The organism is Kitasatospora sp. NPDC041988 (genome assembly GCF_055588525.1).
Map to the genome: position 1 here is coordinate 1 of NZ_JBVJCO010000034.1, position 56,023 is coordinate 56,023.

Annotated in this window: 52 protein-coding genes and 1 pseudogene (1 of these 53 cut by a window edge); 27 read left to right on the forward strand and 26 right to left on the reverse strand. The window is 74.7% G+C overall.

Annotation, left to right across the window (positions count from 1 at the left end; all coding sequences use genetic code 11):
* The 3 genes from ACZ6NC_RS28855 to ACZ6NC_RS28865 all read left to right on the forward strand — a co-directional run.
* A partial coding sequence (locus ACZ6NC_RS28855; protein ID WP_465736691.1) for a C40 family peptidase occupies nt 1-714 on the forward strand: 714 nt, incomplete at its 5' end.
* Nucleotides 715-1,147: 433 nt separating this feature from the next.
* Entirely contained in the window at nt 1,148-2,215 is a 1,068-nt protein-coding gene (locus tag ACZ6NC_RS28860) for an NUDIX hydrolase (RefSeq protein ID WP_465736692.1), read from the forward strand.
* A 271-nt stretch (nt 2,216-2,486) separates the two neighbouring features.
* Entirely contained in the window at nt 2,487-3,305 is an 819-nt protein-coding gene (locus ACZ6NC_RS28865; RefSeq protein WP_465736693.1) for a DUF4184 family protein, read from the forward strand.
* Between the two features lie 13 nt (nt 3,306-3,318).
* Here the strand turns inward: ACZ6NC_RS28865 and ACZ6NC_RS28870 are convergent, their stop codons facing one another.
* Nucleotides 3,319-4,686: a M20/M25/M40 family metallo-hydrolase gene (locus ACZ6NC_RS28870; RefSeq protein ID WP_465736694.1), complete on the reverse strand. Its 1,368-nt coding sequence runs from the start codon at nt 4,684-4,686 to the stop codon at nt 3,319-3,321.
* 170 nt (nt 4,687-4,856) lie between these two features.
* Here ACZ6NC_RS28870 and ACZ6NC_RS28875 point away from each other — a divergent pair, with 170 nt between their 5' ends.
* Nucleotides 4,857-6,164 (forward strand): geranylgeranyl reductase family protein, encoded by a 1,308-nt coding sequence (locus ACZ6NC_RS28875; protein ID WP_465736695.1) that lies wholly within the window; start codon nt 4,857-4,859, stop codon nt 6,162-6,164.
* 144 nt (nt 6,165-6,308) lie between these two features.
* Here ACZ6NC_RS28875 and ACZ6NC_RS28880 read toward each other — a convergent pair.
* Nucleotides 6,309-6,461 (reverse strand): annotated as a pseudogene (locus ACZ6NC_RS28880) (glycosyl hydrolase family 18 protein); the annotation flags it as partial.
* Between the two features lie 6 nt (nt 6,462-6,467).
* Complete coding sequence (locus ACZ6NC_RS28885) at nt 6,468-7,460, reverse strand: ArsR/SmtB family transcription factor (protein ID WP_465736696.1); 993 nt, start codon at nt 7,458-7,460, stop codon at nt 6,468-6,470.
* A gap of 82 nt (nt 7,461-7,542) precedes the next feature.
* Between ACZ6NC_RS28885 and ACZ6NC_RS28890 the strand changes: the two genes are divergently transcribed.
* Nucleotides 7,543-8,943 carry an MFS transporter gene (locus ACZ6NC_RS28890; RefSeq protein ID WP_465736697.1) on the forward strand — a complete coding sequence of 467 codons (1,401 nt, stop codon included), beginning with the start codon at nt 7,543-7,545 and terminating at the stop codon, nt 8,941-8,943.
* Nucleotides 8,944-8,979: 36 nt separating this feature from the next.
* Here ACZ6NC_RS28890 and ACZ6NC_RS28895 read toward each other — a convergent pair whose 3' ends face one another.
* A complete protein-coding gene (locus ACZ6NC_RS28895) occupies nt 8,980-9,396 on the reverse strand; it encodes a RidA family protein (RefSeq protein WP_465736698.1) in 417 nt (138 codons plus the stop codon).
* Between the two features lie 59 nt (nt 9,397-9,455).
* Entirely contained in the window at nt 9,456-10,253 is a 798-nt protein-coding gene (locus ACZ6NC_RS28900) for an ATP-grasp domain-containing protein (RefSeq protein WP_465736699.1), read from the reverse strand.
* 190 nt (nt 10,254-10,443) lie between these two features.
* Here ACZ6NC_RS28900 and ACZ6NC_RS28905 point away from each other — a divergent pair, with 190 nt between their 5' ends.
* Nucleotides 10,444-11,217 carry an enoyl-CoA hydratase family protein gene (locus ACZ6NC_RS28905; RefSeq protein WP_465736700.1) on the forward strand — a complete coding sequence of 258 codons (774 nt, stop codon included), beginning with the start codon at nt 10,444-10,446 and terminating at the stop codon, nt 11,215-11,217.
* A 16-nt stretch (nt 11,218-11,233) separates the two neighbouring features.
* Here the strand turns inward: ACZ6NC_RS28905 and ACZ6NC_RS28910 are convergent, their stop codons facing one another.
* Nucleotides 11,234-12,019 (reverse strand): maleylpyruvate isomerase family mycothiol-dependent enzyme, encoded by a 786-nt coding sequence (locus ACZ6NC_RS28910; protein WP_465736701.1) that lies wholly within the window; start codon nt 12,017-12,019, stop codon nt 11,234-11,236.
* A 118-nt stretch (nt 12,020-12,137) separates the two neighbouring features.
* On the opposite strand from ACZ6NC_RS28910, the gene ACZ6NC_RS28915 reads away from it, so the two are divergent.
* Nucleotides 12,138-12,896 carry an acyltransferase gene (locus ACZ6NC_RS28915; RefSeq protein ID WP_465736702.1) on the forward strand — a complete coding sequence of 253 codons (759 nt, stop codon included), beginning with the start codon at nt 12,138-12,140 and terminating at the stop codon, nt 12,894-12,896.
* Between the two features lie 40 nt (nt 12,897-12,936).
* Here the strand turns inward: ACZ6NC_RS28915 and ACZ6NC_RS28920 are convergent, their stop codons facing one another.
* Together ACZ6NC_RS28920 and ACZ6NC_RS28925 are read right to left on the reverse strand one after the other, a co-directional pair.
* Complete coding sequence (locus ACZ6NC_RS28920; protein WP_465736703.1) at nt 12,937-13,392, reverse strand: hypothetical protein; 456 nt, start codon at nt 13,390-13,392, stop codon at nt 12,937-12,939.
* Nucleotides 13,393-13,427: 35 nt separating this feature from the next.
* Nucleotides 13,428-14,705: an RsbRD N-terminal domain-containing protein gene (locus ACZ6NC_RS28925; RefSeq protein ID WP_465736704.1), complete on the reverse strand. Its 1,278-nt coding sequence runs from the start codon at nt 14,703-14,705 to the stop codon at nt 13,428-13,430.
* A 201-nt stretch (nt 14,706-14,906) separates the two neighbouring features.
* Between ACZ6NC_RS28925 and ACZ6NC_RS28930 the strand changes: the two genes are divergently transcribed.
* Nucleotides 14,907-15,833 (forward strand): esterase/lipase family protein, encoded by a 927-nt coding sequence (locus ACZ6NC_RS28930; protein WP_465736774.1) that lies wholly within the window; start codon nt 14,907-14,909, stop codon nt 15,831-15,833.
* 131 nt (nt 15,834-15,964) lie between these two features.
* Here ACZ6NC_RS28930 and ACZ6NC_RS28935 read toward each other — a convergent pair whose 3' ends face one another.
* The gene (locus ACZ6NC_RS28935) at nt 15,965-16,543 is read right to left on the reverse strand and encodes a HutD/Ves family protein (RefSeq protein WP_465736705.1); all 579 of its coding nucleotides are present in this window, start codon (nt 16,541-16,543) and stop codon (nt 15,965-15,967) included.
* A gap of 139 nt (nt 16,544-16,682) precedes the next feature.
* The gene (locus ACZ6NC_RS28940; protein ID WP_465736706.1) at nt 16,683-17,972 is read right to left on the reverse strand and encodes an MFS transporter; all 1,290 of its coding nucleotides are present in this window, start codon (nt 17,970-17,972) and stop codon (nt 16,683-16,685) included.
* Nucleotides 17,973-17,989: 17 nt separating this feature from the next.
* Between ACZ6NC_RS28940 and ACZ6NC_RS28945 the strand changes: the two genes are divergently transcribed.
* From ACZ6NC_RS28945 to ACZ6NC_RS28955, 3 genes are all read left to right on the forward strand, one after another.
* The gene (locus ACZ6NC_RS28945; RefSeq protein ID WP_465736707.1) at nt 17,990-19,300 is read left to right on the forward strand and encodes an ROK family protein; all 1,311 of its coding nucleotides are present in this window, start codon (nt 17,990-17,992) and stop codon (nt 19,298-19,300) included.
* A 139-nt stretch (nt 19,301-19,439) separates the two neighbouring features.
* Nucleotides 19,440-20,573 (forward strand): PLP-dependent cysteine synthase family protein, encoded by a 1,134-nt coding sequence (locus ACZ6NC_RS28950; protein WP_465736708.1) that lies wholly within the window; start codon nt 19,440-19,442, stop codon nt 20,571-20,573.
* Entirely contained in the window at nt 20,455-20,931 is a 477-nt protein-coding gene (locus ACZ6NC_RS28955) for a TetR-like C-terminal domain-containing protein (protein ID WP_465736709.1), read from the forward strand. Before ACZ6NC_RS28950 ends, ACZ6NC_RS28955 begins: the two co-directional genes overlap by 119 nt.
* 158 nt (nt 20,932-21,089) lie before the next feature.
* Here the strand turns inward: ACZ6NC_RS28955 and ACZ6NC_RS28960 are convergent, their stop codons facing one another.
* The 11 genes from ACZ6NC_RS28960 to ACZ6NC_RS29010 form a co-directional block, all read right to left on the reverse strand.
* The gene (locus ACZ6NC_RS28960) at nt 21,090-21,428 is read right to left on the reverse strand and encodes a DUF6191 domain-containing protein (RefSeq protein WP_465736710.1); all 339 of its coding nucleotides are present in this window, start codon (nt 21,426-21,428) and stop codon (nt 21,090-21,092) included.
* Between the two features lie 62 nt (nt 21,429-21,490).
* Nucleotides 21,491-23,917 (reverse strand): right-handed parallel beta-helix repeat-containing protein, encoded by a 2,427-nt coding sequence (locus tag ACZ6NC_RS28965; RefSeq protein ID WP_465736711.1) that lies wholly within the window; start codon nt 23,915-23,917, stop codon nt 21,491-21,493.
* 218 nt (nt 23,918-24,135) lie between these two features.
* Nucleotides 24,136-25,014, reverse strand: a complete 879-nt coding sequence (locus ACZ6NC_RS28970; protein WP_465736712.1) for an MOSC domain-containing protein — start codon at nt 25,012-25,014, stop codon at nt 24,136-24,138.
* Between the two features lie 209 nt (nt 25,015-25,223).
* Nucleotides 25,224-26,030, reverse strand: coding sequence for a DUF6643 family protein (locus ACZ6NC_RS28975; RefSeq protein ID WP_465736713.1), 807 nt, complete (start codon nt 26,028-26,030; stop codon nt 25,224-25,226).
* Nucleotides 26,031-26,503: 473 nt separating this feature from the next.
* Nucleotides 26,504-26,962 carry a large conductance mechanosensitive channel protein MscL gene (mscL, locus tag ACZ6NC_RS28980; protein WP_465736714.1) on the reverse strand — a complete coding sequence of 153 codons (459 nt, stop codon included), beginning with the start codon at nt 26,960-26,962 and terminating at the stop codon, nt 26,504-26,506.
* Between the two features lie 128 nt (nt 26,963-27,090).
* On the reverse strand, nt 27,091-28,284 hold the full coding sequence (locus ACZ6NC_RS28985; protein WP_465736715.1) for a DegT/DnrJ/EryC1/StrS family aminotransferase: 1,194 nt from the start codon (nt 28,282-28,284) through the stop codon (nt 27,091-27,093).
* Nucleotides 28,281-29,951: a hypothetical protein gene (locus tag ACZ6NC_RS28990; RefSeq protein ID WP_465736716.1), complete on the reverse strand. Its 1,671-nt coding sequence runs from the start codon at nt 29,949-29,951 to the stop codon at nt 28,281-28,283. Before ACZ6NC_RS28990 ends, ACZ6NC_RS28985 begins: the two co-directional genes overlap by 4 nt.
* A complete protein-coding gene (locus tag ACZ6NC_RS28995; protein WP_465736717.1) occupies nt 29,951-31,009 on the reverse strand; it encodes a GNAT family N-acetyltransferase in 1,059 nt (352 codons plus the stop codon). Before ACZ6NC_RS28995 ends, ACZ6NC_RS28990 begins: the two co-directional genes overlap by 1 nt.
* Before the next feature lie 59 nt (nt 31,010-31,068).
* Nucleotides 31,069-32,214: a glycosyltransferase gene (locus tag ACZ6NC_RS29000; protein WP_465736718.1), complete on the reverse strand. Its 1,146-nt coding sequence runs from the start codon at nt 32,212-32,214 to the stop codon at nt 31,069-31,071.
* Nucleotides 32,211-34,088 (reverse strand): nucleotide-binding protein, encoded by a 1,878-nt coding sequence (locus ACZ6NC_RS29005; protein ID WP_465736719.1) that lies wholly within the window; start codon nt 34,086-34,088, stop codon nt 32,211-32,213. The genes ACZ6NC_RS29000 and ACZ6NC_RS29005 overlap by 4 nt, the downstream gene beginning before the upstream one ends.
* 522 nt (nt 34,089-34,610) lie before the next feature.
* The gene (locus ACZ6NC_RS29010; protein WP_465736720.1) at nt 34,611-35,750 is read right to left on the reverse strand and encodes a glycosyltransferase family 4 protein; all 1,140 of its coding nucleotides are present in this window, start codon (nt 35,748-35,750) and stop codon (nt 34,611-34,613) included.
* Nucleotides 35,751-36,064: 314 nt separating this feature from the next.
* Between ACZ6NC_RS29010 and ACZ6NC_RS29015 the strand changes: the two genes are divergently transcribed.
* The 7 genes from ACZ6NC_RS29015 (at nt 36,065) to ACZ6NC_RS29045 (ending at nt 43,503) form a co-directional block, all read left to right on the forward strand.
* Nucleotides 36,065-37,180 (forward strand): glycosyltransferase family 4 protein, encoded by a 1,116-nt coding sequence (locus tag ACZ6NC_RS29015; RefSeq protein ID WP_465736721.1) that lies wholly within the window; start codon nt 36,065-36,067, stop codon nt 37,178-37,180.
* 159 nt (nt 37,181-37,339) lie between these two features.
* On the forward strand, nt 37,340-38,266 hold the full coding sequence (locus ACZ6NC_RS29020) for a slipin family protein (protein WP_465736722.1): 927 nt from the start codon (nt 37,340-37,342) through the stop codon (nt 38,264-38,266).
* A gap of 182 nt (nt 38,267-38,448) precedes the next feature.
* On the forward strand, nt 38,449-39,132 hold the full coding sequence (locus ACZ6NC_RS29025; protein WP_465736723.1) for a thiol:disulfide interchange protein DsbA/DsbL: 684 nt from the start codon (nt 38,449-38,451) through the stop codon (nt 39,130-39,132).
* Nucleotides 39,133-39,279: 147 nt separating this feature from the next.
* Nucleotides 39,280-40,185, forward strand: a complete 906-nt coding sequence (locus tag ACZ6NC_RS29030; RefSeq protein ID WP_465736724.1) for an ABC transporter permease — start codon at nt 39,280-39,282, stop codon at nt 40,183-40,185.
* Nucleotides 40,175-41,374, forward strand: coding sequence for an ABC transporter ATP-binding protein (locus tag ACZ6NC_RS29035; protein WP_465736725.1), 1,200 nt, complete (start codon nt 40,175-40,177; stop codon nt 41,372-41,374). Before ACZ6NC_RS29030 ends, ACZ6NC_RS29035 begins: the two co-directional genes overlap by 11 nt.
* A 3-nt stretch (nt 41,375-41,377) precedes the next feature.
* Nucleotides 41,378-42,577, forward strand: coding sequence for a glycosyltransferase family 4 protein (locus ACZ6NC_RS29040; protein ID WP_465736726.1), 1,200 nt, complete (start codon nt 41,378-41,380; stop codon nt 42,575-42,577).
* Nucleotides 42,578-42,627: 50 nt separating this feature from the next.
* Nucleotides 42,628-43,503 carry an alpha/beta fold hydrolase gene (locus ACZ6NC_RS29045; RefSeq protein ID WP_465736727.1) on the forward strand — a complete coding sequence of 292 codons (876 nt, stop codon included), beginning with the start codon at nt 42,628-42,630 and terminating at the stop codon, nt 43,501-43,503.
* A 24-nt stretch (nt 43,504-43,527) separates the two neighbouring features.
* Here the strand turns inward: ACZ6NC_RS29045 and ACZ6NC_RS29050 are convergent, their stop codons facing one another.
* On the reverse strand, nt 43,528-44,274 hold the full coding sequence (locus ACZ6NC_RS29050; protein WP_465736728.1) for an SAM-dependent methyltransferase: 747 nt from the start codon (nt 44,272-44,274) through the stop codon (nt 43,528-43,530).
* 24 nt (nt 44,275-44,298) lie between these two features.
* On the reverse strand, nt 44,299-45,477 hold the full coding sequence (locus tag ACZ6NC_RS29055) for a glycosyltransferase (RefSeq protein WP_465736729.1): 1,179 nt from the start codon (nt 45,475-45,477) through the stop codon (nt 44,299-44,301).
* An 18-nt stretch (nt 45,478-45,495) separates the two neighbouring features.
* Between ACZ6NC_RS29055 and ACZ6NC_RS29060 the strand changes: the two genes are divergently transcribed.
* Nucleotides 45,496-46,272, forward strand: a complete 777-nt coding sequence (locus ACZ6NC_RS29060; RefSeq protein WP_465736730.1) for a glutamate racemase — start codon at nt 45,496-45,498, stop codon at nt 46,270-46,272.
* A gap of 247 nt (nt 46,273-46,519) precedes the next feature.
* Here the strand turns inward: ACZ6NC_RS29060 and ACZ6NC_RS29065 are convergent, their stop codons facing one another.
* On the reverse strand, nt 46,520-47,611 hold the full coding sequence (locus ACZ6NC_RS29065) for a polysaccharide deacetylase family protein (RefSeq protein ID WP_465736731.1): 1,092 nt from the start codon (nt 47,609-47,611) through the stop codon (nt 46,520-46,522).
* A gap of 357 nt (nt 47,612-47,968) precedes the next feature.
* Here ACZ6NC_RS29065 and ACZ6NC_RS29070 point away from each other — a divergent pair, with 357 nt between their 5' ends.
* The 7 genes from ACZ6NC_RS29070 (at nt 47,969) to ACZ6NC_RS29100 (ending at nt 53,825) form a co-directional block, all read left to right on the forward strand.
* A complete protein-coding gene (locus ACZ6NC_RS29070; protein ID WP_396324849.1) occupies nt 47,969-48,241 on the forward strand; it encodes a hypothetical protein in 273 nt (90 codons plus the stop codon).
* A 293-nt stretch (nt 48,242-48,534) separates the two neighbouring features.
* A complete protein-coding gene (locus tag ACZ6NC_RS29075; RefSeq protein WP_465736732.1) occupies nt 48,535-49,410 on the forward strand; it encodes a polysaccharide deacetylase family protein in 876 nt (291 codons plus the stop codon).
* A 73-nt stretch (nt 49,411-49,483) separates the two neighbouring features.
* Nucleotides 49,484-50,650 carry a glycosyltransferase gene (locus ACZ6NC_RS29080; RefSeq protein ID WP_465736775.1) on the forward strand — a complete coding sequence of 389 codons (1,167 nt, stop codon included), beginning with the start codon at nt 49,484-49,486 and terminating at the stop codon, nt 50,648-50,650.
* A 37-nt stretch (nt 50,651-50,687) separates the two neighbouring features.
* The gene (locus ACZ6NC_RS29085) at nt 50,688-51,437 is read left to right on the forward strand and encodes a sugar transferase (RefSeq protein ID WP_465736733.1); all 750 of its coding nucleotides are present in this window, start codon (nt 50,688-50,690) and stop codon (nt 51,435-51,437) included.
* 47 nt (nt 51,438-51,484) lie between these two features.
* Entirely contained in the window at nt 51,485-52,144 is a 660-nt protein-coding gene (locus tag ACZ6NC_RS29090; protein WP_465736734.1) for an acetyltransferase, read from the forward strand.
* Between the two features lie 71 nt (nt 52,145-52,215).
* Nucleotides 52,216-52,704, forward strand: coding sequence for an NUDIX hydrolase (locus ACZ6NC_RS29095; protein ID WP_465736735.1), 489 nt, complete (start codon nt 52,216-52,218; stop codon nt 52,702-52,704).
* On the forward strand, nt 52,701-53,825 hold the full coding sequence (locus ACZ6NC_RS29100) for an SGNH/GDSL hydrolase family protein (RefSeq protein ID WP_465736736.1): 1,125 nt from the start codon (nt 52,701-52,703) through the stop codon (nt 53,823-53,825). The genes ACZ6NC_RS29095 and ACZ6NC_RS29100 overlap by 4 nt, the downstream gene beginning before the upstream one ends.
* A gap of 49 nt (nt 53,826-53,874) precedes the next feature.
* Here the strand turns inward: ACZ6NC_RS29100 and ACZ6NC_RS29105 are convergent, their stop codons facing one another.
* Nucleotides 53,875-54,804: an NAD-dependent epimerase/dehydratase family protein gene (locus tag ACZ6NC_RS29105; protein ID WP_465736737.1), complete on the reverse strand. Its 930-nt coding sequence runs from the start codon at nt 54,802-54,804 to the stop codon at nt 53,875-53,877.
* Nucleotides 54,805-54,932: 128 nt separating this feature from the next.
* Entirely contained in the window at nt 54,933-55,472 is a 540-nt protein-coding gene (locus tag ACZ6NC_RS29110; RefSeq protein WP_465736738.1) for a PTS-dependent dihydroxyacetone kinase phosphotransferase subunit DhaM, read from the reverse strand.
* 409 nt (nt 55,473-55,881) lie between these two features.
* Here ACZ6NC_RS29110 and ACZ6NC_RS29115 point away from each other — a divergent pair, with 409 nt between their 5' ends.
* Nucleotides 55,882-56,023, forward strand: partial view of a DUF397 domain-containing protein gene (locus ACZ6NC_RS29115; RefSeq protein ID WP_465736776.1) — the 5' portion only. 80 nt of this gene lie beyond the right edge of the window; 142 of the gene's 222 nt are visible here — the first part of the coding sequence; it begins with the start codon at nt 55,882-55,884; its stop codon lies beyond the right edge, outside the window.

Below are 56,023 nucleotides of genomic sequence, written 5' to 3' on the forward strand. Positions count from 1 at the left end.
TCCTCGACCTCGTCCTCCGCGTCCGGTGGGATCAAGCAGGGGTGGGACGGCTCGCGGTACTGGTTCAAGAACAGCCAGGGTCAGTGGCGCTGGACGACGCACTACGACATCTACCAGGCTCGTACGGGGGGCGGGTCGTCCTCGGGCTCGGGCTCCTCGACCTCGTCCTCCGCGTCCGGTGGGATCAAGCAGGGGTGGGACGGCTCGCGGTACTGGTTCAAGAACAGCAAGGGCGAGTGGCGCTGGACCACGCACTACGACGTCTACCTCGACCGGACCGGCGGCGGGTCGTCCTCGGGCTCGGGCTCCTCGTCGGGGGCGTCCACGGACTCGGCGGCGCCGGCGGCGGACGGGGACGTCGAGACCGCCGTGCAGTTCGCGCTCGCCCAGCTCGGCAAGCCGTTCGTCACGGCCGGCAACGGGCCGGACGGCTACGACTGCTCGGGCCTGGTCCAGCAGGCCTTCCGGAGCGGCGGGATCGCCCTGCCTCGGGTGGCCAACGACCAGTACGCGGCGACCACGCCGGTCCGTGCCGGCGAGCTCCGGCGCGGCGACCTGCTCTTCTGGTCGACCGACGGTACCGCCCGGGGCATCCAGCACGTGGCGATCTACCTGGGCAACAACCAGTACGTGGAGGCCGCCCGGCCGGGTACCGACATCCGCATTTCCGGCATCAGCAGCGGCTACTACCCCACCCACATGGGCAGGCCCTGAGGTCTGCGCACGCCGGTGCCACCACGCCCGGGCCGACCGGGAGGCGCATCGTCTCCCAGCCGGTCCGGGCGTTCGGTGTGAGGGTTCGGAGTGGGCGGTGCGCAGGAAGTCGGACGGGCCGACTTCCTGCGCGGAGGGGTCGGGTACGGAGGGGGCGCCTGGGGCGCAGAGGGGGCGCGTACAGAGCGGGTGAACGCCGGTGATCGGGGGCGTGCGGACCGGCGGTCGCGCGGGTGCGCGGCGGGTAGGGTAAGCCGCCTGGCCTGGGCACATGCCCCTGTCACGGGGCAGGGCAGAGTTCGGCGGGAGGGCCCGGTTCCGAGGTATGGGGACCGGCGCGGCGGGGGTACCACCTCGGGTGGCGCTGGTTCGACTGACGGGGGCGCCGCCCGGTGCGAACGGTACCGGGGGAAGTCGAGGGGCAGGGGACGTTGTGATCGTCTGGGTCAATGGAACGTTCGGCGCGGGCAAGACGAGTGCCTGTCGTGAGTTGGTGGAACTGCTGCCCGGCAGCATGCTGTTCGACCCGGAACTGATCGGGTTCGGGCTGCGCGGGATGCTGCCGGCCGACCGGCTCGCGACGGTGTCGGACTTCCAGGACCTGCCGGCCTGGCGCCGGCTCGTCCCCGAGACGGCGGCCGCACTGCTCGGCGAGGTGCCGGGTCCGTTGGTCGTCCCGATGACGCTGCTGCGGGAGGAGTACCGGGACGAGATCTTCGGTGCGCTCGCCTCGAACGGCATCACGGTGCACCACCTCGTGCTGGATCCTGAAGAAACGATCCTGCGAGAGCGGATATCCCGGCGTGAGGAGGTCCCCGGCGATCCGGAGCACAGCGCGCGGATCCGGCAGTGGTGCCTGGAGCACGTGCCCCGCTACCTGGCCGCCCGCCGCTGGCTCGGCCGCGACGCACGGCTGGTCGACACCAGCACCCTGACCCCGCGCGAGACCGCCGCGCGGCTCGCCCAGCTCGTCCGGGACGGCTCCGCCCGCTGCCCGATCGTGCAGACCCCCGACCCGACCGGCGACACCGTGGCCTCCGCCGTCCTCTTCTTCGACGAACAGGACCGGGTGCTGCTGGTCGACCCGGTCTACAAGCCGGACTGGGAGTTCCCCGGCGGCGTGGTCGAGCGCGGCGAGGCGCCGACCGACGCCGCCCTGCGGGAGACCGCCGAGGAGCTGGGGCTGCGCCTCGACCCGGCCGCGCTGCGCCTGCTCGCGGTCGACTGGGAACCGCGCACCGGCCCGCGCCGCGGCGGCCTGCGGCTGGTCTACGACGGCGGGCTGCTGGACGCCGACGCCCGCCAGGGCCTGCTGCTCCCGCAGGAGGAGCTGCGCGGCTGGCGCTTCGTCAGCCTGGAGGAGGCCGCCGGCCTGCTGCCGCCGGGCCGCTACCGCCGCCTCGCCGCCGCGCTCGACGCCCGGCGCAGCGGCGAGCTGCGGTACCTGGAGGCCGGGCGGCGGGCCGCGCTGGGCCTGGCGAGAGCGGCCGACGCGGCGTAGCGGTGCGGCCGGGAGCCGGTGCGGCCAGGGGTTGGCGCGGCCAGGGGTCGGTGCGGTCGGTGCTCTGGCAGGCGCGGCCCACATCCGCGGTGTGGCAGGTGTGGCAGGTGCGGCAGGTGCGGCGGACGCGGTCGTGGTGCGGGCCCGGTGCGTCAGGGCCGGTCCGGCGCGGTGGCCTCGGGCTGGTGCGGCGCGGCAGCCGGGGGATGCAGTGGGCCGGGGGACGCAGGGGCATGCCGTACCGGTGGACCGGTGACGGCAGGATGGGGGCATGCCGTTCACCTTGAGCCATCCGGCCGCCGTCCTGCCCCTGCTGCGCGCGGCGGGGGCGCGCGGGCCGCTGGTCGCCTCGGCGCTGGTCGCCGGGTCGATGGCGCCCGATGTGCCGTTCTTCGCGGAGTCGCTGCTGCCCGGCGTCTACGGGCAGGGCGGGCTGACCCACCGTTGGTGGGCGGTGCCGACGGTGGACGTGGCGATCGCGGGCGTGCTGGTGGCCGGCTGGCACGGGCTGGTGCGCGGGCCGCTGGTGGGGTTGCTGCCCGACCGTTGGGCGGGCGCGGCCGAGGCACTGACGGTCCGGCGGGGCGGTGCCACGAGGGCGGGCGGCGTCGCGGACGCGGCGTGGTTCGCCGGTTCGGCGGCGCTGGGCGCGGCCACCCACGTCGGCTGGGACGCCTTCACCCACGAGGGCCGGCTGGGTGTCGCGCTGCTGCCCGTGCTGGACCGGACGGTCGCCGGGCTGCCGCTGTACACCGTGCTGCAGTACGGCAGTTCCGCGCTTGCGCTGGCCGCCCTGGCCGGGCACCTGGTGCGGGCGGCCCGGGCGGTGGAGCCGGTCCGGCCGGCGGTGGCGCTCCCCGCGGGGGTGCGGCGGGCCGCCGTCGCGGCGCTGGGCGCGGCGACGGCGGCCGGAGTGGTGCACCGGCTCACGCCGCTGCGACGGAACCTGATCCCGGAGTTCTGCTTCGGGGCCGGCGCGGGCCTCGCGGTCGGCGCCGTCGGCTACGCGCTGGTGCACGCCGCCGCACGGCTGGGGAGGCGGGGCGGCACCCGCCCGGGCGAGCGCGAGCGCGAGCGGGTGCCGGTGTGACCGCCGGGCGGCCTCAGGCCTTGCGCAGCTCCGCGTAGCGGCGCAGGAAGAGCGCCTCGGTCAGCGCCATCCGCTCCAGCTCCAGCGGGTCGACGCTCTCATTGACCGCGTGGATCTGCGTGGTCGGCTCCTCGACGCCGATCAGCACGATCTCGGCCTGCGGGTAGAGCGAACGCAGCGTGTTGCAGAGCGGGATCGACCCGCCCTCGCCGGAGGCGACCATCGCGGTGCCGAAGGCCTCGGCCATCGCTTCGCCCATCGCCTCGTACGCCGGGCCGGAGGTGTCCGCGCTGAACGGCGCGCCGTTGCCCTGCCGCTCGATCCGGAGCTGCGCGCCGAACGGCACCTGGGCCTCCAGGTGGGCGACCAGCGTGTCCTGCGCGGCGGCGGTGTCGGTGCCCGGCGGCACCCGCAGGCTGACCAGTGCCTTGGCGGTGGCCTGGACGGAGGAGGTCGCGCCGATCACCGGCGGGGCGTCGATGCCGAGGACGGTGACCGACGGACGGGCCCAGAGCCGGTCGGCGACGGTGCCGGTGCCGGTCAGCGCGACGCCGTCCAGCACCTTGGCGTCGGCCCGGAACTGCTCGTCCGCGTACTGCACGCCGGTCCAGGTCTGGTCGCTGACCAGCCCGGCCACCGCGACGTCGCCGTGCTCGTCGTGCAGCGAGGCCAGGACCTTCACCAGGGCCTGCAGGGCGTCCGGGGCGGCGCCGCCGAAGGCACCGGAGTGCAGGTTGCCGGCCAGGGTGGTGATCGCCACCTCGACCACCGTCATGCCGCGCAGCGAGGCGGTGACGGTGGGCAGGCCGGCCGCGAAGTTGCCGGTGTCGCCGATCACGATGGCGTCGGCGGCGAGCAGCTCGGGGTGCGCCTCGGCGTACCGCTCCAGGCCGCCGGTGCCCTGCTCCTCCGAGCCCTCGACGATGATCTTCAGCCCGACCGGGTAGGCGTCCCCGTACACCTCGCGCAGCGCCCGAAGGGCCGTCAGGTGCATCAGGATGTTGCCCTTGCAGTCGGCGGCGCCGCGCCCGTACCAGCGGCCGTCGCGCTCGGTCAGCTCGAAGGCGGGGCTCAGCCAGGCGGACTCGTCCAGCGGGGGCTGCACGTCGTAGTGGGAGTAGAGCAGCACGGTCGGTGCGCCGGCCGGGCCGGGCAGCTCGGCGTAGACCGACTGGGTGCCGTCGGGCGTGTCCAGCAGCTGCACGTTCGTCAGGCCCTCGGCGGCGAAGGCGTCGGCGACCCAGCGGGCGGCCTTCTCGCACTCCTCGACCGGGAACTGGCGCGGGTCGGCGACCGACGGGAAGGCGACCAGCTCGGCGAGGTCGGTGCGGGCACGGTCCATCAGGGACCGGACGGCGTCGGCCAGGGGCTGCTGCGGCATGCGGATGCTCCGGGAGGGGCGGGTCCGTCCGGGGGGATGGTCCGGACGGACGGTGCTGACGGGGTACCGCCGATCATAGGCCGAGTCGAACGGGTGGCCCCGGGCGTCGGGCGGACGTTCGGGGCGGCGCAGCGGACGCCGGCTCACCCGGCCGCATAGGATTGCTCGACGTGACTGACTCCGGAAGCTCCGATTCCCGTAGCCCGCTCGACGCCGCGGCGTCCGGACAGCCGTTCGAGCGGCAGTCCGACGAGCCGCAGCCCGGCGAGCCGCAGCCCGACCGGGCGGCGCCCGGGACCGACCGCCTCGACGGCGTCTGGGACGTCGTCGTGGTCGGCGCCGGACCGGCCGGGTCCTCGGCCGCGCACGCCGCCGCCTCGCAGGGCCGCCGGGTGCTGCTGCTCGACAAGGCCGAACACCCCCGCTACAAGACCTGCGGCGGCGGCATCATCGGCCCCTCCCGGGACAGCCTGCCGCCGGACTTCCGGCTGCCGCTGCAGGACCGGGTGCACGCCGTCACCTTCGCGTACGGCGGGCGGTTCACCCGGACGCGGCGCTCGAAGCTGATGCTGTTCGGGCTCGTCAACCGGGACGAGTTCGACCTGCGCCTGGTGCAGGCGGCCAAGCAGGCGGGCGCCGTGCTGGTCACCGGAGTGACCGTCACGGGCGTGGAGCAGCGCGGCGGCGAGCACCGGACGGCCGTCGTCACCGCCGCCGACGGCCGCACCTTCGAGGCACGTGCGGTGGTCGGCGCGGACGGCAGCGCCGGCCGGATCGGCCGGCACGTCGGAGTCTCCTTCGACCAGATCGACCTCGGGCTGGAGGCGGAGATCCCCGTCCCGGCCTCGGTCGCGGCCGACTGGGCCGGCCGGATCCACCTCGACTGGGGCCCGCTGCCCGGTAGTTACGGCTGGGTCTTCCCCAAGACCGAGGCCGGCAGCCTCACCGTCGGGGTGATCTCGGCCCGTGGCGACGGCGAGCGGACCAAGCAGTACCTGGCCGACTACATCCGCCGGCTCGGCCTGGCCGGCTTCCCGCCGAGCGTGGAGTCCGGGCACCTGACCCGCTGCCGGGCCGAGGACTCGCCGCTCTCCCGAGGCCGGGTGCTGGTCGCCGGCGACGCGGCCGGCCTGCTGGAGCCGTGGACCCGCGAGGGCATCTCGTACGCGCTGCGCTCGGGCCGGCTGGCCGGCGAGTGGGCGGTCAAGGTGGCCGAGGCGGGCAACGCGACGCAGGTGCGGCGCGAGGCGCTGAACTACGCGTTCGCGATCAAGGCCGGGCTGGGCGTGGAGATGCGGGCCGGCAAGCAGATGCTGGCCGCCTTCGAGCGCCGGCCGTACCTGTTCCACGCCGCGGTCTGCCTGGTCGCCCCGGCCTGGCGGGCGTTCGCCCGGACGACCCAGGGGCACACCACGTTCGCGCAGGTGCTGAGGCAGTACCGGGCGGCGCGGAAGCTGACGTCGCTGGCCTCGCGGTAGCGGTCTGTACGGGGGGCCGCCGGGGTGGTGGGTGCGGATCGCACCCACCCCGGCGGCGTTCATCCGGGCCAGGCGTTCATCCGGGCCAGGCGTTCACCCGGGCCCGGTGCTCACCCGGGCCCGGTGCTCACCCGGGCCCGGTGCTCACCCGGGCCCGGTATCCAGGGCGGTGATGAGGGCACCGCCCGGGGTGTCGCCGGTCATCTCCCAGATCATCGCGCCGAGCAGGTTCTTCGACTTCAGGTAGGCCGTCTTCTGGCCGATCGACCAGGCGTCGTCGAAGGTCCACCACTGCCCGACCGGTCAGGCCCGCCGCGGGTTGCCGGTGAGCTCGTCGCCGAGCGGGCTGCGGCTGTAGAGCACCGAGCGGCCGTGCCGGGCCCGGGTCACCAGGCCGGTGCGGTACAGCACCGCGAGGTGCTGGCTGACGGCACCGGGGGTGACACCCAGCCGGTAGGCCAGGTCGGTGGTCGAGGCCGGTTCGGCCAGTACCGCCAGCAGCCGGGCCTTCGGGGCGCCGAGCAGCTGCTCCAGCGCTTGCGAGGTGACCGGCGCCGGCGGTCCGGCCATACCGCCCTGGCCGCGCGCCGGGTAACTGATCTGCGGTGCGCGGTCGTTGCTGATCATCGTGATCGCGCCGCGGGCGAAGAAGGTCGGCACCAGCACCAGCCCGCGTCCGTCCACGGTGATGTCGCCGTCCTGCGCCATCCAGTGGTGGTTGATCGAGAGCACGCCGTCCTCCCAGTGCAGCCGGTGGTCCAGATCGGCGAAGAGCGCCGCCGCGCCGTGCTGGGAGAGCACCCGCGCCCGGTACACGAGGTCCGCCTCCAGCACCGCGCGGGCCTGCGGCCACCAGGTGGGGGAGAGGCAGACCTCCCAGTACTCCTCCAGCGCGTCGGCGATCCGGGCCAGCAGCCGGGCCGGATCGGCCAGTCCGGCCGCCAGTGGGGCGGGCAGTGGTGAGCCGTGCGGCAGGAAGGTCTGCTCCAGCTCGGGGCGCAGCTGCTCCGGCGGCAGGGCGCGGACCACGGCCAGCTCGGTGCGGAAGTCGGCGGAGGGGGTGGCCGGGCGGGGCGTGAGGAAGTCCGGGATCCAGCGGTTGCCGGCGACCAGCGAGCACAGCAGCGTGGAGTCCAGCCGTTCGAAGGCCGGGCGCAGCCGCTCGAAGGCGGGGGACTGCAGCACGTAGACGCCCGGGTGGGTCCACATCCGCAGGCTGAGTGCGGCCTCCTGGATCGGCGAGCACGCGAACCAGGTGGTGGCGAGGTCGGCGAGCCCGAGCCTGAACCTGTGCATGTCCCGCCCCCCGGTGGCTGCTGCTTTTAGCCAGAGCCTAAATCAGTACTGCGAGCTGGGGGAACAGGGTGTGATCATCGGCATGACCACCTCACAGGCGGAGACCTCCGCACCCGACTCCGGCCTGCCCGGCGCCGATTCGCCCGGCCCCGGAACGCCCCGCGCCTCGCGGATGCTGCACCCCGATCCGATGGTGCGCCGGCTCGCCGCACTCACCCTCGTCAACACCGTCGGCAGCGGGCTCTCGCTCGCCGTCGGCGTGCTCTTCTTCACCCGCGTCCTCGGGCTGAGCGCCACCCAGCTCGGGTTCGGCCTCACCGCCGCCGGCCTCTGCGGGGTCGTCGCCAGCGTGCCGGCCGGGCGGGCCGCCGACCGGTGGGGTGCGCGGCCGGTGCTGGTGGTGCTGGTCGCCGTGAACGCGGTGGGCACCGCCTGCTACTCGTTGGTGCACAGCTACCCGGCCTTTGTGGCGCTGGCCTGCGTGGTCACCGCCGTCGACCGGGGCTCGGCCGCCGTGCGCAACGCGCTCTACGCCGAGGTGCTGCCCGCCGACCGCCGGGTGGCCGGCCGGGCCTACCTGCGGGTGGTGACCAACGTCGGGATCTGTCTCGGTACGGGGATCGGCGCGATCGCGCTCCAGATCGACACCCGGCCGGCGTATCTGACGGCGATCCTGGCCGACGCCGTGTCGTACGCGGTGGTCGCCGTGCTGTTCCACCGGCTGCCGGTCTCGCGGGCGCAGCGGAAGGCCGCGTCGGCGGCTGCCGCGGTGTCCGGGTCGGCGGAAGGGACGGCGAACGGGTCGGCGAGCAGGGCATCGGAAGGGTCGGCGCCGGTCTCGTCGGAAGGCGAGGGCGTCGGGGGCGGGCGGCGGCGCAACCCCGCGCTGCGGGACGGGCCCTTCCTGGTGGTGACGGTGCTGAACGCGCTGCTCTGCCTGCAGTTCGCGATGCTGGAGGTCGGTGTGCCGCTCTGGATCGTCCACCACACCGACGCGCCCAGGATCACCGTGGCCGCCACCATGGTCGTCAACACCGTGCTGGTCATAGCCCTGCAGGTGCGGGCCACCCGCGGCACCGAGGACCCGGTTACCGCCGCCCGGGTCTGCGGCCGGGCCGGACTGATCCTGGCCGCCTCCTGCCTGGTGCTCGCGCTCGCCCACGGCCTGCCCGCGACCGTCGCGGCGGTGGTGGTGCTCGGTGGCGTCGGCTTGCAGGCGCTCGGCGAGGTCCTCAGCCAGGCCGGCGGCTGGGCGCTCAGCTACGACCTGGCCGGCGACCGCGACCACGGCGCCTACCAGGGCGTCTACAACGCCGGCACCTCCGGCGCGATGATGATCGGACCGGCCGTGGTCAGCACCGCCGTCATCGGGCACGGGCTGATCGGCTGGACCGTCCTCGGCGCGGTGCTCGCGGCGGCCGGGCTGGCGATGGGCCCCGCCGTCCGGTGGGCCCGGCGCCAGGGCCGGGCCACCGGCGGGTAGGCCGGGTACGTGAGGCGGGTTCGCCAGACGGGTCCGTCAGGACCGGTCGGGGACGAGCGCGAGTGCCTCGATCTCGATCAGCACCTCGGGCAGGAACAGCGCGGCCACCTGCATCGCCGAGCTGGCGGGGAGCGGCGTGGAGCCGAAGTACTCGTCTCGCGCCTCGCGTATGGCGGGCATGGACGCCATGTCGGTCACGAAGTAGGTGAGCTTGACGACGTCGGCGAAACCGGCCCCGGCGGCGGCCAGGCAGCGGCTCAGGTTCTCGAAGACCTGCCGCGCCTGCGCCTTCGGGTCGCCGGCCCCGACCAGCTGCCGCTGCTCGTCGAACGCGACCTGGCCGGAGACGGCCACCAGGCGGCCGGTGCCGGTGACGACCTGCGTGTAGCCGGTGCCCGGGGCGACCCCGGGCGGCTCGGCGATGTGGGTGAGGTGCGGGGCGTGGGAGCTCATGGCCCCCATCGTGGCCGACGGGTGATCACCGCACCAGCGCATTTTCGCCGCCCGGCCGGTCAGCGGACCACCTCCGGCAGCTCGCGGCAGTACCGGCGGTCGGCCGCGCGAAGGGCGGCGGCCGGGCCGCCGGCCCGCAGCACCACGTCCAGCACGGCGTCCGGAGCACATGCGTAACCACCACTGGCCCAGGCCGTGTTGGCCTCGACCACCGCCCAACGGCCGCCGTCCAGCGGGCCGACGTCGATCACGACGGCGCTCGGCAGAGTCCCGGCCGAGGCGGCCAGCACGTCCGCGGCGAAGGCGGTCACCTCGGCGCGGTACCGGTCCTCGTCGAGCGGTGCGACGTCCAGGTCACCGTCCACCGCGTAGCGCGAGGCGGTGCGTACCTCGCCGTCCAGGACGAACAGCCGGTACTCGCGGTGGAACCGGACCACCTCGCTGGCCAGCACCGGGGTGTCGTCGTCCAGCGCGTCCGGGCCGGGCAGCCCGGAGCCGTCCGGGTAGACCTTGGCCGGGAACAGCTTGTCGCCCGGCGGCTTGAGGAACATCGGGCGGCGCAGCTGCCGGGCCTCGGCCAGCGTGGTGAGGGAGAGCCGCCGGCCGGTCAGCTCCCGCGGCAGGCGGGCCGGCCAGTCGTCCGGCGGCTGCAGCAGGGCCAGGCCGAACGCGCCGCCGACCGCATCGCCGAACAGCGGGCCGCCGTAGACGTGCACGGGCGCGCCGAGCAGCTCCGCCGGGGCGCGCCAGGCCGTCGCGGTGTGCGCGCGCAGGCCGCGGCGGCCTGCGGCGGTACGGAGCTGCAGACCGGTGTCGTTGATCCGGGGCGCGAGCAGGAGGACGGCGTCGGTGGTCATGGGCACCGATGCTGCCCTGCCGGGAGGCGGGCCGACCACCGGTTTTCGGGGCGAAGGGGTGACGGGTCTCGCGGCGGGTGGCTCTGGCCGAGTGGCGGGTGGGCATGTCAGAGTCGTCCGGGCGCCGTCCGAGCAGGAGCGACGCCTCGGCAATCCGACCCACCCTCAGCCGGAAAGCAGGCCCGCACCGATGACCCGCGAAGTACCCTTCGTCCGCGTCACCACCGCCGACGCCGTCACCACCCTCACCCTCGACTCGCCGCACAACCGCAACGCGCTCTCCACCCGGCTGATGGCCGAGCTGACCGCGGGCCTGACCGCCGCCGCGGCCGACCCGGAGGTCCGCGCCGTGGTGCTCGGCCACACCGGCAAGGTGTTCTGCGCGGGCGCGGACCTCTCCGAGGCGACCGGCGCGGACCCGACGGTGGGCCCGCGTGGCCTGGTCGACCTCCAGCGGGCCATCGTCGACTGCGCGAAGCCGGTGATCGCCGTGATCGAGGGGCACGTCCGGGCCGGCGGCCTCGGGCTGGTCGGCGCCGCCGACCTCGCGCTGGCCGGACCGGCCGCCACCTTCGCGTTCACCGAAGTCCGGCTGGGCCTCGCGCCGGCCGTCATCTCGCTGCCGCTGCGCCCCAAGCTGGACCCGCGCGCCGCCTCCCGGTACTACCTGACCGGCGAGGTCTTCGACGCCGCGGAGGCCGCCCGGATCGGCCTGATCACTGAGGCGACGGACTCCGCGGAGTCCACCGGCACCGCGCTCAAGGGCCTGCTGGACGCGCTGCGGCTCGGCTCGCCGCAGGGCCTCGCGCAGTCCAAGCGGCTGGCCAACGCCGAGGTGGTGCGCTCCTTCGAGCGGGACGCCGACGAGCTGGTCGAGCTGTCGGCCAGGCTGTTCGGCTCGGACGAGGCGCAGCAGGGCATGCGGGCCTTCCTGGAGAAGCGGCCGGCGCCCTGGGCCCGCTGAGGGTGGTGCGCAGCGCTCAGCTCCAGCGGACGGCGGCCGTCTCGCGCCAGAGGTCCAGCAGCGACCGGTCACCGCTGAGCCGCACCCGCTCGGCCGGCAGCCGGTTCCAGAGCAGCAGGTAGAGCTCGCGGGCCGGGCCGGTGAGCGTCAGGTCCGCGCCGGCTCCGGTGTCGGGGACGGCGACGACGAGGGGTTCCTGGCTGATGGTCAGCAGCCAGGGCCCCGGTCCGCCGGCGAGCCCGCCGGCCGGCTCGTCGTCGGGGCGCACCAGGACGGTGCGCGGCCGCTCGGTGCGCACCCGGGCCCGGCTGCGGGCCATGAAGCCGCGCAGCAGCTCGTCGATCCCGTCCAACGCCAGGCCGGTGGCCATGGGTGGACCCTCGGCCCCGGCCGCCGCGTCGGCATCGAAGCGGTGCACGGCCGTCTCGTGCGCCTGGCGGCGGGCCCAGAACGCCAGCGGGCTCGGCGCGGGGAGGAAACTCCAGCAGTCCAGTCCGGCCGGTGCCCCGGTGAGCGCCTCGACCAGGGCGGCATGGCCCGCGCGGAACCAGTCCACCAGGCCGGCGTCCGACGGCTCCGCCCCCCAGGCCGCGCGCTCGCCGTCGGTGTCCAGCGGTGCCCGGTGGCCGTCCCGCACGTACGCGGCGGCCCACCGGTGGACCTGCCCGGTGTGCAGCACCAGGTCGCGCAGCCGCCAGTCCGGGCAGGTGGGGACGGGCGCGTCGAGGTCGGTACGGGCGGCGGCGTCGGCGAGCAGCGTGCCCTCGCGGCGCAGCGCGTCGATGTGCTCGGTGATCTCCATGGCGCTCGAGTGTGGCAGCCGTCGGCGGATTTCGGACGGGGTTTCGTGCGGGCCGAGTCGGATGTGATGTTGGCCGCCTGCCCGGTGGCGGCGCCCTACGGACCGGTAACGTGGCCGCATGTCGATCACCCGTTCCCTGTTCTCCGCCGTCCGGTCCGGCGGTCGCCGTGCCGCCGGCCGCCTCGTTCACCGGGGCTGGCAGTGGGTGCAGCGGGCCGGTGCGGTGTCCAGCGAGAGCCCCGGGCCGTACCGGTTCGGCGAACTGGGCGCAGGGACGAAGCTGAGCTTCCCGCTGGGCGCGGTCTTCAACGAGCAGTGGATCACCATCGGCCCGTTCTCGATCATCGGCGAGCGCGTCACCATCAGCGCCGGCTTCCTGCCCGGCCTCGACCTCGGGCCCGAGCCGATCGTCCGGATCGGCGGCGGCTGCGTGATCGGCCGCGACAGCCACATCGTCGGCCACCAGTCGATCGTCCTCGGCGACGACGTCTGGACCGGCCCGGGCGTGTACATATCCGACCAGGCGCACGAGTACCGCGCCACCGACCTGCCGATCGGCAAGCAGTGGCCGCGCAACGAGCCCGTCGAGATCGGCGCCGGCAGCTGGATCGGCACCGGCGCGGTGATCCTCCCCGGCGCCCGGCTGGGCCGCAACGTGGTGGTCGCGGCCGGATCGGTGGTCCGCGGCGAGGTGCCCGACCACAGCGTCGTCGCCGGCGCGCCCGCGAAGGTCGTCCGCAGCTGGACCGCCGAGGAGGGCTGGCAGCCGCCGTTCCGCCACGATCCGCCCAACCCGCTCGCCGACGACATCACCGCTGAGCAGCTGCGGGCCCTGGCGGGCTGGGACTTGAGGTTGCCGGGCGAATCGGGGGCGTGAGGTCGCGCCGGGGAGCCGGCGGCTGCGAGGCGGTGCCGGGTCAGAGCGCGATCGGCCGGTGGCTGAGGGCCTCGTCGACGAGCTGGTCCGCCGAGGCGCTCCGAAGCCGGGCCGGGGGGTGGAAGAGCAGGTCGCCGATCCGGGGATGCGCCACATTGGCTTCGAGGAGCCGCAGGTAGTAGTCGCTCTCCGGGGAAGCCGTCAGGATCCGGCGGACGATCTCGACCAGCTCGCCCCGGGTGACGTCCGGCACCCGGGGGCGTGCCGGCCGGGCGGCCTCCCGGGCGAACTCCTCCAGGCTTCGGCCGCCGTCGTACTCGGCGAAGTCGACGGCCCGGTAGTCGTGGCCGGTCATCGCGTTGAATGCCGTGATCGCCGTGTCCGCGCCCGCCGCGCCGGCGGTCACCAGGCCGGCGATCCGCCGGATCTCGCGGCACAGCCCGGCGAGCCGCGGCCGGCTCACGGGCGGGGGCGACAGTTCCGGTCTCAGGTCCACACCCCGGATTCTGCCCGCCGGTACCGACAACGGCCTCAGGCCGGCTCCTGGGCGCGCTCGGCGTCGTGGGCGGCGATGGCGGCGGCGATGCGCAGGAGGTCGGCGGGGTGGGTGGGGTCGAGGCCGGTGAGGACGGCGATGCGGCGCAGCCGGTAGTCGACGGTGTTCGGGTGCAGATGGAGGGCGCGGGCGGTGTGGCGGCGGTTGAGTCCGCCGGCCAGGTGGGTGCGGAGGGTGGCGAGCAGGTCGCCGGAGTCCGCCAACGGCTCGATCAGGGAGGCGAGTCGGGACCGGGCGTGGCTGGGCCGGCTGAGCTGGTACTCCAGCAGCACGTCGTCGAGCCGGTGCAGCCCGGGCGGGCGGCCGAAGGCCTGCGAGACCTCCAGCACCTCGTGGGCGAGCGCGGCCGCGCCCGGGACCCCGGCGGGGGTGGCCGCCGCCGCGCCGGCCTGGACGGCGGCGCCTGCCGCGCGGGCCGCCCGGTGGAGGGTGTCGGCGAGCAGCTGCCAGGTGGCGACGGGGACGGCGTCCGGCCGGTGGTCCAGCGGGACGAGTGCCACTCCGCCGGAGACGGTGAGCGAGGTGAGCGCGGACTGCCGGGTGCGGTGGTCGAGTTCGGCGCGGAGCCGGCGGAGTTTGCGGTGGCCGGCCACCGTCCGGTCGACGCCGGGCGCCCGTTCGTCGGGGTGGTCTGCGACGGCGACGCAGAGCACGGCGTACGCGGGCGGGAGCCGAAGGCCGGCGCGGGCGGCGGCCTCGTCGGCGGGGGCGCCGTCGAGCAGTGCGGCGAGCAGGGCGTGCCGGGTGGCGTGCCGTTCGTCGGCGAGGCCGCGGCGCTCCTCGACGTAGCCGGCGCCGGCGGCGGAGGTGGCCCGGCGGAGCTGGTCGAGCAGGAGCCGGTTGAGGACGAGCAGGTCGGCGGCGTCGCCGTCGCGGGCCTGCCGGGTGACCAGCTCCCAGCAGACCTCCATGCCGAGGTGGTGGGCGAGCAGGACGGCGTCGAGCGGCAGCCCCTCCTCCGCCCGGCGGGCGGCGGCCTCCCGGACGGCGGCGAACTCGGCCTCGGGGGCGGGCAGCCCGGTGCGGACGGCCTGGGCGAGGGCGCGGATCCGGCGCTCGGTGACCTGGGCGAGTTCGCCGGTGACCTGTTCGCGCGGCAGCCGGCGGTAGGTCGGTACGCGATCCAGCAGGGCGGCGATGACGGTCTCGATCAACTCCGGTACGGCGCCGAGCAGCCGTTGGTCGGCGGGCACTCCGCCGATCACCGGGATCCGCCAACCGGGGGCGCAAGCGGGTGAGTTGTGACCGGTCACAGAAAACACCGTCCAGGTCTGGGGGACACCCAAGGGCCGGGTCGGAGGGGCGACCGCATGATGGAGGCACTCGGGTTACCTGTTGGTAACAAACTTCCGCTGTGGAGGCAACAGTTGGGAACCCCACTTCTCCGCTTCTCCGCAAGACCGGTACGCCGCAGACTGCTCGGCACCCTCGGTTCGGCCCTGCTGGCCGGCGCGCTGCTCGCCGGCGGGCCGGCCGGTGCCGCGCACGCGGCCGACGGGGCGGACGCGACCCCCACCGCGTCCGCCCCGCCGGCTCAGCTCCCTGAGGCGCAACCCTCGGCGGCCCAGCTCGCGTCCGCCCAACTTCCGCCGGACGGTGACACGGTGGCCTCGCCGCCGGGTGCCAACGACTGGTCCTGCAAGCCGACGGCCGCGCACCCCGACCCGGTGGTCCTGGTGCACGGCACCTTCGCCAACCGGTACGAGAACTGGCTCGCCCTCTCACCACTGCTCAAGAGCAAGGGCTACTGCGTCTTCGCCCTGGACTACGGCATGGTGCCGGGCATCACCTCGTCCGGCAGCGGCCTGCTGCTGCCGATCGGCGGGCTCGGCCCGGCCGACCAGTCGGCGGCCCAACTCGGCCGCTTCGTCGACCTGGTGCGTACGGCGACGGGCGCGGCCAAGGTCGACCTCGTCGGCCACTCGCAGGGCGGGATGCTCCCCAACTACTACCTGAAGTTCCTCGGGGGAGAGGGGAAGGTCGGCAAGGTCGTCGGCCTGGCGCCGTCCAACCACGGGACGACGCTCGACGGCATCACCAAGCTGGCGCCGTACTTCCCCCGGGTCGCCGAACTCGTCTACACCGCCTGCAACGCCTGCCGGGACCAGGCGCTCGGCTCGGCGTTCAACCAGAGGATGGCCTCGGTGCCGGACACCGTGCCGGGCGTCCGGTACACGGTGATCTCGACGGTGTACGACGAGGTGGTCACGCCCTACCGCACCCAGTTCCTCAGCGGTCCGAACGTGGACAACGTCGTCCTCCAGGAGCACTGCCCGGTCTCGCTCGCCGAGCACGTGGCGATCGCCTTCGCGCCGACCGCGCTGCACCTGGTCACCAACGCGCTCGACCCGGCGCACGCGACGCCGGTGTTCTGCGGCTGAGCCCATCCACTGAGTCCACCCGCTGCGTCCACCCACTGAGCCCATCAACTGAGTCCACCCGCTGAGTCCACCCGCTGAACCCACTCGCTGCACAGGAAGTCGGCCGGTCCGACTTCCTGTGCAGCGGCGTGTCAGGGGGCGGTCGTGCGGAAGGTGACCACGGCGGTCACGCCGTCCGGCCGCAGCTCGTACGTGCCGGGCCCGTCCAGCAGGGCGGCGTCGAAGCGGTCGAGGGCGGTGCCGTCCGCGAGGGCGGCGGCGCCGGCGAGGCAGAGCACCAGAACGGTGGCGCCGGCCGCGACCTCCACCGGCCCGGGCGCGGTGAGCAGGGCGAGGCCGGCGGTGGTGCGGCCGCGGCGGGTCATCACATTGAAGTCGACCACCGGGCCGCCGAGCAGACGGCAGTCGGTGGCCGCGTCGCCGGAGAACGCGAACGGGCGGAACGGGGCGTCGACGCGGTGCTCGGCGCCGTCGACGGTCAGCGCCATCCCCGAGCCGTCGACCAGCGTGATCACCCGGTCGATCCCGGGGAACACCGAGAACGGCCCGGCAGAGGCCACGTCCGCGAGGCTGACCCGCCAGTCGAAGGCGTCCAGCCCGGCCCCGGCCGGGAAACCGGCGACCTCCCTGGTCACCCCGCCCCCGTTGAGCCACGCCGTCGCCGGACGCTCGCTCGCCCGCAGTACCTGGATCCGCCCGCTGCTCGTCATGGCGGCATCCTGCCACGCCTTCGTCGCCGGTCGGGCGGTACAGCGTTCCGTCCACCGCGCCGGCGTACGGGTGGGGGCGCGAGGGCCGGTGGTGAGGGGGGCGTCAGCGGCGGGGTCGGGAGCGGCGCCCCGCGCTGCGTCAGCGGCGGGCGCGGACGGTGAGGGGGAGGAAGGCCGCCAGTGAGGCGGTCAGGGCGACGGTGGTGAGGGCGAGTGGCAGGCCCACGGCGTCGGCGAGGAAGCCGATCACCGGCGGGCCGATCAGCATGCCGCCGTAGCCGAGGGTGGAGGCGAGGGCGACGCCCTGCGGGCCGCCGGTGGCGCCGGCCTGGGCGATGGCGAGCGGGAAGAGGTTGGCCAGACCGAGGCCGACCAGGACGAAGCCGGTGAGCGCGAGCGGCACCGAGGGGGCGAGCGCGGCGAGCAGCATGCCGGCCGCGGCGGTGAGGCCCCCGAGGAGCATCAGCCGGGTCTGGCCGAAGCGGATGGAGAGCCAGGTGCCGACGACCCGCCCGCTGGTCATCGCGAAGGCGTAGGCGGCGTACCCGGCGGCGGCCGTACCGGCACTGGCGTGGACGTCGTCGGTGAGGTGCAGGGTGGTCCAGTCGGCGATGGCGCCCTCGCCGTAGGCGGTGCAGAGGGCGGTGAGGCCGAGCAGCAGCACCAGCAGGCGGGCGTGCGGCAGGCGGCTGTCCGGAGTGTCGGAGGAGGCCGACGGGGCCGGGGTGCGGCTGGGGGCGATCACCGGCGCGGCCGGGCCGCGGAGCAGGACGACGCCCGCGGCCACGGTGACGGCGAGCCCGAGCAGGCCGCCCAGGGCGAGTGCCCAGGCGGTGGTGAGAGCGGTCGCGAGGAGTCCGCCGACGCCCGCGCCGAGCAGGCCGCCGAGGCTGTACCCGGCGTGGAAGCTGGGCATCACCGGGCGTCGCAGCTGCGCCACCAGGTCGACGGCGGCGCTGTTCATGGCGACGTTGGCCCCGCCGTACCCCGCGCCGAACAGCAGCAGGACGCCGCCGAGCGCCGCCACCGAGTGGGCGTGCGCGGGCAGCGGGACGGCCAGGCTGAGCAGGGCGAGCGAGCCGACGGTGACCGGCCGTGAGCCGTACCGGAGGCAGAGCCGGCCGACCAGCGGCATCGTGGCGACGGCGCCGGCCGAGACGCAGAGCAGGGCGAGCCCGAGCGCGCTGTGCGAGGCGCTGACCTGGCTGCGGATGTCCGGGATGCGGACCACCCAGGCGGCGAAGAGGAAGCCGTCGACGGCGAAGAAGGCGGTGAGTGCGAGGCGCGCGGCACTCCAGGAGGTGCCCGTGGCGTCCTGCGGGGCGCCGTCGGTGCCCCGGGGGGTGTCGGAGCGGGCGGGTGTGCTGCGAGACTGGGGGGACGGCCGGTCGGTGCGGGCATGGTCACGGATTTTGTTTCGGAGCGGCACAAAGTAACAATAGGGGCGTGCAGCTCACTCCTTCAAGTCCGAAGCCCTCAGGACCGAAGCCCTCGGGGTCCGGGCCCGGTGCCGAGGCCGACCACGACGCGCAGCGCGAAGCCCACCGTCGCGCGGCCCCCGACCGCGGCCGGACGCTGCTCGGCCCCGCGCTCTCGCTCATCCACACCGGCCAGACCCCGACCCGTTCGGCGCTCACCCGCGCGCTGGACGTCACCCGGGCCACCGCCGGCGCGGTCACCGCGGAGCTGGAGGCGCTCGGCCTGATCACCGTCGACTCCCGCCCGGCCGGCGGCGGCCGCGGCCGCCCCTCGCACCGGCTGGCCATCGACCCCGAGGGCCCGGTCGTCATCGCCGGGCAGATCCACGCCGACGGACTGAGCGTCACCCTCGCCGGGCTCGGCGGACTGCTGGAGCCGCCGGTCCACCGGCCGCTGCCCGCCGCCACCGACCCCGTCCGGATGCTGCGCGCCGTCGCCGAGGCCGGTGCCGAACTGGCCCGCAACAGCAGCCGCCGCTGCCTCGCCGCCGCACTCGCCCTGCCCAACCCGGTCACCGAACCGGACGGCACCGCGCTCGCCGCCCTGCACTTCGCCTGGCCCAGCGGCACGCCCGTCGCCGACCTGTACGACGTCGAGGTCGGCCGCGCCGACAACGGGCCGCGCGCGCTCGACCCGCTGCCCACCGCCATCGCCAACGACGCCAACCTGGGCGCGCTCGCCGAGTACCGGCACGGCGCCGGCCGCGGCGCCCGCCACCTGTTGCTGGTCACCTCCGGCCACCGCGGCGTCGGCGGCGCCCTGGTCATCGACGGCCGGCTGCACACCGGCAGCGCCGGGCTCGCGCTGGAGGTCGGCCACCTGACCGTCGACCCGCAGGGCCGCCCCTGCCAGTGCGGCAACCGGGGCTGCCTCAACTCCGAGACCGACCCGGACGCCCTGTTCGCCGCCGCCGGGCTCACCCCCGATCCGGACCGCCCGTTGCTCGACCAGGCCCGGGAACTCTGCCGAGCCGCCGCCACCGACGAGCACGCCCGGGCCGCCGTCGAGCACGTCGTCGACCGGCTCGGCCTCGGACTGGCCGGTGTCGCCAACATCCTCAACCCCGACCGGGTGGTGCTCAGCGGGCTCCACCTCGACCTGCTGGAGGCCGCGCCCGAGCGGCTGCGCGCGGTGGTCGCCGAGCGCTGCCTCTGGGGGCGCAGCGGCCGGGTGCCGATCGTCGGCGCGGAGCTGGCGCACGGCGCGCTGGCCGGTGCGGCGGAGCTGGCCTGGCGGCCGTACCTGGCGGATCCGCAGTCGGTGGCGGCGGGGGCGTAGGGCGCGGTTCTGCTGCAGGCGTGGCCCAGGTGGTGTGACAAGGCGATAAGCGGAAGCTGGGGCTACGGAAAAGGTCACTTATCGTGACTCTCGTACACTCGTAGTGAGCAATTCGGGGGTTCGAACGAGGAGAGTGACCATGGGCAGCCAGCTGAGCGCCGAGCGGACGAGTACCGGGCGGACCGACGACGTCGACCGCTCCGACGCGGCCTACCGCAGCTGGCTCAAGGAGGCGGTGCGCAAGGTCCACGCGGACGCCAACCGCTCCGCCGACACCCACCTGCTGCGCTTCCCGCTCCCCGCCGACTGGGGCATCGACCTCTACCTCAAGGACGAGTCCACCCACCCCACCGGCTCGCTCAAGCACCGGTTGGCCCGCTCGCTCTTCCTGTACGGGCTCTGCAACGGCTGGATCCGCCCCGGCAAGCCGGTGATCGAGGCGTCCAGCGGCTCCACCGCCGTCTCCGAGGCGTACTTCGCGCAGCTCGTCGGCGTGCCGTTCATCGCGGTGATGGCCAAGTCCACCAGCCAGGCCAAGATCGACCTGATCCAGTTCCACGGCGGCGAGTGCCACCTGGTGGAGCGCTCGGACGAGGTGTACGAGGCGTCCGCCCGGCTCGCCGAGGAGACCGGCGGCCACTACATGGACCAGTTCACCTATGCGGAGCGGGCCACCGACTGGCGCGGCAACAACAACATCGCCGAGTCGGTCTTCGCCCAGCTGCGCCTGGAGCCGCACCCCGAACCGGCCTGGATCGTCGCCACCGCCGGGACGGGCGGCACCTCGGCGACCATCGCCCGGTACGTCCACTACATGCAGTACGACACCCGGATCTGCGTCGCCGACCCGGAGAACTCCTGCTTCTTCGACGGCTGGGTCCAGCACGACCCGGAGGCGGTCTGCGACAGCGGCTCGCGGATCGAGGGGATCGGCCGGCCCCGGATGGAGCCGAGCTTCGTCCCGGGGGCGATCGACCGGATGATGAAGGTCCCGGACGCCGCCTCGATCGCCGCCGTGCGGGTGCTGGAGGACGTGCTCGGCAAGAAGGCCGGCGCCTCCACCGGAACGGGCCTGTGGAGCGCACTGAAGATCGTCGCGCAGATGCGGGCGGCGGGGGAGCACGGCAGCGTGGTCACCCTGATCTGCGACCCGGGTGACCGCTACCTCGACAAGTACTACTCGGACGACTGGCTGGCCGGCGAGCGGATCGACATCGCGCCGTACCGGGCCAGGCTGGAGTCCTTCCTGGCCGGAGGCGCCTGGTCGTGCTGACGCCGGCCGCTGTCCGGCCGGGTCAGCGCTGGCCGCAGACCTGCGGGCTGCCGTACGGAAGGCCGACGGGCCGGCCGAGGCCTTCGGCGCCGCGGCCGACACCTACCTCGCGTTCGCGGCCGCCAACCCGGCGCTCTACGACGCGATGTTCACCCTCGCGACGGACCTGCCGTTCGGGAAGCCGGACTCGCCCGCCCCGCTGAAGGAGGCCTTCGCCGCGCTCGTCGGACCGATCGCCGACGTGGCCGGCGCCGAGGATCCGGAGCCCTTCACCGAGATGGTCTGGGCGGCCCTCCACGGCCAGGTGACGCTCGCCCGGAGCGGTCGCTGCGCCCGGACTTCGCGGAGCAGCGGCTGACGCTGATGGTGGAGCGGATGCTGGGGGCGGCGGCCCGCCACGGGTGACGGGTCGCCGCCGACAGAAGCGCAGAGAACAGAGGGCAGCAGGCAGCGGGACAGACAGAACATTTGACCATCTGCCAGGTGTCGTCCGTTGCTCCGCAGGTCAAAGGTGTCCTACCCGCCCGTACGGCGGAGAACCGCCGTGCCGCCCGCGAGGTCGATGCCGGTCCGCTTCGGCGCGCCGTCGTGCTCGTCGTCCCGTAGCACCAGCTCGATCCGGCGCTGCTCCAGTTGCACACGCTTGCTTGGGTAGAGCAGTGCGTGCAGCTCCTCGGTGGCGGTCGCACCTGCGCCGCCCCCACCCGTGCGCGATTTCGCACGCGATCCCGGATGCGCGCCGTCCGCCTCCAGTCGGGCGAGCAGCCGGCGGGCGACCGCGCCGAGGAAGAACACCACGACCAGGGCGGCCGGCAGCAACAGCCCGCCCGCCGCGCCGGTGAGAAGTACGCTCATACTGCCTCAACGGCCGACCAGCGGAATGGAGTTCCTCGCCGCGCGGCGCCACGCCGCGCCGGTCAGGGCAGCCGGGCGCCCGGGAGGTCGGCGGGGACGAGCAGTTGGAGCTCCTCGGTGGACGGGTCCTCCAGGTGGGCGACCCGCATCGCGTGCCGCTCGACCATCGTCTCGAAGACCTGGCGGGCCGTGCGCCCGTTGCCGAAGTTGGGGCCGCGCTCCAGGGTGGCGAAGTGGTCGAGCAGCGCGCCCTCGGTGGCCTCGGCCAACGCGTACTCGTGCTCGGCGCACTGGGCGCGGGCGATCTCCAGCAGTTCGTCCGCGGTGTAGTCGGAAAATGTGATGGTCCGTGAGAACCGGGACGAGACACCGGGGTTGGCGGAGAGGAAGCGTTCCATCTCGGCGGTGTAGCCGGCCACGATGACGACCACCTCGTCCCGGTGGTCCTCCATCAGCTTGACCAGGGTGTCGATCGCCTCCCGGCCGAAGTCGCGGGCGCCGTCCTCGGGAGCCAGCGCGTACGCCTCGTCGATGAAGAGCACCCCGCCGCGGGCCCGGTCGAAGGCGGCGGCGGTGCGGATCGCGGTGGAGCCGATGTGCTCGCCGACCAGGTCGACCCGGGCCACCTCGACGAGGTGGCCGCGCTGCAACACCCCGAGCGAGGCCAGGATTTCGCCGTAGAGCCGGGCCACGGTGGTCTTGCCGGTGCCGGGGGCTCCGGTGAAGACCAGGTGGCGGCGGAGCGAGGGGGCCTTCAGCCCGGCCTGACGGCGGCGACGGCCGACCGAGATCAGGTCGATCAGCGTCCGCACCTCCTGCTTGACCGTGGCCAGGCCCACCAGCGCGTCGAGTTCGGCGAGCGCCTCGTCGGCGGGCCGGCAGTCGGGGATCGGCCCGATCGCCGCGGAGGCCGATGCCGGGGCCGGGGCCGAAGCCGCCAGTGCGGTCAACGGTGGTGTCGGCGCCGCGAGTTGGGCGGTCCGCGGGGCGGGCACCTCGGGCCCGGGCGCGGCCGGCGCGATGTCGTCCGAGGTGCAGGCCTCCACCACCGGCCCGGGCTCGGAGAACTCGAAGCCGGCCCGCTCGTTCTGCTCCGCCCGGCAGCGGGTCAGGACGGTGCGGCAGCCGTCGATGATGTGGAAGCCGAAGCCCTTGCCGTGCGAGACCCGGCAGTCCTCGAAGGTGCCGCGGCCCTGTGCCGAGACGTACACGCCGGCGTCCGAGCTGGCCCGGACGGTGCAGTCGCGCACCACCGGGTCGGCGCCCTTGGTGACGATGACGCCGGTGGACACGTCGGAGATCTCGCAGTCGGTGAGCAGCCCTCCGCTGCCGTGGTCGCGGAACCAGAGCCCGGTGCCGGCCTCCTGGACCCGGCAGCGGGTGAGCGTCACCCCGGCGCCGCCGCTGACCGACACGGCGGAGCTGCGGATCCGGCTGAACGAGCAGCCCTCGGCGGTGGCGGTGGAGTCGCGGTCCAGGACGAAGAGCGCGTCCGGCAGGTCGTGCAGCGAGCAGTCGGTGAGGGTGAGCCGGGCGCCGTCGCTGACCCAGAGCGCCGGATACTCGCCGGACGATCCGTGGATCTCGCTGGACTCGGCGATGGCCTCGGTACCCTGGTCCCAGACCGAGAGCGCGCCGCGCCCGAAGTCCCGCACGGTGCTGTTGACCAGGCTGAGCCGGGCCCGGCCGCGCAGGTCGGCGCCGTTCTCCGGCAGGTCGTGCACCCGGCAGCCGGTCAGCACCAACTCGGCCTCGCTGTCCAGGGTCAGGCCGTTGCCGGTGACCCGGTGGATCTCGCAGTCGATCAGCCGCCCGCCGGCCTGCGCCTCGGCCTGCACGCCGCTGCCGCGGATCTCGTAGATCTCGCAGCCGGTCAGCTCGGCGGCGCTGCCCGGGTCAGCGAGGAGCACGCCGGCGCCGCCCGCGTGGTGGATCCGGCAGCGTTCGAGCGCGGCGGTGGCGCCGGCGAGGACGGCCAGCCCCGCCTGCCCGGCGGCCGCGACCTCGCAGTCCTCGAAGGCGGCCGCCGTCGCCTCGCCGCGCAGCCGCAGGCCGAGGCCGGTCGGGTTGGTGACCACGCAGCCGCGCAGGGTGGGCCGGGCGCCGTCGGTGACCTCGACGCCGGCGGCCGAGCGGGTCTCCACCCGGCAGCCGCTCAGCGAGGGGGTCGCCTCCGGGCCGGTGACCAGCACGGCGGGGACGGAGCTGTCGCTGCCCTCGATCACCAGGTCACGGACGATGGCGGCGGCGGTGACGGTCAGTGGCACGCCGCCCGGAGGGTCGATCCGGACCGTACCGGGGCCCTGCGCCGGGACGACGGTGACCGCCTTGTCCAGCACCAGGTTCTCCCGGAAGGTGCCCGGCCGGACGGTCACCGTGTCGCCCGGCTCGGCGGCCGCGAGGGCCTCCGCGAGCGTGTCGTACTCGCCGGCGCGGCGCCGCCAGCGGGATGCGCTGTCCTGGGTGACCCGGACCCTGTGCTCAGCCATGACGGTCTGTCGTCCCCACCTTCGTCGAGCCGGCGATCAACGGACCGTACGCGCGTGGGTGCGCGGGCCGCCCGCCCACCGTAGCGCGCCCGCGCGGGTGGTCCGGCCGCCCGGCGCAGAGAGGTGCCGGGGGCCGTTTCGTCTTCACCACATGCTTCAACGAGCGCGCACAGTTCCGGTTCCGGACGGGACGGGGACGGCGGGGGCGGCCAGGGGGCTCAGACCAGCTCGTTCGCCGGCCAGTGCGCGCCGTCCTCCAGCACCTCGACCTCGTCGCCGACCCGGAGCGTGCCGAGCACGTCGCCGTCCGCGCCGGCCGGGCGCTCGGGGATCAGGTTCTGCCCGAACGCGGCCTTCTTCAGCAGCTTGTGGTGCCGGGCCAGGGTGCGCAGCGGCTCGGGGCCGCGCCGCTCGCCGCTCTCCTGGTCGGTGGTGGTGACCACGCACCGGCCGCAGGGCTTGACCACCTTGAAGGTCAGCTCGCCGATCCGGATCCGGCGCCAGCCGTCCTCGGCCCACGGCTCGGCGCCGCCGACCACCACGTTCGGGCGGAACCGCTCCATCGGCAGGGTCTCGTGGCCCTCCGGGTGCTCCTCGGCGATCAGCGCGTTGAGCTTCTCCAGCGAGGCGGTGGTGACGAGCAGCAGCGGGAAGCCGTCGGCCATCGAGACGGTGTCGCCGGGCGCGGAGAACTGCGGCTCGACCGGGCGGGCCCGCGGGTCGTCGAGGTGCACCAGGCGGTAGTCGCCGAGGTGCTCGGCGATCCAGAGGTGAGCCTCCTTGAACGCCTCGGCGGCGCGGAACCGGGTACCCCAGACCTCGACCTCGGCGAGCGGGTCGCCCGCCGCGACGGCCGGCGCCGGGACCTCGATCCGGGAGCCGCCGGGGGCGGTGAGGGTGAGCGTGCCGCTGTCGGAGAGCTCGGTGCGGATCTGGCCGAGGGCGGCGTTCTCGCGCTGGCTGACGAAGCGTCCGGTGGCGTCGGCCAGCATCCAGCGGCGGTCGCCGAGCAGACCCCACGGCTCGACCCGGGCGCTGGCGGGGCTCAGGCGGTACATCGACTTGACGGGGTAGACGTGGAGTCCGGTGAGCAGCATCCCCCCATCCTGCCAGCACCCTCCGGACCGTCGGCACCCCGGTGGCCGAGGACTTCGGCACCCCGTACGCGCACGGACCGCCCGGACGCCGTGGGGGGCGGTCCGGACGGTCCGTGGATGACCCGTTTCTCCGTACGCCCGGCGCGCGGTGGCGCCGGGTGGTGCTCAGGTGGTGCGGGTTCGGGCCGGGTGGGGCCGGCCCGAGGGCGTCAGTAGCCCTGGCCCTGCGGCTGGTAGCCCTGCTGGAACTGGCCCGGCTCGCCGTACGCGCCCGGGCGCTGCGGCTGCATCGGGCGGACCGGCGCGACCGGGGAGACGGCCGGGCGCAGCTGGGCGCCGCCGAAGCCCTGGTCGCCGCCCTGACCCTGGAAGCCGGCCGGGCCGGCCCCGGCGAAGGACTGCTGGCCGCCGAAGCTCTGCGGGCCGCCCTGGGGCTGGCCGGCGGGCTGCTGCGGGCCGCCGAAGGAACCCGGGCCGCCCATCGGCTGCGCGCCGAAGGACTGCGGGCCGCCCTGGCCGGCGCCGACGAAGGTGTTCTGCCCGCCGAAGCTCTGGCCGCCGGACGGCTGGTAGGCGCCGCCGGTGGCCTGCGAGAAGCCGGGGGCGGGAGCCTGCGGACGCTGGCCGGCCAGGTACGGCTGCGGGCCGCCGTAACCGGGGACGGGCGGCTGGGGCGCAGAGGCGTACGCCGGCGCGGGCTGCGCGGGGATGTACGCCGTGGAGGGGCCGGCGGAGGGACCGCTGCTCGGGCCGGGGCCCAGGGCGAGGCGGGCGGGCGGCAGCGCGGGGAGGTTGCTGCCGGGGGTGTCGTACCCACCGCCGTACCGGTTGTCGTAGGACGGGCCGAGGCCGGATCCGTAACCGGAGGACAGTGCCGGCGGCAGGGCGGCCGGCACGTTGATGGGCGCGATCTGCGGGACACCGCGCTCTGCGACGAGGGAGTCGTAGATGGGCGTGCCGGAGGAGAAGGACGGAGAGGGGTAGCCGACTCCGTCGTAGGAGCGGGGCGAGGTCATGGGGCATACGGTAAGCCCACAATGCGCCTGCTGAGGAGAGTGGGAGGCCGAGCAGTTCGAGTGTTTACACAGTCTTCGCTCGCACAAAGGTTTCGAAAGTAGTAAGAACGGACATTCCGGCAGCGAGTTCAGGCCAGGTTCGGGCCGGGGTGCGGCCTCGAACGGAGCCCGGACGGGGCCGGCGAAGGCCGGTGCGGTGACGGGGCGATGGACGGTTCGGGTTCCGGCGAAGAAACTTTTGCGGGCGGGGCGTGCGCTGGCGCATTCGAGCCCCCGCCGGAGGGCCGACAGGGGCTCGTGAATGTTTCGGGGATAAATTTCCCGTGAGAGCCGGCCAGGGGTGCGAAGCCCGAGGTCAGCGGGCCTGCGCGACCGTGGGCCGGTGGGCCGTGGAGGTGCGTGCCGTGCCGTGGTGTCGTGTGTGCCGTGCCGTGGACGTACGTGCCGTGCCGTGCGTGCCGAGGGTCCGGGCGTCAGCGGGCCTGGGCCGGCTGCTGGTGGGAGGCCTGGGTGGGGAAGCCCGGCCGGCCGGCCACCTCGGAGGTGCAGAACGAGCAGCGCACCGCCGCCACCGGGATCGGGCTCAGGCACTCCGGGCAGTCCGCCTTGGCGACCGGTGCCGGCTTGGCGCCGTCCAGCTTCACCTGGAGCTTGCCGACCGGCACCACCACGATGAAGTAGATCACCGCGGCCACCAGCACGAAGCTGATCAGCGCGTTCACGAACACGCCGTACGGGAAGTCGGTGCCGGCGACCGCGAAGGTCTTCTGGGTGAAGTCGCCGACGGCGCCGGTGGCGACGCCGATCAGCGGGGTGAGGAAGGCCGTGACGAACCCGGTGACGACGGCCGTGAAGGCCGCGCCGATGACGATGCCGACCGCGAGGTCGACGACGTTTCCGCGCAGCAGGAAGCTGCGGAATCCCTTGAGCACCGGGTGACTCCAAATCCGTACGGGGGAGGGTGAGATGGGACCGCGGGCCCCGGCCGGACATCCTGCCGACCGGGGGCGCCCGCGGTCCAACCGCGTTCACCCGATCCGCCTAACCGGGCGGGGGCCGGTCAGGCGGTGCGCAGGCGCTCCGCGTACGGCTGGATCCGGGCCACCGCCGCGGCGACCCGGCGTACGACGGGTGCGTCCATGTGCGACCAGAGCGGAACGGTGAGCACCGAGGAGGCCAGCCGGTCGGTCACCGGCAGCGCCTCGGCCTGGCCGAGGTGGGCGTAGGCGCGCTGGCGCTGCACCGGCGGGTGGAAGTAGCGGCGCGAGTCGATGCCCTCGGCCCTCAGCGCGTCGGCGAGTTGGAGCGCGGTGAGCCCGAAGGCAGCGGCGTCCAGGATCAGCGTGAGGTCCTTGAAGGTGGAGACGTCGCCCTCCTCCGGCAGGGCCAGCCGCAGCCCCGGCAGGCCGGAAGCCTCCGCGGCGAACCCGGCCACAAGAGTGCCCCGATGGGCCACCCGTTCGGGCAGCCCGGCCAGCCAGTTGAGGCCGACGGCGGCGTGCAGTTCGCTCATCCGGGCATTCAGGCCGGGGAAGAGCGTGTCGTAGTCGCCCGGGTTGCCGTAGTCGCGGGCGGTGCGCAGCCGGCGGGCGAGGTCGGCGTCCCGGGTGGCGACCAGGCCGCCCTCGCCGGCCACCGCGACCTTGGTCGGGCTCATCGAGAACACCTCGGCGTAGCCGAAGTTGCCGACCGGCACGCCCCGGCGGCGGCTGCCGAAGCCGTGCGCCGAGTCGTAGACCAGCGGCACGCCGGCCGCGTCGGCGACCTCCTGGAGCCGCTCGACCTGGCAGGGCGTGCCGTAGACGTGGGTGGCCATCAGTGCGGCCGGGCGGTCGGCGGCGGCGAGCCGGGCGGCCGCGTCCTCGGGGTCGAGGGTGATGTCCTGCTCGCGGGCCTCGGCGAACACCGGGGTGCCGCCGGCCCAGTGGGCGGCGTGTGCGGTGGCGGAGAAGGTGAAGCCGGGCATCACCACCGGGCGCCCGCCCCCGACCCCGGCGGCCTGGAGTACCAGCATCAGGCCGGCGGTGCAGTTGGAGACGGCCACCACGTGCGGCACGTCCAGCAGCTCGGCGGCGGTCTCCTCCAGTTCGGCGACGGTGCGGCCGTTGGTCAGCTGCCCGCTGTCCAGGACGGTGCCGAGCCGCTCCAGCAGCGCGGCGCGGTCGGGGACCCGCACCCGGGTCAGCGGGAGTCCGTCCGGGAACGCGGGCGTGCCGCCGAGGGCGGCGGGCAGGGCAAGGGTGTCGGTGGTCATGGCGCGGTGGATCCCCCCTGGAACGGTGACTGGGACTCGGAGTTGCCCGGCAACGGGAACCGGCGTGCCGACGGTGGCCGGGACGGTGACCGGTACGAGGGCTGCGACGGCGAGCGGGTCGAGAGCTGGGACGAGGGCAGCGACGGCGAGCGGGACGAGGGAGCTGCCTCCGGGCGGCCCGCACCGCCGCCGCCGGCGGGGTGGATCTCGGGCGGCCGCCGCCGCCCGCCCCACTGTCCGGGCGCGACCCGCCAGACCGGCGGTGAGCGGCGCTTGGCCGGCCCGCGGGTGGCGGTCGCCGCCGGGACGACCAGCAGGACCAGCACCAGCGGCAGCACCTGGACGCGCTCGCGCGACAGGATGCCCATGTTGTTGATGGTCGAGAAGGCCCAGCAGAACAGCAGCGTGTAGACGGCGGTGAAGGCGAGGTACGAGCGCTGCACGAACAGCCGGGGCAGCCGGCTCAGCCGCGGCCAGCTGCGGATGAACATCACCAGCAGCGCGAAGCACTCCACCGACTGGATCAGGTTCTGGATGTTGGACGCCTCGAACGGGAACGGCCGGAAGAGCACGCTGACCACGGCGACCGGCAGCCCCGCCGGGTTGAGGCTGAACTGGGGTGCGGCGTCCTCGGGCGCGGTCGCGCTGATCATCGAGTTGCCCTGACTGGTGCGCCGCGAGGTCTCCGAGAGCACCTGGTTGACGGCGTCGCCGCCGGTGCCGTCGGTGCCGAAGAAGGTGGAGACCTGCTGGAGCATCAGCACCGCCATCGCGCCCAGCACCACCGCGGTCAGGATGGTCCGCAGCGGCCCGAGCGCGCTCGCCTGCTGCGGGCGCTTGCGCAGCACGTACGCGACCATCAGCCCGGCCCCGGCGAGCGCGGTGACGTGCGGGCGGACCATCGCGGTGCCGAGCGAGCCGAGCGCGATGCAGGCGAAGGCGCCGAAGCGGCGGTCCAGCAGCCGGGCGGTGCCGTAGGTGGTCAGGCCCAGGCAGAACATCATCCAGGCGTCCTTGCCGATGCTGGACGGCCAGAACAGCAGCGAGGGCAGGAAGAAGACCAGCTTGGCGTACCTGCGGGTGTCCGCCTCGGGGAACGCGATCTGCAGCGCCCGCCAGAACAGCAGCAGGCCCCAGAACCCCAGCCAGGAGAAGACCAGGAAGCCGCCGATCAGCGACGGCCCGGTGATCGCGTAGACCACGCCGGTGACGATGATGACGAAGCCCGTCCCGGCGACCTTCATCCCGAGGTCGTAGTGGACGCCGGCGAACAGGTCGGCCTGGTCGAGGTAGGCGGCGAGCTCGGTGCCCTTCTGGTGGTACATCTTGGCGTCGGCCGCGCCGCCGTACAGCACGAAGGCCATCAGGTAGCGGGGGAAGGCGCAGAGCAGCTTGGCCGTCATGGCCAGCAGCAGCAGGCGGAACACGTCCCGTTCGGGGTTGGCGGCGGCGATCCGGGCCAGGACCGGGGTGCCGATCGCCATCAGCGCGGGGAGGATCAGCAGTGCGCCCCAGGTGTCGTACGAGGTGTGCACCATGGCGAGCACGAACAGCGTGACGTAGCCGGTCACCAGGGCGGCCGCGACGGTGGAGGGCCAGGGCACGCGGGTCAGTGCGGCCCGGGCGCGCTGGAGCGCGGCCCGGGCCGCCGGGGCCGGCCAGGGCATCAGAAGACCTCCAGGTCGCCGAGGGTGAACCGCCAGTCGGCCAGGGTCAGTTCGGTGCGGCCGGCCGGGGTGCGGGCGGCCAGCCGCATGCCGGTGCGCGGTGCGCGCAGGTAGCCGGTGCGCAGCGCGGCTGCGCCCGCCTCGGTGCCGGGGGAGAGGTGGGTGGCGACGTGGTCGCAGCCGGACTCGTGGGCGGCGGCGCGCAGCAGCCGGGCGGCGCTGTCCCGGTCGCCGGGGCGGACCAGGACGTCGGCGAGGGTGAACTCGGCCAGCGGGCCGCGCCGGCGGGGCCGGCCGAGGGCGAGGCCGGTCAGTTCGCCGCCGCGGTGGGCGGTGAGGACGCGGTAGTCCAGGCCGGGGGCCCGCCCGTAGCGCCAGTGCAGGAACTCCGGGGTGCGGCGGACGGCCAGGCGGGGGTCGGCGGAGTCGGCGGCGGCCCGCTCGCGCAGCAGCTCGGCCAGCGGCCCGTCGGCCGGCTGGGTGTCGAACCACTCTCCGGCGGTGGGGAGTTGGCAGACGATCGGGGCCGTTGGCCCGGCCGGCCGGCGGTCCAGTGCGGCGCGCACCCCTCGGGCGAACGCCGCCGGGCGCACGGCCCGAAGTGCCACCGGGACTTGCCCGAGCTCCTGCCAGCCCATCGTCCGGTAGCCGGGCAGGCTCTTGCCGTTGGGCGTGTTGAACACCAACTCCGCTTCACCGGAGACCTGTTCGAGCAGGTCCAGGGTGAGCCGGCGGAAGATGCCGCGGCCCTGGAAGTCCGGGTGGGTGGCGGTGTCCACCGGCCGGACTGCGGCGACCGTACGGCCGGTGGCGCCCTCGTGCCACTGCCAGCGCAGGAAGAGCCGGACGCCGGCGAGGCGCCCGTCCCGGGTCTCGGCGAGCAGGCCGGGGCTGGCGCCGAACGGGTTCTGCCGGTGCTTCCAGGTGAAGAACTCGGCGGTGCGGGTGCCGGTCGGGCCGCCGGCCAGCGAGGCGGTCAGCAGGTCGAGTACCGCCGGGAGGTCGGCGTCCGTGAGCGGGCGGAAGGTCGGCTCGGCGGGGGCGGGCAGGGCACTCACGTCCGGACTCGCACTCATTTCGGTGGTAGGGCCTACGGAGGAGGCGGTGGTCGGGGGGTTCAGCGCCGCAGGACCTGCTCGTACACCGCCTCGACGGCCCGCTGGGCGCCCGCCACGTCGAAGCTCTTCGCGCGCTCCCGGGCCGCCGCGCCGAGGCGGTCGCGCAGCTCCCGGTCGCCGGCCAGCCGGGCCAGGGCCTCGGCCAGCGCGCCCGGGTCGCCGGGCTCCACCAACAGGCCCTGCCCGCCGTCCTCCAGCACCTCCGGCATGCCGCCGACCCGGGTGACGACGGATGGCAGGCCGCTGGTCATCGCCTCCATCAGGGCCACCGGCAGGCCCTCCTGCCGGGAGCTCAGGGTGAACACGTCCAGCCCGGGCAGCAGCAGCGGCACGTCGGAGCGCGAACCGGCGAACAGCACGCTGTCGGCGACGCCCAGTTCGGCGGCGCGGGCGCGCAGTTGGCCGTCCAGCGGGCCGGCGCCGACCAGGACCAGCCGGGCCTGCGGGCACCGGCGGCGCAGCGTGGCGTGGGCGGCGAGCAGAGTGGCCTGGTCCTTCTTCGGGGTGAGGTTGCCGACCGTGCCGACCACGAACGCGTCCTGCGGGAGCCCGAGTTCGGCGCGGGCGGCGGCGCGGGCGGCCGGGCCGTCGGGGGCGCCGGTCAGGTCGGGGCCGTGGTGCACCACGTGCACCCAGGCGCCGGGGCGCCGGCGGGCGGCCGGGATGGTCCGCTCGACGGCGTGCGAGACGGCGATCACCGCGTCGTTGCGCCGGTAGGTCAGTGCGTTGGCCCAGCGGGTGGCCGGCCGGTAGCGGTCCCAGACGTTGTGCTCGGTGTGCACCAGGCGCGGGGACCCGGCGGTGGGCGCCAGCAGTCGGGCGGCGGCGGCCGGGATCGGCATGTGGGTGTGGACCAGGCCGTATCGGCGGGTGACGAGCAGCCGGCGCAGCCGCAGCGGCCAGCGCGGGTCGGCCCGGCCGGGGGTGCCCGGGCCGGTGCCGTTCCCGGGGGTGCCGAGGCAGTGCACCCGCACCCCGGCCTCGGTGAGCGCGGGGGCTAGGGCGTCCTTCCACGGCAGCACGTACGCGACCTCGATCTCGTAGCGTGAACGGTCCGCGTGCCGGGCGCAGTTGAGCAGCAGCTGCTCGGCGCCGCCGCGGCCGAGGCCCTTGGCCAGCCAGAGGACCCTGGTCGGCCCGCTCACCGCTCCTCCGCCTCGCGCAGCAGGGCGGGCTCGCCGTGGTCGCCGTCGTCCTTGGAGCCCTGGCCGCTCTGATCGCCCTGTCCGACCCGGCCGCCCTGACCGCCCTGACTGTTGGCACTGTGGCCGTTGGCGCCGTGGCCGATGGCGCCGCGCCGGGCCCAGCTGGGCGCCGACCGCTCGGCCGACCGCTCGGCCCAGCGCTCCTCTGCCCGCTCCTGTGCCCGCTCCTGCGTCGCCGCCGGCGCGGCAGCGCGCGGCAGGGCGGCCTGCGCCGAGCGGCCGCCGAGCACCGCCGGACCGCCGCCGCCCGCCGTGCTGCGCCGCCGACGCCCGGCCGGGCCGTAGGTGCCGAGCAGCGCCACCCCGGCCACCGGCACGCCGGTCCGGGAGAGCAACTCCGCCACCCGGTCCGCCTGTTCCGGTGTCACGTTGCCGCTCCGCACCGTCACCAGTACCGCGTCGGCGTGCTGGACCAGGTCGTACGCGTCGTTGGCGTGCAGCAGCGGCGAGGTGTCGACCAGGATCACGTCCGCGTGCCGGCGGGCCCGGCGCAGCACCTCGGCGGCCCGCAGTACCAGCGCGGCCGGGTACGCGGTGGTGTTGCCGCCGGTGATCAGCGAGACCCCCTCGACGTTGGTGGGCCGGATCAACTCGTCCAGCTCGCCCAGCTGTTCGCCGCTGAGCAGCTCGGCCATGCCCGGCCCGCCGCCCACGCCGAGGTGGGCGTGCAGCTGCGGGTGGCGGAAGTCGCAGTCCAGGACGAGGACTTCGCGCCCGGTCTCGGCGAGTGCGGCGGCCAGGTTGGCCACCGTGGTGGTCCGCCCGTCGCCGCTGCTGCCGGAGGCGACCAGGACCACCGGCGCCGGCTGGGTGAGCCGGCGCGCGACGGCCTCGGCCGGCTCCCGGCCGTCCTGGTCGTGGGCCGGCAGCGCGAGCGCGTCCGGTCCGGTGAGCAGCAGGGTGGAGCGCAGCGACCGGTACGCCTCGGCTGCCGGGTCGGATGGCCGGGCGCGCACCAGCGGCTCGCGCAACCGCCGCAGCCGGCGGGAGAGTTGCGGCACCTCGCCGATCACCGGCAGGTTGAACGCCTCCTCGACCGCGTTACGGGTGCGCAGCCGGGTGTCCATCCGGCTGAGCATCAGCGCGGCGACGACGCCGAGGGCGAGCCCGAGGCCCACCGCCAGGCCGAGCCGGACGCTGCGGGTGGGCGAGGAGAGCAGGTTGCTGGTGCCCTGGCGGGCGTCGATGCTGCCCCACTGCTGGATGGCGTCGGTCTGGGCGCCGTTCTGCAGCTTGCTGATCGCGGTGAGCGTCGCGGTCAGCGAGGTGGACGCGGCGGTCAGCTTGGGCTGGAGCTTGGGCTGGTCGCCGGCCGAGGAGCGGTTGAACTGCTGCTGGATGTCGTCCAGCGCCTTCTGCTGGGCGTCGGCCTGCGACTGGAGCTTCTTGATGGTCTCGGCGGCGCTCTTGGCGGACTCGTCGCTGAAGCCCTTGATGATTGCGGCCGAGTAGGCGGCCGCCAGGTCGGAGCAGGACTGCTGGGTCGGCCCGGTGGTCGCTATCGACAGCATCTGGGCGCTGTCGGCCGTCACCGTCCGGCGGGCGATCACCGCGGCGGCGTCGGCGATGCCGAGCTGCTTGGCCGCCGCTGTCGCGACGTCCGAGCCCTGCGCGTACGAGAGCACCTGGTCGGCCCGTACCGTGTCGCCGGCCCCCGCGACCGGCGTGATGGCGACCTTGCACTTCCATTTGGCGTTGTCCACCGTGTCGCCGGCCGGGGTCAGCAGCCAGCCGACGATGAGTGCGGCGAGCGTGCAGCCGACGAGCAGCCGCCAGTACCGCCGCAGGACGGTGAAGTGGTTTGCCGGTTCCACCGGTTGGATCCCCTCGCGTTCGTGGTGCGATGGTGCTGTGGAACTCCCGCCCGGGGGCGGCCCGTTCGGGAGCGCGGCGGTCCGGGTGCTGCTAGGGCCTGCCTTGTGGATCAGGCCGGGCCCGCGACGCCATGGCACGCACCTCGCCGCGTTGTCGTCGGTCGCCGATGTTCCCCAGCCTGGCGGCCGGGAGGTGCCCCCACCGCATGGACTCCCTCCTCCGCCTTGCGATGCACGCACCCTGACGCCGCGGCCCGATCCGACCTGATCCACAAGGCAGGCCCGAGCTGTGCCGGACTCGCGGCACGGCGGAATCCCTCGGCTGATGTCGCAACTCGCCCCCCTGACGACTCGCTCCCCGGCGTTCCCCGGCCGGCGTCGCCGCGCAAGCCCGCCCTCGGCCCGCCGCCCCCGCCGGTCCCCCCTGCGATGCTTGCCGAGCCGCGACGTGCGGCGCAACCGCTTTGGCGATACTGGGACCGGTCGATTCCCGACGAATGGCCCGGTGATGGCCGGAACCCGTCAGACCGGGCGCACCCGTAGCGAGCGCTCGTAGAACTCGACCATCTGCGCCGACACCTGGTGCAGCGTGAACGAGGTCAGGAACCGGGCCCGGGCCGCCTTCGCCCGCACCCGGGCCGCCGCCCGGTCCTCCAGCGTGTCGGTGAGCGCCGCCGCCAGCTCGGCCGGCCGCTCCGGCGCCACCAGCCGGGCGTAGTCCTCCGAGCCGACCGTCTCGCGCAGTGCGGGCACGTCCGCGCAGACCAGCGGCACGCCGACGCCCATCGCCTCCATCGCGGCGCTGCCCAGCCCCTCCCAGCGGGAGGGTACGGCGAACGCGTCGGAGGCGGCCATCAGGTCGAAGACGTCGTCGCGCGGCCCGAGGAAGCGCACGTTCCCGGCCGCCTCGGCGAGCGCGGTCAGCCGGGCCGTCTCGCCGCCCTCGCTGCCGGCCAGCAGCAGCACCGCCTCCGGCTCGGCGCGCAGCACCCCGGGCCAGGCCTCCAACAGCACGTCCAGGCCCTTCTGGTACTGCTGGCGGGCGGCCGCGAGCACCACCGGGACGTCCTGGGGCAGGTCCAGCGCGGACCGGACGGCGGCCCGCCGGTCCGGGGTGACGGTGCCCAGCAGCTCCGGGTCCCGCCCGCGCGGGACGACGTCGATCCGCTCCCGCGGCACCCGCAGCCGCTGCGCCATCGCCCCGGCCACGTACCGGGTCAGGGCGTGGAACCGCCGGGTGCCCTGGGCGGTGGCGGCGTCCACCGCCTGCGCGGCCCGCACCTTCCACGGGCTGAGCCCGCGCGCACCCAGGTGCTCCGGGCCGTACGACGAGTTGACCAGGCTGGAGACCACCGGGGTGCGCGCCGACAGGGCGGCGGCCCGGCCGAGCACGTCGGACTCGTAGAGCGTGGTGTGGACGAGGTCCGGCCGGCGCTCCCGGATCAGCCGGTGCAGCGCTGCGCCCGTCCGTCCGCGGGTGTCCCGGCCCATGCCGAACACGTCGGCCCCGGCCCCGGTCAGCTCCGGCTGGAAGCCGCCGGGGGAGTCCTTGAGGTACGCGACGTCCAGTTTCACACCGGCCCGCACCAGTTGGGGGGCCATCGCCACCAGACCCTGCTCGGCCCCGCCGACCCGGCTCACGCTGTCGATCACATAGAGCACATGCACAGGCCAACCCCCGCCCTCCTGGGGCGCGCCCGGTCTCCCATGCCGGCCGGCACCCTGATTGCCGATCAGCATCGCAGGTGGCGACCGCCGCCCGCCAGGGAATCGGCCAGGACGCTCCACCCGTCGCGTGGGCGGCCGGGGGCGGCCGGGGGCGGCCGGGGGGCGCGCAGCAGGGCGCACAGCCGGTGCGCCCGGCGGGTGACGGCATCCGGCGGAGCCCTGCGGCAGCACCCACGCGGGCGCGCAGACCACCACGGGCTCGCGCGAAGGGGCTGTCACGCGCCGGTCCCTGTGCCAAGGTCGTTCCCATGCCCGACGCGACGCCGGCGAAGAAGGCCGGAACCCGCCCCCGCATCCTGCACCTGATCACCGATCCGCGCCGCCGCGGCGCCCAGAACCTCGCCAGGGACCTCCACCGGGAACTGCGCCGCCGCGGCCAGGCCTCCGCGCTGCGCGCCCTCGCCCCGCACCCCGACGCCCACCCGGACGCGCCCGACACCCGAGCCACCACCGTGCTCGGCCCCGGCCGGCTGCACCCCGCCACCCTGCGCGCCCTGCGCGCCGCCGCGCGCACCGCCGACCTGGTCGTCGCGCACGGCTCGTCCACCCTGCCGGCCTGCGCCCTCGCCCTGGCCGGCACCCGAACCCCGTTCGTCTACGTTTCCATCGGCGACCCCCGGCACTGGACGGCGAGCCCGCTGCGTCGGCTGCGCACCGGCGTCCTGCTGCACCGCGCGGCCGCCGTCACCGCACTGGCCGACGAGGCCCGCGCCGTCCTGCAGGACCGGTTCCGGCTGTCCGCCGGCAAGGTCCGCACCATCCCCAACGCCCGCGCCGCCGACCGCTACCCGCCCGCCGACGGCGAGGCCGGCCGGCGGGCCGCCCGGCACGCCCTCGGCCTGCCCGCCGAGGGCCTGCTGGTCGCCTGGATCGGCGCGATAGCGCCCGAGAAGCGGCTCGACCTCGCCCTCGACGCCCTCGACCGGCTCCCCGACGTCCGCCTCGCCGTGGCCGGCGACGGCCCGCAGCGCGCCGCCCTCGAACAGCACCCGGCCGCCGCCCGGGCCCACTTCCTCGGCACTCTCGCCGACCCGGCCCCGCTCTACCGGGCCGCCGACGCGGTGCTGCTCACCAGCGACAGCGAGGGAGTGCCCGGTGTCCTGATCGAGGCCGCACTGGCCGGGCTGCCCGCCGTCGCCACCGACGTCGGCTGGGTCCGCTCGGTGGTCCGCGACGGTGTCACCGGCGCACTGGTCGCCCCCGGCGACCCGCTCGTGCTCGCCGAGGCGCTGGCCAAGGTGCTGGCCGGCGACCGTGCCGCGCTCGGCGCCGCCGCCCGCGAGCACACGCTCGCGCAGAACGAGCTCGGCGTGGTGACCGACGCCTGGCAGGTCCTGTTCACCGAGCTCTGGCGCCGGAGCTGACCGGTCCGGAGCCGGGGCGGGCACCGACGACGCGTCAAAACGGCACCCGCCCTGGGAACGGACGCGGGACAGGCGCATACTTCGCTGCGCGGCGCGCCCGTACGACGGAGCCAGCAGGGACTCCGCCCGGGTGCGCCGGCACGGGGAAAGGTCACCGGCATGGTGGTACTCGCGGGCCTGGCGGCCCTTGGAATTCTCTGGCTCGCCACCGGCGTACGGGTGGTGCAGCAGTACGAGCGGGGTGTGGTCTTCCGGCTGGGCCGGGTGCGCGGCCGGGTGCGCCAGCCCGGCCCCGCCCTGCTGTTGCCGGTCATCGACCGGATGCGCAAGGTGAATGTGCAGGTCATCACCATGCCGGTGCCCGCCCAGGAGGGCATCACCCGGGACAACGTCTCGGTACGGGTCGACGCGGTGGTCTACTTCCGGGTGGTCGACCCGGTGCTCGCCACCGTCGACGTGCAGAACTACGCCTTCGCCATGTCGCAGGTCGCACAGACCTCGCTGCGCTCGATCATCGGCAAGAGCGAGCTCGACGACCTGCTGTCCGGGCGGGAGAACCTGCACCGCGGGCTGGAGCTGATGCTGGAGAGCCCGGCCGTCGGCTGGGGCGTGCACATCGACCGGGTCGAGATCAAGGACGTCGCGCTGCCCGACTCGATGAAGCGTTCGATGGCCCGGCAGGCCGAGGCCGATCGGGAGCGGCGTGCCCGCATCATCACCGCCGACGGTGAGTTCCAGGCCGCCGCGAAGCTCGCCCAGGCGGCCGAGATGATGGACAGCACGCCGTCCGCGCTGCAGCTGCGGCTGCTCCAGACGGTCGTCGAGGTGGCGGCGGAGAAGAACTCGACCCTCGTGCTGCCGTTCCCGGTCGAGCTGCTCCGCTTCTTCGACGGGGCCACGCCGAAGGCGGGCACCGTCCCGCGGCAGTCGCCCGAGCCGGCCGGTGAGCAGCCGCCGGTCGGCGAGCAGCGACCGGCTGGTGAGCAGCGGCCGGCCGACGAGCCGCCCGCGCTCGCCAAGGCCGAGCCCGCGTCCACGCCCGCGGTGGTCCCGCCGCGCCCGGAGCACGCGCCGCGCCCGGAGTGACGCAGGGCCCGGAATGACGCAGGGCCCCGGCCCGGGCCGTGCCTGCCGCCGTGGCGGCGGCAGGCTCCGGGCCGGGGCGCCGCCCGCGCTGGGCTGCCCGTGCTGGGCCGCCCGGGTGAATCCGCCCGCGCCGCACCGGTGGAACCGGCCGGTCGCGGACCGTGGCCGCAAGGATGCCCGGTGTGAAATCGCTGCTGAGGTCCACCGTCCTGCTCGCCGTCGCCACCGGGATCGCCGCATCCCCCGTCCAGGCCGGCGCGGCCACCCATCAACCAGCCACCGAGGGTTCCCAGTTCACCCGCCTCGACCACCCGCAGGCGGCCCGCGCGAGCGCCCGCACCGACGCGCTCGAGTTCTTCTGGTACGACTGCGGCCACTCCCAGCAGCTGGAGAAGCCGCTCCAGGCCTGGGCCGAGAAGCACCGCGAGGACGTCGACCTGCGCCGGGTGCCCGCGATCTGGCCGGGCAGCCGCGAGGAGGTCACGCAGCGCGGCCACGCGCGCCTCTACTACACGCTGGAGCGCCTCGGCCTGGTCGAGCGCCTGCAGACCAGCGCCTTCCGCGCGATCCACTCCAACAAGCAGGACGTCACCACCGAGAACACCGCCACCGACTGGGCGCTGCGCCAGGGCGTCGACCAGCAGCAGTTCCGGGACGCCTACCGCTCCGCCGACGTGCAGCGGGCCGTCGACGAGGCCGCCGCACTGTTCGTCCGGTACCGGATCAACGAGCTGCCCACCGTCATCGTCCAGGGCGAGCACCGGACCTCGCCGACCCAGGCCGGCGGCGTCGACGCGATGCCCGGTGTCATGGACCAGCTGGTGCAGCAGGACCAGCAGCGCAACCCACGCTCGCCGCGGTTCTGACCCCGACCCGATCACCTTCACCGAACCGACCCCCGGCGACCACACTCTGTGCCAGAGTGGACGCCGGGCCGCACCGCCTAGGCCGGGAACTGCCGTGGCGGGAGGCCCACTTCTCGATTCCGGCGGTACCGGAGAGGGCAGGGGTCCGTGGGGGGACAACGCGCGCAGCTCGTCGACGAGCGCGACAGCCAGACATCGGCCGCTCCGAGGCGGCCCGCGGCCGCCGACGGGCCGCCACCGGAGCTGGTCTTCAAACGCCACCTGCGACCCGCGCAGGTGGCCCGGGAGCTGTGGGGCGCGCGTGAGCTGGTCCGCGCGCTGGCCGAGCGGGACCTTCGCGCCCGCTACAAGCAGGCGGTGCTCGGCTTCGCCTGGGCGGTGCTGACCCCGCTCGCGCTCTGTTCCATCTTCACGCTGGTCTTCCACCGCGCGGTGAAGATCGACACCGGTACGGCGGCCTACCCGCTCTTCGCCTATGTCGGTCTGATCGTCTGGCAGTTCTTCAGCAACACCATGAACCAGGGCGCGCTGAGCCTGGCCAACAACCTCAGCCTGCTCAACAAGGTCTACTGCCCGCGCGAGGTCTTCCCGCTGGCCACCATGCTGGTCGCCAGCGTGGACATGGTGATCGGCATCGGCGTCCTCGGCCTGCTCTTCCTGATCTTCTGGACCGCCCCCGCCGCGACGTTCCTCTGGGTGCTGCCGCTGCTGCTCATCCAGTTCGCCTTCACCTACGGTGTCGCGCTGATCCTCTCGGTGGCCGTGGTCTACCTGCGCGACGTCCGTCACCTGCTGCCGATCATCACGCAGATGGGCGTCTTCGCCACGCCCGTCGCCTACCCGCTGGCGCAGATCCCGCAGCGCCTGCAGGAGATCTACGTCGGGTTCAACCCGCTCGGCGCCGTCATCGAGGGCTACCGCGGGGCCCTGCTGTACGGGGACGCGCCGGACGTCACGCTCACCTCGATCGCCGCGGTCTCCTCGGTGGTGTTCCTGGTCGGCGGCTACCTGCTGTTCAAGAAGCTGGAGACGGGGATCGCCGATGTCGCCTAGCCAGACGTACCCCCTGGGCACCATCCGCACCGACCAGGTGTGGAAGCGCTTCAAGGCCGACCAGCAGCGCATGCTGCTGCGCGACAAGGTGGACTCGCTGACCCGCCGGCTGCGCGGCGAGAAGGGCGAGGACTGGCGCTGGGCGCTGCGCGACATCACGATGCACATCGAGCCGGGCGAGTCGGTCGGCCTGATCGGCTCCAACGGCTCCGGCAAGTCCACCCTGCTGAAGATGCTGACCCGGGTGATGTACCCGTACGGCGGCGTGATCGACGTACGCGGCCGGATCGGCGCCCTGATCGAGATCCGGGCCGGCATCCACCCGGATCTGACGGGCCGGGAGAACATCTACCTGTTTGGCGCGTTGCTCGGCCTGCGGCGGCGCGAGGTGGCCACCCGCTTCGACGACATCGTGGAGTTCGCCCGGCTCGGCGGCGCCATCGACCGGCAGGTCAAGTTCTACTCCTCCGGCATGCAGATGCGCCTCGGCTTCGCCGTCGCGGCCTACCTGGAGCCCCATGTCCTGCTGGTGGACGAGGTGTTGGCGGTCGGCGACGCCGTCTTCCAGCAGCGCTGCCTGGACCGGATGCGCGAGGTCGCCGAGCAGGGCACCACGATCGTCTTCGTCTCCCACGACCTGCCGGCCGTGGAGTCGATCTGCCGCCGCGGCATCTGGCTGGAGCAGGGCTCGGTGCGGGTGGACGCGGGCATCAAGGAGGCGATGGCCGGCTACCGGGACTCCATCGAGGCGCAGTCCGAGGCCGGTGGCCGCACCGGCGAGCCGTTGCAACTGCTCAAGCACGCCGTCCGGGGCGAGGACCGCGACAGCCTGACCACCGACGAGCCGATGACGATCGAGCTGACCCTCGGCGGGGACTACCGCGGCGACGCCACCCTGCACCTGGGCGTCAGCGAGGGCACCTCCAGCCCGATCTTCCAGATCAGCCACGAGATCCGGCTCACCGGCGAGGACCATCACGTCGCCTGTGTGGTACCGAGGTTGCCGCTGCCGCGCGGCCGGTACACGCTCTGGGCCGGCGTCTACGGCATCGGCCGGACCGACGGTGGGACGCTGATGAGCTGGCACTCGGTCGGCCAGTTCGACGTGTTCGGGCCGATGCTGGACACGCCGCCGCGCGCGGTGGTGCTGGCCGCGCCGGTGTTCGTCCCGCACCACTGGGAGGAGTGAGCCTTGCGACCTGTCCGGGTGCTGGTCCATCTCAACAACCTTGCCCTGGGCGGGGCCCAGCTCAACGCGGTCGACATCGCCCGCACCCTGCGTGACCGCGGCCACGACCCGGTCCTGTTCGCGCAGGGCGTGGCCGGCCCCGCCCCGCTGGTCGAGGTCGCTGCCGGGCACGGCCTGGAGGTGGTGGTCGCGGGCGGGCCCGACACCCCGCACGCCGAGATCCGCCGCCGTCTCGGCCGTCTCGCCGCCGAGCACGGCAGCCAGCTGCTGCACGCCTGGGAGGTCCGCGCCGCCCGCAACTCCTACTTCGGGCCGGGGCGTTACGGCCGGCTGCCGGTGGTCACCACCTTCTACGGCATCCGGATGCTGCGCGGCCTGCCCCGGCACCAGCCGCTGGTGCTCGGCCTCGGTGCGCTGATGGGGGACGGCCGGGCCTTCGGCCATCGTGACGTCAGCCTGATCGAGCCGCCGGTCAACACCGCCACGGACGCGCCCGGCCAGGTGGACGGCGCCGCGTTCCGCCGCGAACACGGCATCGGCGACGACGAGTTGCTGCTCGCCATCGTGACCCGGCTGGTGCCCGCGCTGGAGAAGGACGCCGGTGCCGAGCTGACCGTCGACGCCGTCCGGCAGTTGGACGACCCGAGGGTGCGGCTCGTCGTCGTCGGCGCCGGGCCGAGCCTGGAGAAGCTGCGCGTCCGGGCGGCCGGTGCGAACGCGGCGCTCGGCCGCCAAGCCGTGCTGGTCCCTGGCCAGTTGGCCGATCCGAGGCCTGCCTACCAGGCTGCCGACATCGTCCTGGGCATGGGTGGTTCGGCCCTGCGCGGCCTGGCCTTCGGCAAGCCGGTGGTGGTCCACGGTGCGGCCGGGTACACCGCCGTGCACGAGCCGGGCCCGCTGGTGGAGCCGCACGCCTCACGCTGCATGTACGGCTTCGGCGACGGCTCGCGCGCCCCGGAGGCGCTGGCCGGACAGCTCCGCGGCCTGCTGGACGACCCCGGGCGCCGGCAGCAACTCGGCTCCTGGGGGCGGGATTGGGTGGTCGGACGGTTCTCGCTGGAGAGCGTGACCACCGCCTTCGAGGAGTTGTACGGCCGGGTGCTGGCCCGGCCGGCCCGGGTGACGGGCTGGCTGAAGGACCTCGAACAGATGACGCGGTACGAGTTCACCAAGCCGGCCGCGCTGCGGCTGCTGCGGCGGTGATCGCGGGGGCCCATTGCTTCTAACCTCTATTGCGGTGTTTAATGGTTAGCATGAGCGAGCTGACGATCCCACACATCCGGCACCGCCACGTCGACGTCGACGGCCTGCGCGTCTTCTACCGGGAGACCGGTCCGAGCGACGCGCCCGTTCTCCTGCTGCTGCACGGATTCCCCTCCGCCTCCCACCAGTTCGGCCGGCTCCTCGACGCGCTCGGCACCCGCTACCGCCTGATCGCCCCCGACTACCCCGGCTTCGGCCACAGCGCCAGCCCCGCGCCCGGCGACTTCCCCTACCGCTTCGACACCCTCGCCGACGTCGTCGAAGGCTTCTGCCTGGCCCTCGGCCTGGACCGGTTCGCCCTCTACGTCTTCGACTTCGGCGCCCCCGTCGGCCTGCGGCTGGCCACCCGCCACCCGGAGTGGATCACCGGTCTCGTGGTCCAGAACGGCAACGCCTACGAGGAGGGACTCTCCGACCAGGCCCGGGAGTTCATCGCCAACCGGCACGGCGTCGACGGCGCCGCCGAACGGGCGCGCTCCATCCTCACCCTGGAGATCACCCGCAGCCAGTACGAAGGCGGCACCGGCGACCCGGAACTCGTCGCCCCGGACGGCTGGACCCTCGACCAGCACTTCCTCGACCTGCCGGGCCGCAAGGACATCCAGGTCGAACTCGCCCTCGACTACCACTCCAACGTCGCGCTCTACCCCGTCTGGCAGGAGTGGCTGCGCACCCACCGGCCGCCGACGCTGATCGTGTGGGGCCGGAACGACCTCTTCTTCACCGAGCCCGGCGCCCGCGCCTACCTGCGCGACCTGCCCGACGCGGAGCTGCACGTGTTCGACACCGGGCACTTCGCACTGGAGGAGAAGCTGCCCGAGATCGCCCCGCTGATCGACGACTTCCTCGCCCGCACGCAGAAGTGAACGTCCGCCGGAGGCGGCCGGCCGTCAGCCGAGGCGCAGCAGGTAGGTGACGAAGCCCAAGGTGCCCCGGTAACCGTGCAGCCACTCCGCACGGTGCCGGTCCGCCGCCTCGCGGGCGGCCGCCGCGTCCGGGTGGTCCGGGTGGTCCAGCGCCCACTCGGCCAGCGAGCCCGTCCAGGAGAGCTCGTAGTCGTCCCACTCCTGCGGGCTGCTGACATACCCGTACACCGGCGTCCAGCCGTCCGCGAGCACCTGGTCGGTGGTCGTCGCCAGGTCGGCGTAGTCGTCCCTGGCCGCACCCAGGCCGTCCAGCGCGGCCTGGGCGGGCTCGCGCTCCCAGAAGGCCTCGCCGACCAGCACCAGGCCGCCCGGGGCCAGGTGCTCGCGGGCCGCGGCCAGGGTCGGCAGCAGGCCGCCGAAGGCGTGCGTCGCGCCGATGTCCAACACCAGGTCGAACGGCTCGGCGGTCTTGAACTCCCGGGCGTCCAGGTGGTGCAGGCCGATCCGGCGCTCCACCCCGAGAGCCTGCGCGGTCTCCCGGGCCCGGGTCAGGGCCGACGCGTCCAGGTCCACCCCGACCGCCGTCCAGCGAGGACGGGCGGCCAGCAGGCGGAGCAGCCAGCCGCCCTCACCGCAGCCGAGGTCCAGCGCCCGGCCGGCGTCGGAGCGGGCGGTCGCCCGGGCCAGCAGCCGGGTCACCGACTCGTCGGCGACCGGCGCGGCGATCGGGTGGTGGGCATGGGCGAGGCGGGAGATCATCTGGCGGTCCATCCGAACAGTGTGGACCAGCCGGGGTCAGTACGTCCGGCCTTTCCAGGCGGCCCCGCGCCCGCGCCAGTGCTGCACCGCGGAGTCCACCGTCATCAGCAGGTAGAGCGCCGCCGTGAACGGCAGCAGCAGCGCGGCCGGCGCCGGCTGGCCGTAGTAGCGCAGCATCGGCACGAACGTCCCCGCCATCAGCGCCCACGCCGCCCCGCCCGCCGCGGCCACCGTCCAGCTCCCGGTGGCCAGGCCGGCCAGCGCCGCCACCGGCGGCACCAGGTACACCAGCGCCAGGCCGACGACCGTCCCGAGCAGCAGCAGCGGCGAGTGCCGCAACTGCGCGTACGCGCTGCGCGAGACCATCCGCCAGAGCTGGGCCAGCCGCGGGTACGGGCGGACGCTGTCCACCTGCTCGGCCAGGCCCAGCCAGGTCCGGCCGCCCGCCGCCTTCACCGCGCGGGCCAGCGACACGTCGTCGATCACCGCACCCCGGATCGCCGCCACCCCGCCCACCCGCTCCAGCGTCTCCCGCCGCACCAGCGAGCAGCCGCCCGCCGCCGCGGCCGTCCGGGCCCCGGGCCGGTTGCTGCGGCGGAACGGGTACAGCTGGGCGAAGAAGTAGACGAACGCCGGCACGATCAACCGCTCCCACCCGGTCTCCACCCGCAGCCGGGCCATCTGCGACACCAGGTCCAGCCGGTTGCCCTCGGCGGCGGCCACCAGCTCGGCCAGCGAGTCCGGACCGTGCGCGATGTCCGCATCCGTGAGCAGCAGGTAGTCGGCGTCCGGACCGGCCAGATCCACCCCGTGCCGCAGCGCCCACAGCTTGCCGGTCCAGCCCGGCGGCAGCGGGGGAGGGGTGGTGACGGTCAGCTCCAGCCCCCCGGGCGTGGCGAGCGCCCGTGCCAGCGCGCCGGTCCCGTCCGAGCTGTGGTCGTCCACCAGCACCACCCGGGCCCGTCCCGGATACTTCTGCGCCAGCAGGCCCGGCAGGCTGAGCGGCAGCACCTCCGCCTCGTCCCGGGCCGGCACCACCACCACGACCTGCGGCCAGCGGGCGGGCGGCCGGCGCGGCGGCAGCCGGACGTCGGTACGCCAGAACAAGCCGTGGCAGCACGCCAGCCAGAGCCAGACCAGCAGGGAGAGCAGGGCGATCCACAGCAGGACGGTCACCCGGGCAGTCTGCCGCACCCGGGGCCCGCAGCGACGCATCGACTAAAGTCTTGCCCTGTGAAGATCGCACTGATGGACTCGGGAATCGGCCTGCTGGCCGCCGCTGCCGTTCTGCGGAAGCTCCGCCCGGACGCCGATCTGGTGCTCTCCTCCGACCCCGCCTCGATGCCCTGGGGCCCGCACACGCCCGAGGAGATCACCGCGCTCGCCCTCGGCTGCGCGCGGGCGGCCGCCGCCCTCGAGCCGGACGCCCTGGTGATCGCCTGCAACACCGCCTCCGTCCACGCGCTCGCCACCCTGCGCGCCGAACTGGAGCCCGCGCTGCCGGTCATCGCCACCGTCCCGGCCATCAAGCCGGCCGCCGCCCTCGGCGGCCCGGTCGCCATCTGGGCCACCCCCGCCACCACGGGCAGCGCCTACCAGCGCGGCCTCATCCGTGACTTCTCCGGGACGGCCGCCGTCACCGAGGTCGCCTGCCCCGGCCTGGCGGACGCCATCGAACACGGCGACGACGCGGCCATCGACGCGGCCATCGCCGACGCGGCCGCCCGCACGCCGGCGGGCACGGCGGCCGTCGTGCTCGGCTGCACCCACTACGAACTGGTCGCCGACCGCATCCGCGCCGCCGTCGCCCCCCTCGCAGCCCCGCACCTCACGCTGCACGGCTCCGCCGACGCCGTCGCCGCCCAGGCCCTCCGCCGCGTCGCCGACCCCGGCCGCACCGGCAACGCCACGCTCACCGTTCTGCACGCCGGCACCGCCGCGGCGCTCCCCCCGGCGGCCCTCCTCTACCCGCAGGGCCCCACCCTGATCACCCCGGCCCCGGCGGTCTGACGGGCGGGAGCGGGAGCGGAGGTGCCGGCCCGGTCGCCGGAGCACCAGCTCCCCGGCCGACCGGGCCGTAGAGCCTGACCGCCACGCGCGTCGGCGGAGACCCACCTGCCGCCGCACCCTCGCCGCGCCACTCCTGCCGCTCCCGGCCTCCCAGCCGCTCCCTGGCCGTCTCCGGCTGCGCCGGGCGGCAGCCGCTGTCGCGCGGGAAGCCGGCCCGGCCGACTTCCCGCGCGCCGTCGAGCCTCGGCTACGCCACCGCCTGGCCGCGCCAGCGGCGGTAGGCGGGTTCGAGGCCGGAGAGGATGGTGTCGAAGCGTCGGGTGCTGGTGGTGGAGTCGACCTGGAGGCGGCTGATCTGGAGCGGGTGGTCGGGGAGGCGGGGGCCGAGGCGGTGGTCGGAGAGGAAGCCGAGGCGGTAGCCGAGCTCCTGAAGGACGGTTTCCGCGCGAGGGTCGTGGCCGCCGTCGGGGTAGGCGAAGGCGGCCGGTGGTTCGCCGAGCCAGCGGGTGAGGGCTTCGTGCGCGCCGGTGATCTCGGCGCGGACGGTGGCGTCGTCGCAGCGGCCCAGACAGGGGTGGCCCTGGGTGTGGTTGCCGATGGCGACGCCCCCCGCGCGCAGGGCGAGCAGGTCGGCGGGGGTGAGTTGCTCCTGCCCGGGCGGGCGGCGGTCGGCGCTGACCCGGAGCTCCTGGAGGCTGCGGCGCCGGTCGGGGTCGGGCATGGCCTTGAGTCGGGGGAGCAGTTGGTTGGGGTGCCCGCACTCGAGTGAGCGGGCCCGTCCGCCGTGCCGGGCGAGGAAGTCCGCCTCGTGCCACCAGAACGGTTTCTCGGTGCCGATCAGCTCGGAGATGACGAACGCGGCGGCCGGGATGCGCCGGGCGTTGAGGGCGGGAAGGGCGTGGGTGAGGACGCTGCGGTCGGCGTCGTCGAATGTGACGAGCACGCTGCGGGCCGGAAGGGGGCGCCGTTCGGCGACGGCCTGCTGGACGGCGGCGAGCGAGACGGGTGTGGCGAGTCTTCGAAGGCGGTCGAGCTGGGCGCCGAAGGAGCGCGGGTCGGTGACGCCGTGGTACGCGAGCACGGCGAGCCGCTGCGCGGCCCGGGCCCGGAACAGGGGTTGGACGGGGGCGAAGCGCAGCCAGTCGCCCCGCCCGGCGGCCGGCTGGGGCGTCGGGTGGGGCGCTGCCACGGGAAGGATGGTGGGTTGCCGGACGTGCGGGCGAACGGCGGGTTGCCGGGCGGCCGGCTGCCCGGCGGCCGCCTGCGACAACGGGTGCACGTTCACGTTCGGCAGGACGCGGACCACGGAGCTGGTCCGGGCCCTGGAGGTCGATGTCATGGACTGGGACTGCGGCACGGTTCCCCCTCGGTCGCCGGTGCGGCGTGGCGGTACCGCCGGAGGACGGAGCCCGGCCTCCGACACCAGGGCACGGCGGCTCCGCCCCCTGGGTTCTTCCGGTCCTCGGCGGGGACTCCCAACCCGCACCGCGGACGGCTCCTGGATCGCTCAATGTAGTGGAGACCCCTACACGCCGTAGATGGTTGTACCGGACGGCCGAGGATTTTTCGCGGGCCCGAAATCCGGCGCCCCGGAGGTGCGCCGGAGTGTCGCCGGAGCCTTTTCGGTTGCGCAGGGTCGCGGGGAGAACACTCCCTGCGGGCTGCCTCCGCGGCGGCCGCGCGGTACCTTGGGCTCATGGCAGATGCGGAACGTGATCACTTCCACCTGCATGGTGCGACCCGGATGGCCCGCGCGTGGAGCGGTGGCGCGCTGGTCACCCACCAGATCCCGCTGGCGGTGGTCGGTCTGGCCTGTCTCGCGATCGGCATCGTGGTCGCGGTGGCGGTTCCGGACAGTGACGGTCCGGCCTGGGCGATGGCGGTGGCCGGCTGTCTTGCCGCCGGGGTGCTGCTGCTCGGCCGGATCGCGTTCGCCCTGCTGCGGTACCGGCGCGGCGCGACCCTCTGACCTCGGGCGGCGTGACCCTCCGACCTCGGCGCGGCGCGATCTCCTGGCGCGGGGTCGGGGGGATCGGAAAGCCCGGCCGCCGTCTGAACGGCCGATCGATTCCAACCGGTCAGATCGACCGGTTTTCAGCCCATCTGCCAACTCCTTCTCGCTTCTTTCACAATTCCGGGGCACCAGCCCCACAGTTCCCCCTACTGTGATTCCCATCCGGGCGCCAACTGCGCCGGATGAACGGCCACTTGACGGCGCCGGGGAGGGTGCTGCCGAGAGCGGCAGAGGGCAGAGGGGGAACGTTGAGCGGTACCACCGGCCCCGGGAAGACCGGGACGACGCCCACCGAGGCCGAGGTGACGGCCGGCCCGACCGGAGGCATCCGCGAGCAGGTCAAACGTCACCTGGCACGCGGGGTCGGGGCCCGGCCGGGCGAGGGCGCCACCGTCCTGATCTACCACCGCGTCGGCGGCGGCAGTCCGGACGAACTGGACGTCACCACCACCGACTTCACCGCCCAGGCCGACCTGCTCGCCGAACTCCCGCCCGGCCGGGTGGTCCCGCTGGACGAGGCCGTGGACCGGATCGAGGCCGGCCGCCGTACCCCCAGCGCCGTGCTCACCTTCGACGACGGCTTCGCCGACGTCTACGACAACGCCTGGCCGCTGCTGCGCGAGCGCGGCCTCCCGTTCACCATCTACCTCGCCAGCGGGCACGTCGGCGGCGAGATGCGCTGGGAGGGCTCGACCGCGAAGACCTCGGGCGCCCCCGGGCTCAGCTGGGAGCAGCTGCGCGAGATGACCGCCTCCGGCCTGTGCACCGTCGCCAACCACACCCGCAGCCACGCCCGTCCCGAACTGCTGACCACCGCCGAGCTGGACGCCTGCAACGACGACGTCGAGCAGCACCTCGGTCTCCGCCCCCGGCACTACGCCTACACCTGGGGCGTCCCCGTGCCGCACATGGAGCCGGCCCTGCGGGCCCGGTTCCGGACCGCCGCGACCGGCGAGGTCGGCCGCAACACGCCGGGTGTCGACCCGGTCCGGCTGCGCCGGGTACCGGTCCGCCGCACCGACCCGATCGACTTCTTCCGCGCCAAGCTCTACGGCCGGCTGATACCCGAGCGCGCCTACGCCCGGATCGTGGCGACCGCGAAGGCGGTGGGGGCCCGTGCCTGAGCCCGTGCTGCCCGAGCCGACCGCACCCGCACCCCTGACACCCGAGCCTCTGACACCCGAGCCCGTGACGCCGATGCCAAGGCTGCGCGGCCCCGGCGGCCGCCCGCTTCGCGTCGCCCACCTCACCACCGTCGACATGAGCCTGCACCTCCTCCTCGCCACCGAACTCAAGGTGGACCTGGAGTCCGGCTTCGAGACCTACGGCATCAGCGCGCCCGGCCCGTACGTCCCCGAGATCGAGGCGATCGGCGTCCGGCACGAGCCGCTGCACGCGCTCACCCGGGCCTGGCAGCCGCGCGCCGACGCCGCGGCCGCCCGCGAACTGCTCGCCGTGCTGAACCGGCTCCGCCCGGACGTACTGCACACCCACAACCCCAAGACCGGCGTGCTCGGTCGGGTGCTGGGCCGGCTCGCCCGGGTGCCGGTCGTGGTGAACACCTGCCACGGCCTCTGGGCGCAGGCCCACGACCCGCTCGCCAAGCGGGCGTTCGTGCTCGGCGCCGAGGCCTTCGCGGGCCGCTTCTCGCACGCCGAGCTGTACCAGAACGGAGAGGACCGCCGTACCCTGGCCCGCGCCGTGCCGGCCCGCCGCTCGCGGGTGGTCGGCAACGGGGTCGACCTCACCCGCTTCGCCACCGACCCGGGCGAGCGCGCCCGCACCCGGGCCCGGCTCCGCGCCGAATTCAACGTCGGCCCGGAGGAGTTGCTGGTCGGCGGAGTCGGCCGGCGGGTGGCCGAGAAGGGCATCGGCGAGTACGCCCAGGCGGCCCGGGCACTGGCCGGCAAGGCCCGGTTCGTCTGGATCGGCCCGGACGACCCGGAGAAGCCGGACGCCCACGGCGCCGAGTCCGGCGTCGAGTTCCTCGGCGCGCGCAGCGACATGCCCGCGGTGTACGCGGCCCTCGACGTCTTCGTCCTCCCCTCCTACCGGGAGGGGTTCTCGCGTTCCGCCATGGAGGCCGCCGCCGGCGGTCTCCCGATGGTGCTCAGCGACATCCGCGGCTGCCGCGAGATCGGCGGCCATGACGAGCACCTGCTCCTCGCCCAGCCCGGGGACGCCCGGGCCCTCACCACCGCGCTGGACCGGCTTCTCACCGAGCCCGGCCTGCGCGACCGGCTCGGCGCCGCAGCCCGGCGCCGCGCCACGGCGCACTTCGACCAGCGCGCCGTCGCCAGGGTCTCGCTGGAGACCTACGCGGCCGTCGCCCGCGCCAAGGCCCTGCCCTGGACGGTCGGCTGAGCCCATCCGCCACACCACATCAGGGGGAAGGACCGTCATGAAGCGAGGGGGGGACCTCGCGGTCACCGTTCTGGCCGGGATCGTCGCGATTCCGCTCGGCCTGGTGATCGCCCTGCTGATCCGCTGCACGATGGGCGGACCGGTGCTCTTCCGTCAGACCAGGACCGGGTGGCACGGCAAGGAGTTCGAGATCCTCAAGTTCCGCACCATGCGGGACAAACGCTTCCCGGAGGAGCCGGACGCGCCCCGCATCACCCGGCTCGGCGAACTGCTCCGCAGGACCAGCCTGGACGAGCTGCCGCAGCTCTGGAACGTCGCCCGCGGCGAGATGGGCGTGATCGGGCCGCGGCCCACGCTGCCCGAGCAGGTCGTCCACTACTCCCGGCGCCAGCGCGGCCGGCTCGACGTCCGGCCCGGACTCACCGGCTGGGCGCAGGTCAGGGGCCGTAACTCGATCACCTGGCCCGAGCGGATCGAGCTGGACCTCTGGTACGTCCGGCACCGCTCGCTGCTGCTGGACCTGCGCATCCTCGTGCTCACCGTCAAGGTGCTGTTGAACCCCAGCGGCATCACCGCCGTCGGCGGGGTCAACCCCGGCTTCCCGGCGCCCACCGAGCCCGCCGAGACGCCCGCGGCAACCGCAGCATCAGCAACCGCAACCGCACCCGCCGCACCCGTGACCGCACCCGCGCCGGTCGCCCCGTTCCCGGCCATCAGCCTGCCCCGGCAGGCCACCGCACCCCGGCTGGCGCAGCCCGTCCGCACCGCAGTCGAGGAGCCCTCCTGAACACGGAACCGAGCAGGCCGAGCACGGAACCGGGCAGGATGACCGCCATGACCGCCATGACCGCCATGACCGCCATGACCGCCGCCACAGACCCTCAGGAACTCTGGATCGCCGGTGCCGGGGGCGTCGGCCGTGAGGCGCTGGACACGGCGCTCGCGGCCGGCGTCCCGGTGGCGGGGTTCCTCGACGACCGCCAGCACGGTGCCACCGTCCGCGGCCTGCCCGTCCGCAGGCCCGCCGACCTGCCGTCCGGCGCCCGCTACCTGGTCGGCATCGCCGACCCGGCTGTCCGGCAGCGGCTCGCCGCCCTGCTGGACAGCCGGGGCGCGGTGCCCGCCACCCTGGTCCACCCTCGTGCGCTGATCGCTCCGGACACCGTGCTCGGCCCGGGCTGCCTGGTGATGGGCGGCGCGTACGTGTCCAGCAGCGTTCGCCTCGGCGCGCACAGCCAGGTGCACTACAACGCGACCGTCGGCCACGACACCGTGTTCGGCGAGCGGGTGACGGTCTACCCGGGCGGCAACGTGTCCGGCGCGGTGCTGCTGGCCGACGGCGCCACCGTCGGCAGCAACGCCGTCGTCCTGCAGGGCCGCAAGATCGGCACGGGTGCCTTCGTCGGCGCGGCCGCCGTGGTGACCAGGGACGTCCCGCCCGGCGAGGTGGTGGTCGGCTCACCCGCCCGGCCGCTGCGGCCGTCCGCTGCCTGACAGCAGACTCCTGGCGGCCCCTCCACCGGTTCCCGACCGCCGCTTCCCGGCCGCCGGATAGGGTGCGGGGCATGGCCATTCCCGCGTTCCTCGCCGACCTCCGCTCCGTCGTCGGCACCCGCAAGCTCTGGCTCAGCGCCGCCATCGCCGTCGTCCTGGACGACCAGGGCCGGGTGCTGCTCATCCAGCGGGCCGACGACGGCCGCTGGGCGCTGCCCGGCGGCATCCTCGACCCGGGCGAGCAGCCCGCCGACGGCGTGGTGCGCGAATGCCTGGAGGAGACCGGCGTCGTCGCCGTCCCCGAGGTGCTCGCCGGCGTGCGCGTCACGGACGACATCACCTACCCCAACGGCGACGTGTCGCAGTACCTGGTGCTCGTCTTCCGCTGCCGCCCGGTCGGCGGCGAGGCCCGGGTGAACGACGACGAGTCGCTCGCCGTCGGCTGGTTCGACCTGGACGACCTGCCGCCGATGATCGACGAGGAGCACCAGTGCCTGCGGCAGGCCCGGGAGTCCCAGGGCGCGACCTTCTTCGAGTGGGAGGGCAAGGAGCGCCCGTGACCGGATCCCCGGCAGAGCTGACCGAAGTCCCGCTCCCGGCCGGGCCGGTGGAGTTCCGCGGCGCGCTGCACCTGGAGCGCACCGCGGCCGGTCTGCGGCCCTGGCGCCTGCCCGCCTGGACGGCCGCGCAGTTCCCCGGCGAGGCGCTGCGCCGGGTGGCCACGATGCCGTCCGGCGTGCGGCTGGCCTTCCGGACGGCGGCGACGGTGCTCGAACTCGTCCTGCACGCGCCGCCGGAGCTGCCGCACCCGGGCGCGGTCGAGCTGCTGCTGGACGGTGTCCGGGCCGAACGGGCCCCGCTGCCGGCGGCCGGCGGTCCGGTCGTCCTGCGCTTCCACCCCGGAGCCCCGGACGGTGAGCGCGAGGTGGAGCTGTGGCTGCCGCAGTGGACCTCCGTGGAGCTGGTCGCCCTGCGTGCGGACGCGGCGGTCCACCCTCCCCGGCCGACCGGGCGGCGGCGCTGGCTGCACCACGGCAGTTCGATCAGCCAGGCCCCGGAGGCCGAATCGGCCGCCGACGTCTGGCCGTGGATCGCCGCCGGGCGGGCCGGCGTCGACCTGCTCAACCTCTCGCTGGCCGGCAACGCCCACCTGGACCCTTTCACCGCCCGCACCATCCGCGACCAGCCGGCCGATCTGATCAGCCTCAAGATCGGCATCAACGTCGTCACCGCGGCCTCGTTCCGCCGGCGCGCCTTCGTACCGGCCGTGCACGGCTTCCTGGACACCGTCCGCGAGGGGCACCCGGACACCCCGCTGCTGGTGGTCTCCCCGCTGCTCTGCCCGCCGTTCGAACGGATCCCGGGCCCGGCGGCGTACGAGCAGACGGCGGACGGGCCCCGGTTCGCGGCGCTCGGCGATCCGGCCGACATTGCGGCCGGCGCGCTCACCCTGGAGGCGATCCGCGCCGAGCTGGCCGGGATCACCGCGGCCCGCGCGGCCGGCGACCCGCACCTGCACCACCTGGACGGGCTCGCGCTGCTGGGCCCGGAGGACGCCCACGGCCTGGCCGACCTGCTGCACCCGAACCCGGCCGGGCACCGGCTGATCGGCGAACGGTTCGCCGCACTCGCCTTCGGCCCGGGCGGACCGTTCGGCGCCGACGGCCAGGGCACGCCGTGACGCCGGGAGCCGGGCGGGCAGCGTCACGGCGTGCCCTCCCGGCAAGCCCTCAGAGCGTCCGGAACCACTCCGCCGTACGCTCCAGCCCCTCGCGCAGCGGTACCGGCCGGACGTCCGGGAAGAGCTCGCGCAGCCGGGAGTTGTCGGCCTGGGAGTCCCGGACGTCGCCGGGCCGCGGCTCGGTGTGGGCGACCTCGACCGGGTGGCCGAGCACCGACTCCAGCTCGCCGACCAGCTCCAGCAGCGAGGTACGGGTGCCGAAGGCCAGGTTGACCGGGTCGGCGTGCACCACCCGGCGGACCACCGCCTCGCTGATCACCTGGGTCACCGTGCCGACGTAGGTGAAGTCCCGGCTCTGGCCGCCGTCCCCGTGCACGGTCAGCGGCCGCCCGGCCAGCGCCGCGTCCAGGAAGGCCGGCACCACGGCGGCGTACGCGTGCCCGGCCGGCTGGAGCGGGCCGAACACGTTGAAGAACCGGAGCGGGAGCACCCCCAGCCCGTAGCAGTGGTGGTAGGCCGCCAGGTACGACTCGGTGGCCAGCTTGCTCACCGCGTAGGGGCTCATCGGCGCGGTGCGCATGGTCTCGCGCTTGGGCAGCTCGCGGTTGGCGCCGTAGACCGAGGAGGAGGAGGCGGCGGCCACGTACAGCCCGCCGGCCCGCCGGGCGGCCTCCAGGACCTCCAGGGTGCCGGTGGCGTTGGCGTGGTGGCTGGCCAGCGGATCCTTGACTGAGCGCGGGACGGAGGGCAGTGCGGCCAGGTGCACCACCGCGTCGGCACCCGTGAAGGCCTCGTCGAGCAGCGCCGGTTCGAGGATGCTGCCCTCGTGGAGCACGGCGCCGGTGCCGGCCAGGTTGGCCTTGCTGCCGGTGGACAGGTCGTCCACGACCCGGACCTGGTCCACCTCGGGGCGGGCCAGCAGGGCTCGGACCAGGTTGGCTCCGATGAATCCGGCCCCGCCGGTGACGACCACGCGCATGGCTGAGGTTCCCCCCTCCGACCGTCCGGCCCGCCCGGCAGGTCCTGCGCCGATGGTAGCCGTGCGGTCACCCGCCGTGGGGTGGAACGCCCAGAAGTTCCGTGAGGAGCCGCGGTGGTGACGGCGGCTCAGTCCTTGTGCTGGCGGTAGGCCTCCTCGGCGGCGTCCAGCACCGCCGAGAGGTCGCCTCCCGCGGTGGCGGTGGCGACGGCCGCCACCGCTCCCTCCACGAACGGGGCGTCGGCGAAGCGGACCGGGAACGGCAGGCCGTGCTCGTCCGCGTCGGCGAGCAGTGCGCGGACGGTGGACACCGCGCCGCCCAGGTCGGCGAGGATCACGACGCCGTGGCCCTGGTCGACCCGGCGGGTGGCGGCGGCCACCAGGACGGCGCTGATGCCGGGGCCGGAGACGAGGTCGCCGCCGGTCCCGGCGACCGGGGCGGGCGAGTCGGAGCCGGCGAGCGCGAGCGCAAGGGCCCGGACGGCTGCGGCCAGCTCCTGGCTGTGCGAGACCAGCACGACCCCGACCCGGCCGTGCGCGGGCGGCCGGCCCGGGGTCGGCCGGGGCAGCGGGGTGCGCGAGGGCGGGGTGCGGGGCGCCGGGGGGTGGGCCGAAGGGGCTTCGGAGATGGGGATGACATCGGCGCGGGTGCCGTCCCGGCGGCTCATCGGCTGCTCCTGGGGGCGCGGGGTGGGGTGTTCGGCGAGGGCGTTCGGCGGGGTGTTCGGCGAGGGCTTCCCACACTCTGGCAGCTCGCCCGCCGCCCGCCCGGGCGGGACACGCTCAGCGCTTCCGGCGCGCGGGCTCCGGTGCAGGGGCGAAGGCGGGCGGGCGAGGTAGGCGGGCGAGGGTGGCGGGGCCGCTCGTCGGAGTCCGGCCCGGGCGGGGGAGTCTCCGGTCCGGGGGAGTCCTGGTCGGGGGGAGTCCTCGGCAACCCGCTGACCGGGGCGGCGGCGATGACTAGGCTGGCCCCGGAAGACCGTCGGGAGGAGAGCAGCAGTGGCAGCCAACATCGGGACTGACGTGGAATCGGCCGTCGGGGCGGCCGGAGGGACCGTCGTCGAGGGGGCCGGAACCATCCGGGAGCTCGCGCCGAACGGGAAGCCGAAGGTCGACTTCACCGGGGCCACCTGGCTGTGCAGCAGCCAGGGCGTCGGGGATGTCCAGATCGCGTTCGTGGACGGCTACATCGGCATGCGGGACGGCCGCCAGGAGGACG

Coding starts and splice junctions, on each gene's coding strand:
- ACZ6NC_RS29055 (WP_465736729.1), bottom strand. CDS start 45,477: ATGCGTCGCTGCGGGCCCCGGGTGCGGCAGACTGCCCGGGTGACCGTC.
- ACZ6NC_RS28865 (WP_465736693.1), top strand. CDS start 2,487: ATGCCGTTCACCTTGAGCCATCCGGCCGCCGTCCTGCCCCTGCTGCGC.
- ACZ6NC_RS28905 (WP_465736700.1), top strand. CDS start 10,444: ATGACCCGCGAAGTACCCTTCGTCCGCGTCACCACCGCCGACGCCGTC.
- ACZ6NC_RS29070 (WP_396324849.1), top strand. CDS start 47,969: ATGGCAGATGCGGAACGTGATCACTTCCACCTGCATGGTGCGACCCGG.
- ACZ6NC_RS28975 (WP_465736713.1), bottom strand. CDS start 26,030: ATGACCTCGCCCCGCTCCTACGACGGAGTCGGCTACCCCTCTCCGTCC.
- ACZ6NC_RS28890 (WP_465736697.1), top strand. CDS start 7,543: ATGACCACCTCACAGGCGGAGACCTCCGCACCCGACTCCGGCCTGCCC.
- ACZ6NC_RS28990 (WP_465736716.1), bottom strand. CDS start 29,951: ATGCCCTGGCCGGCCCCGGCGGCCCGGGCCGCGCTCCAGCGCGCCCGG.
- ACZ6NC_RS29085 (WP_465736733.1), top strand. CDS start 50,688: ATGAAGCGAGGGGGGGACCTCGCGGTCACCGTTCTGGCCGGGATCGTC.
- ACZ6NC_RS28960 (WP_465736710.1), bottom strand. CDS start 21,428: ATGAGCGTACTTCTCACCGGCGCGGCGGGCGGGCTGTTGCTGCCGGCC.
- ACZ6NC_RS28915 (WP_465736702.1), top strand. CDS start 12,138: ATGTCGATCACCCGTTCCCTGTTCTCCGCCGTCCGGTCCGGCGGTCGC.
- ACZ6NC_RS29050 (WP_465736728.1), bottom strand. CDS start 44,274: ATGGACCGCCAGATGATCTCCCGCCTCGCCCATGCCCACCACCCGATC.
- ACZ6NC_RS28935 (WP_465736705.1), bottom strand. CDS start 16,543: ATGACGAGCAGCGGGCGGATCCAGGTACTGCGGGCGAGCGAGCGTCCG.
- ACZ6NC_RS28965 (WP_465736711.1), bottom strand. CDS start 23,917: ATGGCTGAGCACAGGGTCCGGGTCACCCAGGACAGCGCATCCCGCTGG.
- ACZ6NC_RS29095 (WP_465736735.1), top strand. CDS start 52,216: ATGGCCATTCCCGCGTTCCTCGCCGACCTCCGCTCCGTCGTCGGCACC.
- ACZ6NC_RS28950 (WP_465736708.1), top strand. CDS start 19,440: ATGGGCAGCCAGCTGAGCGCCGAGCGGACGAGTACCGGGCGGACCGAC.
- ACZ6NC_RS29090 (WP_465736734.1), top strand. CDS start 51,485: ATGACCGCCATGACCGCCATGACCGCCATGACCGCCGCCACAGACCCT.
- ACZ6NC_RS29045 (WP_465736727.1), top strand. CDS start 42,628: ATGAGCGAGCTGACGATCCCACACATCCGGCACCGCCACGTCGACGTC.
- ACZ6NC_RS29110 (WP_465736738.1), bottom strand. CDS start 55,472: ATGAGCCGCCGGGACGGCACCCGCGCCGATGTCATCCCCATCTCCGAA.
- ACZ6NC_RS29080 (WP_465736775.1), top strand. CDS start 49,484: ATGCCAAGGCTGCGCGGCCCCGGCGGCCGCCCGCTTCGCGTCGCCCAC.
- ACZ6NC_RS29035 (WP_465736725.1), top strand. CDS start 40,175: ATGTCGCCTAGCCAGACGTACCCCCTGGGCACCATCCGCACCGACCAG.
- ACZ6NC_RS28910 (WP_465736701.1), bottom strand. CDS start 12,019: ATGGAGATCACCGAGCACATCGACGCGCTGCGCCGCGAGGGCACGCTG.
- ACZ6NC_RS28900 (WP_465736699.1), bottom strand. CDS start 10,253: ATGACCACCGACGCCGTCCTCCTGCTCGCGCCCCGGATCAACGACACC.
- ACZ6NC_RS29020 (WP_465736722.1), top strand. CDS start 37,340: ATGGTGGTACTCGCGGGCCTGGCGGCCCTTGGAATTCTCTGGCTCGCC.
- ACZ6NC_RS28885 (WP_465736696.1), bottom strand. CDS start 7,460: ATGCACAGGTTCAGGCTCGGGCTCGCCGACCTCGCCACCACCTGGTTC.
- ACZ6NC_RS28895 (WP_465736698.1), bottom strand. CDS start 9,396: ATGAGCTCCCACGCCCCGCACCTCACCCACATCGCCGAGCCGCCCGGG.
- ACZ6NC_RS28970 (WP_465736712.1), bottom strand. CDS start 25,014: ATGCTGCTCACCGGACTCCACGTCTACCCCGTCAAGTCGATGTACCGC.
- ACZ6NC_RS28870 (WP_465736694.1), bottom strand. CDS start 4,686: ATGCCGCAGCAGCCCCTGGCCGACGCCGTCCGGTCCCTGATGGACCGT.
- ACZ6NC_RS28985 (WP_465736715.1), bottom strand. CDS start 28,284: ATGACCACCGACACCCTTGCCCTGCCCGCCGCCCTCGGCGGCACGCCC.
- ACZ6NC_RS29065 (WP_465736731.1), bottom strand. CDS start 47,611: ATGACATCGACCTCCAGGGCCCGGACCAGCTCCGTGGTCCGCGTCCTG.
- ACZ6NC_RS29015 (WP_465736721.1), top strand. CDS start 36,065: ATGCCCGACGCGACGCCGGCGAAGAAGGCCGGAACCCGCCCCCGCATC.
- ACZ6NC_RS29105 (WP_465736737.1), bottom strand. CDS start 54,804: ATGCGCGTGGTCGTCACCGGCGGGGCCGGATTCATCGGAGCCAACCTG.